The sequence below is a fragment of the Roseovarius nubinhibens ISM genome, from assembly GCF_000152625.1.
GTDB classification, from domain to species: domain Bacteria; phylum Pseudomonadota; class Alphaproteobacteria; order Rhodobacterales; family Rhodobacteraceae; genus Roseovarius; species Roseovarius nubinhibens.
Genome location: NZ_CH724156.1, coordinates 3316390 through 3372476 on the forward strand (window position 1 = coordinate 3316390; position 56087 = coordinate 3372476).

The window sequence follows — 56087 nt, forward strand, 5'->3', positions numbered from 1 at the left end:
CCAATCCGAGGGCCTGCGCGCCCATGATCCCTATTGGTCGCTTCTCGACGGCCGCCCGATCCCCGAGGATCTGCCGCCCGCCGAGGTCCAATTCGCGCTGCTGCCGCATACGGCCCAGAGAAACGACTTGAACCTATCCGCGCAACATACTGACGACCATGCGCAAATCTCGATCTAGGCCCGCACCGAACCGCGCCCGGTCACCTGATATTTGAAACTGGTAAGCTGCGCCGCCCCAACCGGCCCGCGCGCGTGCATCTTGCCCGTCGCGATGCCAATCTCGGCCCCCATGCCAAATTCGCCGCCATCGGCAAACTGCGTCGAGGCATTGTGCATCACGATGGCACTGTCCACCTCGGCAAAGAACAGCTCCACCGCCGCCGCATCCTCGGTCAGGATGCAATCCGTGTGGTTCGAGCCATAGCGCGCAATATGGCCAATCGCTTCTTGCACCCCATCCACCACACGCGCCGCGATGATACTGTCGAGATACTCACGCCCCCAGTCCTCCGCGCCCGCAGGCACTGTCCCGGCAATCCCCGACAGCCCCTCATCCGCGCGCACCTCAACCCCGGCGGCGATCAGCATCTCGATGAGATCCCGGCCCAGCGTGTCGGCAATATCGCGATGGATGAGCAGGCATTCCGCCGCGCCACAGATCCCCGTGCGCCGCGTCTTGGCATTGAGCACGACCTCCATCGCCATCTTCGGATCGGCGGCGGCATCGACATAGATATGCACGATCCCCTCGAGATGGGCAAAGACCGGCACCCGCGCCTCGCGCTGCACGAGACCGACAAGCCCCTTGCCCCCGCGCGGCACGATCACATCGACATAATCGGTCATGGTCAGCAGCTCCGCCACCGCCGCCCGGTCCCGCGTCGGGACGAGCTGAATGGCCTCCTGCGGCAGACCCGCCGACACCAGCCCCTCGACCAGACAGCCATGGATCGCGCCCGAGCTGTGAAAGCTCTCGGAGCCGCCGCGCAGGATCACCGCATTGCCCGATTTGAGGCAGAGCGCCCCGGCATCCGCCGTGACATTGGGACGGCTTTCATAGATCACGCCCACCACGCCCAGCGGCGTCCGCACCCGACGAATGCTGAGCCCCGTGGGACGCTCCCATTCGGCCAGCACTTCGCCCACCGGATCATCCTGCCCCGCCACGGCCCGCAGCCCGGCACAGATCCCCTCGATCCGCGCCTCGTCGAGCATCAGGCGATCCAGCATCGCGTCGCTCAGCCCCTTGTCGCGGCCATAGGCCATATCCTTGCCATTGGCCTCGATGATCTCTTCCCGGCGCGCCCAGACGGCATCGGCGGCGGCCATCAAGGCGGCGGTCTTCTGGGCGGCTGGGGCAATGGCCAGCGCTCGTGCGGCATCCCGGGCCGACCGGCCCAGAGCTTGCATCATCGCGGGAATATCATCCATGTCCTTCATGTCCTTACCCTTTTCACGCAGGCCCCAGAGGCCAAGTGTTAAAATGCCATGTCGTCGCGGTGGATCAAGGCCCCCCGCGCCGCATATCCCAAAGCCTCGGCAATCGCATCGGTGCGCAACCCGAGGATCTTGGCCGCCTCCTCCGCATCATAGCGCGTGAGCCCCTGGCCGAGCACCCGCCCGTCCTGCGCCCGCACCTGCACCGGATCGCCCCGGCCAAACCGGCCCTCGATCGCGCTGACGCCCGCCGGCAAGAGGCTGCTCCCGGCCTCGAGCGCCGCCACAGCGCCTGCATCCACGATGATCCGGCCGCGCGGCTTCATGCCACCGATCCAGGCCTTGCGCCGCGCTTGCGGATCGCCCTGGCCTCGGAACCATGTGACCGGCGCACCGCCCTCGATGGCCTGCACCGGGTTGGTCACGCTGCCCTCGGAAATCGCCATGTCACAGCCCGCCGCCATCGCCGTGCGCGCCGCCATGAGCTTGGTCTTCATCCCGCCCTTGCTGAGCCCCGATCCCGCATCGCCCGCCATCGCCTCGATCTCGGGCGTGATGGCGGTGATTTCGTCGAACCGCTTGGCCGTGGGGTCGTCATTCGGGTTGGCCGAATAGAACCCATCCACATCGCTCAGGAGGATGAGCTGATCCGCCCCCGCCGTCACCGCGACCTGCGCCGCCATCCGGTCATTGTCGCCATAGCGGATCTCATCGGTGGCCACGGTGTCATTCTCGTTGACGATGGGCACCACACCCAATCGCAACAGCTGATCGAGCGTCGCCCGCGTGTTGAGATAGCGCCGCCGGTTCTCGCTGTCCTCCAGCGTGAGCAACACCTGCGCCGCCTTGATCCCGTGGGATTTGAGCGCGGCCTCATAGGCCCCGGCAAGCCGGATCTGCCCCACCGCCGCCGCCGCCTGGCTCTGTTCGAGCGACAGCTCCGCATTGCCAAGCCCAAGCTCGGCCCGGCCCAGCGCAATCGACCCCGACGACACAAGAACCACCTCCGCGCCCTTGCTACGCAGCCAGGCCACATCCTCGATCAACGACCCGAGCCAGGCATCGCGCAACGCGCCGCTCACCCGGTCCACCAACAGCGCCGATCCGATCTTGATGACGATCCGCCGTGCCGTGCTTACGGTTGCCATGTCCCGGTCTCGCCTTCGTCTTCTTCGCTCTCGATCTTCTGGCGCAGCTTGTCCTCGGCGATCTCGGCGCGCAGCGCCCGCAGAACCTCGGTGACGCCTTCGCCAGCGACGCCCGACATGGTCATCACCTTCTGACCAATGGCCTCTTCAAGCTCTTCACGCACCATCTGGGTCAGCTCCGGCCCAAGCGCATCGCTCTTGTTGAGCACGGTCACCCGCGGCTTTTCCGCGAGAACATGCCCATAGGCGCTGATCTCGCGCACGATGGTCTGATAGTCCTCGACGACATTCTCCGCCGTCGCATCCACCAAATGCAAGAGCACCGAACAGCGCTCCACATGACCGAGGAAGAGATCGCCAAGCCCGCGCCCCTCGCTCGCCCCGTCGATCAGACCGGGAATGTCGGCGACCACAAACTCGACGCCATCCACCCCCACAACCCCGAGGTTGGGGTGCAGCGTGGTGAACGGATAATCGGCGATCTTCGGTCGCGCATTCGAGGTCGCGGCGAGAAAGGTCGATTTTCCCGCATTGGGCAGGCCAAGAAGCCCCACATCGGCAATCAGCTTGAGCCGCAGCCAGATGGTGCGTTCGACGCCCTCCTGCCCCGGATTGGCCCGGCGCGGCGCCTGGTTGGTCGAGGTCTTGAAATGCAGGTTGCCAAAGCCGCCATTGCCGCCCTTGGCCAAAAGCACCCGGTCGCCCACCTCGGCCAGGTCGGCGATCACCGTCTCCTGATCCTCGTCGAGCAATTCGGTCCCCGCCGGCACCCGCAGGACGATATCGTCGCCATCCTTGCCAGTGCGCTGGTTGCCCATGCCCTGCTGGCCGTTCTTGGCGAAGAAATGCTGCTGATAGCGGAAATCAATCAGCGTGTTGAGCCCATCCACGGCCTCGGCCCAGACCGAGCCCCCACCGCCACCATCGCCGCCATCCGGGCCGCCATATTCGATAAATTTCTCGCGGCGAAAGCTGATACAGCCGTTCCCGCCGGAGCCCGAGCGAATATAAACCTTGGCAAGATCTAGAAATTTCATAACGCGTCCTTACGCGATGGTGTCAGGGGGGCCAAGCCTCAATCGCGTCTGAGACTATAGGTCCATGTGGGAAGCGTCGCATCCCGCGACAGGCAATAGCCTTCGGCATCGCCCAGATATTTGAAACCGCAATTCGTCAACACCCGCGCCGAGGCGGCATTGCCCTGGAACACGGTGGCAAAGAAGGTCTTGCAGCGCAGCGGATTGACCTCGATCAGCGCCTGCACCGCCTCCGAGGCGATGCCGCTGTTCCAAAACTGCGGCGCGACCCAATAGCCAAGCTCGCAAGCCTCGTCATCCACATGCTTGAGCCCGATCACTCCAAGCAGCTCGGCACCGCCCGATTTGGTGGCGTCAATGGCCCAGGCATCCTCGCTCCGCTCTGCCGACTGACAGCGGGCGATAAAGGCCTCCGTCGTGCCGGGCGGCAAGGGATGCGGGATCGAGCTGGTCATGCGCGCCACGCGCAGATCGCCCGTGTGCAGCGCAATGAGCCCCGCGTCCGACACCTGCAACGGGCGCAGCTGATAGCGTTCCGTCTCAATGACGGCTTGTTGAGTGATAGGTTCTAAAATCATGCTTCTCCTCCTCCGAGCAGCACATACAGGACCGAAAGCACCGTCAGTGCCGCCAAGGTCCACATCAAATAGGTTTCGGCCCGCGTTCCGGCAACCAGCCGCGCCACCCTATCGCCCGCCAGCGCCCACAAAGGATGCAGCACGAGCTGACAGGAAAAGAGCACCAAGGCGATGCCAAACGTGGCCTCGATCGCGGACGTCCCTTCGTCCACGAAATTGGTAAATCCCCCAATGATCATCGCCCAGGCCTTGGGGTTGAGCGGATGCACCCAAAGCCCCGCCACCAGCCCCGGCACGCGCGCGCCCTCTTCCCCCGGCGCGATACGTGTGTTGGCCACTTTCCAGGCAAGCCAGAAAATATAGGCGATGGCAGCCCAGCGCAGCGCGCCGAACACCACCGGATAGTCGCGCAGCCAGACCATAAGCCCCAGACCCAGCGGCCAGATGATCAGCTGCTTTCCCAACACCACACCGCCCACGAAAGGCAGCGCCGCCCGAAATCCGAACCGCGCGCCGGTGCCCATCAACGCCATGTTCGCCGGGCCGGGGGTACCGACCTGACTGGCGGCGAAGACCGCGAAACTGGCAAGGGCGACGCTCATCTGAACGGTCTTTCTTCAATCGGGTGGGGTTGGAAAACAGAAAGGGGACCGGCTCTGCCGATCCCCCCTCAAGTCTCATGAAACCTTTAAGGTCGGCTTACTCCGCGGCCTCCGCCACTGGCAGAACCGAAATAAAGGTGCGGCCTTTGAGACCCTTGTGAAATTTCACAGAGCCTTCGACGGTCGCAAAGATGGTGTGATCTTTGCCCATGCCGACGCCATTACCGGGATACATCTTGGTGCCACGCTGACGCATGATGATGTTGCCGGGGATGACAGCTTCGCCGCCGTATTTCTTCACGCCAAGACGACGACCCGCAGAGTCGCGACCGTTACGGGAGGAACCGCCTGCTTTCTTATGTGCCATGCTTTCTCTCCTTAACCTTTGGTCATTTCTTTGGCCTGTTCGATCCAGCCTTCACGCTCGATCCGGCCTTTGAACGACAGTTTCTCGTCCATATCAGCAACATCCGCCTCGGTCCATGCCGCGATCTGGGCAAAGGTGGTGACACCGGCTTCATGCAGCTTCTTCTCCAGCGCGGGGCCAACGCCCGACAGCTGTTTCAGATCGTCGCCACCCGCGGCCGCTTTGGCCTTCTTGGGAGCGTCGGCTTTCTTCTCAGCTTTCTTTTCGGCTTTCTTGGCGGGCTTTTCAGCCGCGGCCACGGCCACACCGGCCACCGAACCTGCGCCGATCGCTGCTTTCACGCCGCTCTTCTCCGCCCCTTTTTCAAGGATGTCGGTGATGCGCAGCAGGGTCAGCTGTTGACGGTGACCTTTGGTGCGCTGCGAGCCGTGCTTACGACGACGCTTGACGAAGTGGATGAGCTTGTCACCCTTGATCTGATCGACCACTTCCGCCTGAACGGCCGCGCCGTCGACCAGCGGAGCACCGAGAACCGGCTTGTCGCCGCCCAGCATCAGCACTTCGTTGAATTGAACTTTTTCACCGGCATCCGCCGCAAGCTTTTCAACCTTCAGCACATCGCCGGATTGAACCTTGTATTGCTTGCCGCCGGTTTTGAGAACCGCAAACATATTTGCTTCCTTCGTGTTTCCGCGTTCTGTGGTCCCCTTGCGGGTGTTCACGGCCCTTGGGCCACCTCGAACAGCGCGCCCCGTTCGGAGCGTCATGTCATACATCCCGCACGGGCCAAGGCCCGCCGGGTTGCGCGCTTATTGAGGAGTGCCAGACAAAAGTCAAGCGCGTTTCCCGAGGCTTTCGCCCCCATGGCCCAGAAATCCCCGCGCCCCGGCTCAGAGCTCTTCGCTGCGCACAAACTCCGCGAGGCCACGCCCCAGCAAAAAGCTGTGCAGATCATAGAGCCCGTTGAACGTCTCAAAGAGCGCCGCATTGAGCGCCCGCCCCGGCGTGCCCTGCCAAAACGCGATATAGGCGTCGAGATCCCCGGGCGGCAAGGGCTCATAGGCAAGCATGAGATAGCCGCCGAGCCAACCCAGCGTGTCGAGCCGGATATCCTCTTCCTGCGCCCAGACATCGCGGATCATCGCCTCTTCGCTGTCGTCATAGCTGCCACCGCTGGCCAGCCCGCGCAGAAACATCAGATTGGCGTTGAGCATGCCCGAGGCATTGCGCTCCACCAGATCGCTATCGGCCATGAGCTGCTGGACCTGCGCCGCGATCTCTTTGCCGTCCTCTTCGGCCAGCTCATAGCGCAGAATGGCCGCCTCTTCGGCCCCCTCCGCCATCAAGGCCCGCCGCGCGGCGAGCTCGAGCGTGACAATCCGCTGCCCCCGCGCGCTTTCAAAAAACGCAACCATCGGCCCAAGGTCCTGCCCCTCGAGCGCCGCCGCCATATCCTGCGCGATCACCTCTTCCATCGCCGCTTGGTCGTAAATCCGGCCCACCAGCGCGGTCCAACCCGCCCCGGCAGGCTCGCCGGTATAATCCGAGACCAACCCCTCGGCATGGCGCAGACCCTCTTCGCGCATGAGCGCTGCGGTCTCCCCCATCTGCAACGCCACCAAGAGCGCATCGAGATCCCCCGCCGCCCGCGCCGCACCCGGCAGGCACAGCACCACGGCAAGCGCCGCAGCCTTCAGATCACGCAGCCGGAGGGGAATGGTCAAATTTCCTGACCCTGCCGCAGCTTGGCCAGACGCGGCGCGAGCCGTTCGAGCCGGTTCGCCATGACCTCATATTGAACGGCATTCAGCAATTCATAGACCCTTTGCATCTCCGGCTCGGCCAGCGCGTCCGCATAGCGCGCGATCTCCTCGTCGGAAAACTCCTGATAGACCCGCGCCGCATGGGCGAGGTTGGCCGCCCGCAGCTCCTCGCGGAGCGCCTCATAGCCCGTCGCCATCTGCGCCCGCAACATGCCTTCGTCAAGCTCAACCTCGAAAAGCCCCGCCTCCGAGGCCGCCATCAGGAACCGGACCTGAATATCCTGCACCGCCCGCGCCGACACGCCCTGCGCGTCAATGCCAAAGGCCAGCCGCTCCAGCTCTGCCCGCCGCGTCTTGCTGACATCGCTCAGAATCGCCTCGGCCTCGGCCTCCCGCTCGGGGCTGCTCTCTTCGACATGGCTGGCGTTTTCCACCGCCACCAGACGCTGGCCCAGGTCACTGCCGTAAAACGCCACCGCCTCTTCGCGCATCTTGTCGCTGAGATTGGGCTCGAGCATGGTCATCGCCAGATCCTGCAGCTTGGCCTCCTCATAGAGATCCGCCACCTGGGCCTGCCAATTCTGCGCAAACTCTTCTTCCGGCAGGCCGAGCATCACCGGCGCATCCTTCATCTGCGACTGCACGCTGGTGATCGCCACGTCAAAGCCGGTGACCTGCAGAAACTCGCGAATCTCCGCCCGTTCCGCCGCCACGGCCGCGCCCGCGCCAAGCCCCAGCCCCACCGCGGGCGCCACGCCAAACACCAGCATCGGCGCGGTCAGCGCCGCCAATCCCGCCTGACGCAGCTGACGCATCCGGGCAAACGGCCTGATATGGGAAGGGTTCATTGTCATAACGCACCTCTGGTCTGTGTCGAAACGGAACTGTCTCTGTCAGACTTAGGAGATTTCTCTTCACTCGCAATGCAAATCCCTCTTGCCACCCCGGACAAAGGCAATTAAACGCCCCCCACAGACCCCCGCGGAGAGGTGCCGGAGTGGTCGAACGGGGCGGTCTCGAAAACCGTTGAGCCTTTACGGGTTCCCAGGGTTCGAATCCCTGTCTCTCCGCCACTATCCCCTGAAATGATTAAAAATTAATCCGCCCAGCCCCTGGGCCGGCATAACGATCAGGCCGCCCTCTGGACGCGACATCAGGCAGGTCCGAGCCGCACCCGCCCATCTGTCGCGCGCGCCCGCCCGACGCCCATAGGCACTCTCCCGCCGATTTCGGGCGACCGTATCTGCTCAGCCAGCAGATCCCCTCCACATCGAAGGTTTCTCTCGCCAGATATGGTGCGCCGCGATCGCCTCGCGCCATCTGGCCGCGCCTCTTAGGTCGGTCGAGGGTGACGCGCCCCCTATACTTCTTTCAACTGATAGAATGGCGACGTTATCAAACCCGCTTCGTCAATGGCGGCTTTCAAACGGTCCGACACGTAGAAGTTAAACCCTGAAATGCCAGTCTCGGGCGTGACAAGCCCCCGCCAGATATGGTGATCCCCGATCACGCTGCGCGACATCGCGATCCCATGTGCATAGGTTTTCTTGGGGCGTTTCATCTTTTCGATTCGGATAGATCTTTCCCAGCAATCCGGATCGCTTTTTTCCCGATCCCAAGCGTCCAGTTGCGTCAGGACCCGAAGCGTAAAATACGTGTCTGGAAACTCCGCCCCCGAGGGCTGTTTGATCGTGATCGGTCGAAACTGATGCCGTCCTGGCTCTAGTCTCTCGATTACGTCCCTTAATCGTTCGGTGACAGCAATACCCAGTCCTAGAAGGATGACATCACCCAAACTCTTATATGGTTTCGCCAGCACAAAAATTTTCGGCAACAGATCCTCGTCTATCGGTAGCAAACCTCCAAGGCAGTCATCGATGAATGCCGATTTAAACTGTGGAAAAAACTCATGCGTAGTCGCCCCGTTGGCCGACATTTCGTTAAAGCGCTGCTCAAGATGCTCCCAATAGCCCGGCATGTCAGCATCCGGGAGAAATTTTCCAAAGCTTGCCGAGTTGTCAAACCCATAGACCATGTTGCGTCTCCACGATTTTTTCTCTTTGGCCAAAGCTAAGAGAACATTGTTTTCCCCGCCCCCAGACGGCGCATGATTGCTCCCCCGGCGCTCTATTCCTCGCGAAAGGCTTGCATGAGCTGCTCTTCAAACGGCTTCACCAGATAGCTCAGAACCGTGCGCTCCCCGGTCTGCACATAGGCCTCCACCGGCATGCCGGGCACCAACTCACGATCCCCCAAGCGGCCAAGCTCCTCCGCCGTGACCTCCACGGTCACGCGAAAATAATGTTGGCCGGTCACCTCATCCATCACCGAACTGGGCGAAATATCCGCCACCTGACCAGAGAGCTCGGGCATGGTGCGCGCGTTGAACGCCGGAAACCGCAGCTTTGTATGAACTCTTCTTTCAACAAATGTCTTGGCGGCAATGCAAATTCGGTCATGGTTAAACTCACTATTGGCTCAAATTCCGAGACTTGTCATAGTCGGTTGCCGCGGAAAGCAACGCGACCACCTTGGTGTAGATGTCCTGGATGTCGCGAAGGTGCTGCCCATGAAAACTCAGCAAAGCATCCCTGTTTTGGGGCAACCAAATGCGGGCCCCGCAGAGTGCTCCTCCTGCAGCTTTCGCATGCGCGAAGCAGCTTGCACTGCCCAATATCGCGCCGGATCTGTCGTAGATCACATACCGGTCGCTGTCTTCTTTTCCCACCGAACAGCCGCGCAGGTAGGAGTATTTGCCTGGATGCGACCCCAGCCCCCTTGACCGCAGCTCGGTTTCGGCAGCCTGAATCTCGGTGTCATTTGGCGCGCGCAGCAGGAAGATACCCGGAAACACCTCACGACCAGGTCGGCAGATGAAGCGTGCGTATTTGTCGATGTTGGAGGAAAACGACAGCTCGGGCTCGATATACTGCCCTGATCCGTAAATGACCGGCAGCGCATTCAGGGCAACACGCAGGATCGAATGTTTTGGCTCATCATACGGGTTCTCGACCAGCGCAAGGTCAGGCAGCTTCACCGAAAAAGACAGGTTCCAGTTGTTTTTCCAAGCCGGGTTCTGCTCAATCTGTTCTTCAGTCCGCAACAGATCTGGATTACTTACATACATGCCCTTTGGAAAGCGCAGCACCCAAACCGGGTCATCCTCAGTGCCGCGCACATCATCCGCGCCCCGGTCGATCAGCTGATATTCGACGGACCCATCGGCAAGCGTCACCGGGGGGATGAACAACGGGCTGGGACGGGGCGGCCACCACATGGCAATGACCATATATCCAACCATCAAGAAGGTGATCGCAATCAACACTTTCTTCATAGGGAACCTTTGAGTATTGGCACGTAGGCGATTTGTCGGATTAGGCTGGAGTTCTCACAGGTTTTTCAGCCGCATTGGCCTGCGACGCGCCCATCTTTTCCAGCGTCTCTTTGTCCACCAGACGGCCGATGATCGGATGCAGGCGCAGGTCGCCCTCTTTCACCACCTGTTTGAAATTGGCGAGCACGCTGGCGGTGATCTTGCGGTCCTGCGCGATCACATCGATGAGCCAATTGGTCTCGCCGCTCGTCCAATCCTCGGGCTTGAGGCGCAGCGGCCAGACGCCATTGCGAATTTGCTCGCGGATCTTGGCATCGACTTCTTCCGACACGCTGGCCCAGATCGCGAGGCCGCTGATATCGGCAAGATCGCCGCGCTCCTTGTCCGCCGGATAGGCAATGGCGAGCCGGTCGCGGATCAGCGGGTCGAGCACCAGATGCTGCAGATCGGCAAGCGTCTGATGCCGATAGCGCGGCAGCGCCATCATCGCCATCACCACCTTGCCAAAGCTCTCGCGCATCTGCACGCGCAGCTGGGCAATCTTGACAATGATTTCGGGATCGATTTCTGAGGAACTGTCAGGCTCGGGTTTTGGATTGGCCGATTTGGTCAAATGCGCTCCACGGGTTACTCGTTAACAATACACAACCGATGTAGATCACAGGCCACGCCGCAGGATCAAGACAATTTGAAATGTCTTCAACCCTAAGATTATTCTACTAAAATATACGCACATTCGCATGCCCTGCACGGCGCAGTTCTGTGAATGGTGAGCGTTAACCTGTGATCGCCGCCGTCAAAAAGCTCGTCAAAAGCGCAGAGCCAGATCCGGGGAATCGCCAAATTCCAAACCAGGCGCGCCGCAAACCCGCAGCACAGCCCGTTTCAGTCAGCCATCAGGAAAAATGGTGGGTGATAAGAGATTCGAACTCCTGACATCTTCGATGTGAACGAAGCGCTCTACCACTGAGCTAATCACCCGTGCGCCGCTCTTTAGCGCTACTCGGCGTCGTCTGCAACCGTCTCTTTGTCATCTTTTTCATTCGGCTTGGCCTGACGTATTTTCGCGATGATGATCCGGGCCCCGGCGCTGTCCTTGACGCGGTTCTGCTTGATCTTGCCCAGCGGCGGCAAATTGATCTCGCGCCCCTGCGCGAGCGCCTCGCCAATCACCTCGAGCGCCGCCTCGATGGCGGGCTTCACCTGGTTCTTCTTGATCCCCGACCGATCCGCCGTCTTCTTGAACAGCTCCTGCTTCTTGAGCTGCGGCCCGCCGTCCCCGGCCGTGACCTGCGTGGTCTCGGTCGGCTGCACCACAGAGGCCACCGGTGGCTTCACCGGGCTGGCGATCTTGGCGGCGGGCGGTGCCGGCACATGCGAGGTCGAGGGTTTCGCCACAGCGGCCGGCGGCGCCACGGAGGGCGGCGGCGTCACCGAGGCCAGAGGTGCGGACACCTTGGCGTCAGTCTTGGCCGCCGCTGGCTTGGCGGCTGGCTTGGCGGCTTTGCCCGCTTTCGATGCGGATTTGCGCGCAGTCTTGGCGGATGATTTGCGGGTGGTCCGGCCTGTCATGTTTCTTCGCCTCTTGTTTTGCTCTGAGGTGACGATACCGCCCAAACCGTATCGAAACCATCAATTTGTTGCGAGAGCCCCGCGCCCTCGCAATTTCGCAGAGATGGCCACGCGCGCCGCGCCTTCCGTGAGATCGCGCACAAAAACCGCCTTACACCTAAGCCAGGCCCAGCCCAAATCGCGCACTGTCGTGATACCGTCGCAATACCGACAGATTACCGACGTGGCATTTCGGGGCCATCCAGCCCCTAGCGCCCCTTGAAGAGCCCGCCCAGAATCCCCCGCACGATCCGTCGTCCGGTGGTGCCCTTGAGCTCCTTGATCACCATCCCCGTGATCGCCTTGCCGATAGAGCTGCCGATACCATCCTCGGTCCGCGTGCTGCGCCCCGAGCTGGATCGCCCGACCCGCTGCCCGGCATAGCGACGGCCCGCGTTGAACTCGCGCTCGGCCACCGTCTGCTCTTCGGCCTGCGCCTCTGCCGCATCCGCCTCGCGCGCCGCCTCTTCGGCCCGCGCCTTGAGCATCTCGAAGGCCGAGACCCGATCGACCACCGTCTCGTATTTCCCCGCCACCGGCGAGCCCGCGATCACCTGCGCCCGCGCCGCATCACTGATCGGGCCGAGCTGCGACGACGGCGGCCGGATCAGCGTCCGCTCGACCACCCCCGGCACGCCCTTTTCGGCCAGCATCGAGGTCACCGCCTCGCCAACCCCGACATCGCGAATGGCATCCGCAGTGTCGAACCGCGCATTGGGGCGATAGGTCTCTGCCGCCCGTTTGAGCGCCTTGCGATCCCGCGCGGTAAAGGCGCGCAGCGCATGCTGCACCCGGTTGCCGAGCTGGCCGAGAATATCCTCGGGCACATCATCAGGGTTCTGCGTGATGAAATAGACACCCACCCCTTTGGACCGGATAAGCCGCGCGACTTGCTCGACTTTTTCCACCAGCGCCTTGGGCGCGTCATCAAAGAGAAGATGCGCCTCGTCAAAGAAAAACACGAGCTTGGGCTTGTCCGGATCGCCCACCTCGGGCAGCGTTTCAAAGAGCTCGGACAAGAGCCACAGCAGGAAGGTCGCATAGAGCCGCGGCGCGCCCATGAGCTTGTCAGCGGCGAGGATATTGATCCGCCCCTGCCCCTCGGGCGTCACCTGCATCAGATCCGCAAGCTCCAGCGCCGGCTCGCCGAAAAACGCGTTGCCGCCCTGATTTTCGAGCACCAAGAGCTGTCGCTGAATGGCCCCGACAGACTGGGTCGAGACATTGCCATAGCGCAGCGAAATCGCCTCGCGGTTCTCGCCGACCCAGACCAGAAGCGCCTGCAGATCCTTGAGATCCAGAAGCGGCATCCCCTCCTCATCGGCGATCCGAAAGGCGATGTTCATGATGCCTTCCTGCGCCTCGCTGAGCTCCATCAACCGGCTGAGCAGCAAAGGCCCCATCTCGGCCACCGTGGTGCGCACCGGATGGCCAGACGCGCCATAGAGATCCCAGAAGGTAACCGGAAAGGCGCTATAGCTGAACGTGTCAAACCCGATCGTCGCCGCCCGTTTGGTAAAGGCCTGATGCAGCTTGTGATCGACGCTCCCAGAGGCCGCCAGCCCCGACAGATCGCCCTTCACATCCGACAGGAACACCGGCACCCCGGCGGCGGAAAACCCTTCGGCCAGGATCTGCAAGGTCACCGTCTTGCCGGTCCCCGTGGCCCCCGCGATCAACCCGTGCCGGTTGGCATAATCGAGCCGCAGCCCCTGCGCGGTGCCATAGTCGGGCCCGCCCCCGCCGATAAAGACCTGATCTGCCACGTGATACCCCTGCATTCCCTGTTGCGACGGTCCAAACATACTAACTTAACCTTTCCCTGCCAGTATGAAATGCGTCCGATGCCACATGTCCTCTTGGGATCGGACAGACTTCCTCCCTGTCAGACTGGCCGCATCTTCGGATGCGGCCTTTTTTCGCCAGAGCCATCGCCGGACCAGGCTGTGACTATCGCGCCGCAAAAAGACACATTTTTGCCTGTTGACGATTTGTCGCATCTGTCCTAGCGTCGGCATCACAAACTAAGTCGGCCAGTCCGGCAGGGAGAGAATCGAGAAAGGAGCCGCAAGGTTCCTTTTTCTTTTTGGCGGGTTACAACCCAAAGCTGTTGCACCACATGCAACCGGCATTCGACCCCGGCCAAACCCCTTACGCAGAGGGGCGCAGGGTCGGCACAGCGGCGGATTTCTGCCTTGAACTGCTGGCGGGGCTGGCATTAACTCCTGACAAGAATGGCGCGGCATGATAGAGCGCCCAAGACCAATCCGAACCTGATTTGATGGGGAAAATATGCTGAAGACGCTTTCGATGACAACGCTGAGCGCATTGCTGATCGGCACTGCACCTGTGTTCGCACAAGAGACGACGACCGACACCACCGCCGCCGAAGCCACCGCAGCCGAAACACAAGGTCAGGACGCAGGAACCGACACCTCGGGCACCGCCACCGATCAGGACACGGCCGAGGCCGGCGAAAAGCCCTCCAACCTCGACATGGGCCGCGAAACCCAGGAAGAGCCGACCTATATCAAGGAAACCATCGGCGACTGGCAAATGCGCTGCTTCCGCTCGGAAGGCGAAGAAGACCCCTGCCAGATGTTCCAGCTTCTCAAGGAACAGCAGGGCAACCCGATTGCCGAGTTTGCGATCTTCCGCATCAAGGACGGCGGCCCTGCCGTGGCCGGTGCGACCGTGACCGTGCCGCTCTTCACCCTGCTCACCGCCGAACTCAAGATCGGCGTCGATGGCGCCAAGGCCAAGAGCTATCCGTTCCGCTTCTGCAGCCAGACCGGCTGCACCGCGCAGATCGGCCTGACCCAGGCGGATGTGGACGCGTTCAAACGCGGCGCCAAGGCCATCGTGACCATCACCCCGGCCCAGGCCCCCGATCAGAAAGTGGCGATCGACGCCTCGCTCTCGGGCTTCACCAAAGCCTTTGACGCGGTCAGCGTGATCCAGAACTGATCTCTCGCAGACCCCGGAAAACAAGAAACCCCCGCGCCATCCGGCCCGGGGGTTTTTTTCATGTCAGAGGCTCGGATTGACGGCCTACGGATTGACGGCCTACGGGTTAGCGGCCTACGGGTTGGCGGCCTGAGCCCTGCCTCACGCCACCCGGCGCAGCGCCAGAACCGCGTTCAGCCCGCCAAAGGCAAAGGCATTGCTCAGCGCCACGTCGATCTTGGCCTCGCGCGCCTCGTTCGGCACGACATCGAGCGCACATTCCGGGTCCGGCTCCTGATAGCCGATGGTGGGCGCCACGATCCCGTCGCGCAGCGCCATGATACATGCCAAAAGCTCGATCGCGCCGGTCCCGCCGATCACATGACCATGCATCGACTTGGTCGAGGACATGAGCAGATTGTCGGCATGATGCCCGAACACATCCGCCACCGCGGCGCATTCGGTCTTGTCATTCGCCGCCGTGCCGGTGCCATGGGCGTTGATATAGCCCACCTCTTCGGCATTGACCTTGGCATCGCGCATCGCGCCGGAAATCGCCCGCGCCGCGCCTTGCTTGGAGGGCATGACAATATCCGAGGCATCCGAGGTCATGGCATAGCCGATGACTTCGGCGAGGATCTCGGCGCCGCGCGCACGCGCATGCTCATATTCCTCAAAGACAAAGATGCCGGCCCCCTCGCCCTGCACCATGCCGTTGCGATTGGCCGAGAACGGCCGGCAGGCGTCGCGCGACATGACGCGCAGCCCTTCCCAGGCCTTCACCCCACCAAAGCAGAGGATCGATTCAGAGCCGCCAGTGACCATCACCGGGCAGGCCCCGCCATGCACCATCTGAAACGCCTGCGCCATCGCGTGATTGGACGAGGAACAGGCGGTCGAGACGGTAAAGCTCGGCCCCATGAGATTATACTGCATCGCCACATGGCTCGCGGCGGCATTGTTCATGAGCTTCGGCACCACGAAGGGGTGAATGCGGTTCTTGCCCTCTTCATAGACCGAGCGGTAATTCTCATCGAGCGTGGTCATCCCGCCGCCCGAATTGCCGAGCACAACGCCCGACCGGGTCGCCAGCTCACCATCAAAGGTGAGCCCCGATTGCGCAATCGCCTCGCGCGCCGCCACAAGGGTAAACTGGGTGAACCGGTCGAACAGCGCCATCTGCTGGCGATTGAACATCTCTTCCGGCTCGAAATCCTTGACCTGCCCGCCGATCCGAATACCGAGCCGCTCGACATCGCGCAGCTCGAGCTCGCCAATGCCACAGCGCCCCTCGCGCATCGCTTCGAGCGTGCCGGGCACGTCATGCGCAAGCGCGTTGATCGTGCCCGCGCCTGTGATGACGACCCGCTTCACGAATGCTGTTCCGCGACCAGTTTCTCGATCCCGGCAACGATGGTCGCCACGCTGGAAATATCGAAATCGCTCTCGGTGGGCTCATTCGCATTGAAGGGCACGGTGATGTCAAAGGCCTCTTCAATGGCAAAGATGCTCTCCACCAGCCCGAGACTGTCGATCCCCAGATCTTCGAGCGTGCTCTCCATCGTCACATCCGATGGCTCCAGCACAGCCTGTTCAGCGATGATCTCGATCACACGGTCTTGAATGTTCTTGGTCATATCAACTGCCCTCCGGCGCGCCTGTTTGCGCTGATTTAGTCGGTCTGAGCTGTCTTGGAAACAGCTTTCTTGAGCCCGGCCACGTCCTGAAACAGGCGGCCAAGGCGGCGCATATGCTTATACATCTCGATATGGGTGTCCATTTTGACGGCCGGATAGCCCAGGATCACCCGCCCTGCGGGCACCTTGCTGAGGATCTTGGTGCCGCCCCCGGCGATGACCCGATCCCCCACGGTGATATTGTCGCTGACGCCCACCTGACCGGCCAGAACCACATTGCTGCCGATCCGGGTCGACCCGGCAATCCCCACCTGACCGCAGAGCAACGTATCGCTGCCGACGATCACGTTATGGGCCACCATCACCAGATTATCGATCTTGGTGCGGTCGCCCACTTCGGTATCGCGAATGGTGCCCCGGTCGATGGTGGCATTGGCGCCGATCTCGACATCATCGCCGATCCGCACCGAGCCCAGCGAATGGATGCGCACATAGCTCTGCGCCGTGGCCTCGCCCTGATCGCCGAGCGACGCCCGCGCCTGCTCGACCCCCGAGACCTCGGGCGTGACAAAGGAGAACCCGTCACCGCCAATGGCCGCCCCGGGCTGGATGAACACCCGCGCCCCGATCCGCACCCGCGCGGCGATCTTGACGCCCTCGCGGATCACCCCGCTGTCGCCGATCTGCGCCTCCGCCCCGATGGTCACATTCGGGCCGATCCGCGTGCCCGCCCCGATCCGCGCCCGCGCGCCGATCACGCTCAGCGGTCCGACCGTAACGCCGTCGCCGAGCTCGGCCGTGGCATCAACCACCGCCGAGGGGTGAACCCCCTCGCCCCAGCCTTCGCCCGGATCCATCATCGCGGTGAGCCCCGCCATCGCAAATCGCGGACGCGGCGCAATCAGCGCGGCCTTGAGGCCCAGCGCCTGCCAATCCGCCCCATCCCAGAGCATCGCCGCCCGCGCCTTGCCCTGCGGCAGCGCCTCGGCATAGGCGGGCTTGGTGGCCAGAGCCAGATCATCCGGCCCCGCATCCGCAGGTTCGGCCAGCCGGGCAATGCGAAGACTCGTATCGCCAAAGGCCTCGGCCCCAAGTGATGCAGCAATTTCGGCTATCGTATAGGACATGCGTACCCCCGTCATTCGGGGCCCGGTTTACCCGCGAACCGCCGCCAGTGAAACCCCTGCCTGTTGCAGCGCCGACCATATCCTTGCGTCACGGCCATAGACATCGTTGCGGTACTGCATCGGCCCTTTGGCCTGGGTGAACGCGGTGCGGTAGATAATATGCACCGGCACCTGTTTCTTGAGCCGCACCTGCGTCTGCTGCCCGGTGTTCAGCACCCGGTGGAAAAAGCCCTTGGGGTCCTCTTCCTGCCGCGCCAGAAGCGCATAGGCGAAATCGAACGGATCCTGCAGCCGGATACAGCCATGGCTGAAATCCCGCTTGTTGCGCTGGAACAGGCTCTTGGCGGGCGTGTCATGCAGGTAGATGTTGTATTTGTTCGGGAACATGAACTTGACCAGACCGAGCGCATTGCGGTTCGACGGCGGCTGCTTCAGCGCAAAGGGAAAGGTCCGCGCCGTATAGGCGTTAAAGTTCACATTGGCCCGGCTCACCTGCTGACCACGGCTGTTATAGAGCTTGAGATGCCCAGCCGCATTCGGGTTGCGCTGCATCTGCGGCAGGTATTCCTTGACGGTGATGGAGCGCGGCACATTCCACGTCGGATTGATCTCCATATATTCCATCACATCCGAGAATTCCGGGCTGCGCCGGTCGCTATCATTGAGCCCGATCACCGCGCGCGTCTGAAAGGTCACCTCGTCATGATCGACGATCCGGGCGCTGAAATCGGTGAGGTTCACCAGAACATGACGGTCGCCGCGCGGCTGGTTGATCCAGCGTTCGCGCTCCATCGCCACGAGGATCGACTTGAGCCGCGTCTCGACGGATGTGTTGATCTCGGCCACCGTGGCCGCCCCCGCATCGCCATCCGCCACGAGACCATGCGCCGCCTGAAAGGCCTGCACGGCCTCGGCAAGCTTGGCATCATACTCCTGCGACGCGCTGCGCGGCATGAACCCCATGATCACGAGACGGTTGCGCATCGCCACCACCGCCGGCCCCGACTGGCCGCGTTTGAGCGATTTGGCAGGCACTTCCGGGCCAAAGCCCCCCTGCAGCATCAGCGCCTCGAGCCGCAGTTTTTCGCGCAGAAGACGGCTGTATTCGGCGTTCTTCGGCGGCAGGCTCCGGAAAAACCCGCGCGGATTGCTGGTCGAGAAATTGGTCAGATGGGCGACGCGGCTGCGATAAGGCACCTGCCGGACGATCTCGCGGTCGACCTTGGCGGGCACGAGCATCCCGGTCTGCAGATCCCGCGCCAGCAATAGCATGGTGCGGCTCAGCTCCACCTCGAGCATGCCGATCTCGCGCGGCGACCGCGCCGACCGGATCATCGTCATCAGCTCCAGCTCGCGATACCGCTCGCGGGGCAGCCCATGCGCCTCGGCCAGATCGAAGGCCTCAAACAGCGCCCGACGCCGCGTGCGGTCCGCCTCGCTGTCATTGGTCCAGATGCCCCGGTAATCATTCGCCCGGTAAAAGGCCGAGAGATCATCGTCGCGGGCGGCCGCCTCTGCCACCGCCTGCTTATAGGCCGTGACCTGCGCCGCGGCCCGGTCGCTGGTCAAAACCAGCCCCGCCGCGACAAAAGCAATCATGTAGAAAAAACGCGTAAATCGAAATGCAGCAGCAGTCTTAAACATCATATCCCCGTCTTCGTTGTCGCGTTAACTTTTGGGCGACACTCGGTTGTCCATCATCTAAACACTAGGGCGAAAGTCCACGTCAAATTGCCCTCGCCCGCAATTTGCCGACAGGCTGCGGCACCGCTGCATCGCCTCTGGGCAAATCCGCCACGCGGATCGGGAAATGCGCGGAAATATGCCCAAATCCCCTTGAATGCCGGGAACAAAAGAAAACTGGGTTGGTTACCGATTCTTTATATGTCATAGCTAGTCTCGCATCTGGGGATGAGATGAACGCCTCCGCGGCACAGCGGAGCACAGGCAAGCGACGGACAGGCGCAGTACATATGACAGAATTCACAAAGACCGGCGTGACACGGCGCGCCCTCTTGGGAGCTTTTGCAGCAACCACCCTGGCAGCGGCTCCTACATACTCCAACGCAGCAGGCTTTCTTCGGGGCGCGGGCGACATTCGCCGCCTCAAGATGGTCTCGAGCCGGACAGGCGAACAGATCGACACGATCTACTGGATCGAAGGCGAGTATATCAAAGACGCGGTGCAGGAAATCTCCTACTTCATGCGCGACTGGCGTCTCGATGCGGTCAAACCCATCGACACCCGCACCATCGACATCATGGCCGCCGCGCATGCGCTGGTCGACACCACCGAACCTTACAAAATGCTCTCGGGCTACCGCAGCTCGAAGACCAACGCGATGCTCCGCTCGCGCTCGCGCAACGTGGCGCGCCAATCCCTCCACATCACAGGCCAGGCCGCTGATCTCCGTCTCAGCTCGCGCTCGGTCGCACAGCTGAGCCAAGCCGCGCAATCTTGCCGTGCCGGTGGCGTTGGCCGCTACTACCGCTCGAACTTCGTCCACATGGATTGTGGCGACCTGCGCAGCTGGAACGGCTGATCCAAGATTTTCCCTCCAAGGAAAGCGCCGGCCCCTCGGGGCCGGTTTTTTTATGCGCCAATCCCTCAAATGCGAAATAGAAAACGCCGCCCCCGGGGGGACGGCGCCACTTCTTTCCGTAAAATTCGATGGACAGGGAGGCGGCTCAGGAGGCCGCCGCCAGCGCCCGTTCCCGCGCCTCGCGCAGCCGCGCGAAATCATCGCCCGCGTGATAGCTCGACCGGGTGAGCGGCGTCGCCGACACCATCAAGAACCCCTTGCCCTTCGCCGCCTTCTCATAAGCCGCGAATTCCTCGGGCGTCACGAACCGGTCCAGCGTGTGATGTTTGGGCGTCGGCTGCAGATATTGACCGATGGTCAGGAAATCGATCTGCGCCGCGCGCATGTCATCCATCACCTGATGCACCTGCTGGCGCGTCTCCCCGAGACCCACCATGATTCCAGACTTGGTAAAGATCGACGGGTCCATCTCCTTGACCCGCTGCAAGAGCCGCAGCGAATGGAAATACCGCGCCCCCGGCCGCACCTCGGGATAGAGCCCCGGCACGGTTTCGAGATTGTGGTTGAACACATCCGGCTTGGCCTCGACCACCAGTTCGAGCACCGCAGGATCGCAATTGATGAAGTCCGGCGTCAGAATCTCGATCGTGGTGCCCGGGCTGCGATGCCGGATCGCCCGGATCGTCTGGGCGAAATGTTCGGCCCCGCCATCCTTGACGTCATCGCGGTCGACGCTGGTCACCACCACATGATTAAGCCCGAGCTTTTGCACCGCATCGGCCACGCGCCCCGGCTCGAACGGATCGAGATCCTCAGGCGGCTTGCCGGTGGCGATGTTGCAAAAGGTGCAGGCGCGGGTACAGACCTCGCCCATGATCATCATCGTGGCGTGGCCCTGATTCCAACATTCGCCGACATTCGGGCATCCGGCCTCTTCGCACACGGTCACAAGTTTGTGATCGCGCATGATCTTCCGGGTCTCCATATAGCCCTTGCCGACCGGCGCTTTGACCCTGATCCACTTGGGTTTCTTGGGCTGCGCGTTGTCAGGCCTATGGGCTTTTTCCGGGTGCCGCTGGTCCGGCAATTTGAGGTCGCGCACAGGAATTTCCCCGCCAATCATTTGATAACTATCTCTAAGTATAGTGATGGGCGGTGGGAAGTGCCAGTCGCGCTCGCCTGGATTGCAGTCGCTGCATGACGGGCATGTTTTTAACGAGTACCCACCGTTCAAGTCCTCATAAGTTGTGCGCGTTATGTGGCGCGCCCCGGCGGCTCTTTTGGGTTGTCGGGGCGTCTTGCTTTTAGGGGGGGGGGCAGATCGGACCTAGCCGAGCGCATGTGGCGGCTCCCGCGTCGCGGTCACCAGCCGCTCGCCCACATCGCGCAGCACCTGCGCCAGCTCGGCAAACCAGTCCCCGCCCTGCGTGCCCTTGCGGCGCACCAGCGCGATCCGCCGCCCCGGCTCGGGCGCGGCAAATCGGCAAAGCTCCACCCCCGGCGCGGCGCGGCATTCGGTCGGCGCCGCCAACTCGGGCATGAGGGTGAGCCCGAACCCCGCCGCCACCAGCCGCGTCAGCGTCGCCAGCGACGACGCGCCCATATCAATCCGCCCGGCCGAGCCTCCCGAGGCACGACCAGATTGACCAGATTGCCCGCGCCCCAGATGGCAGAGCTCCAGCGCCTGCTCGGTCAGGCAATGCCCATCCTCCAACAGCAGCAAAGGCGAGGTCACCAAGGCATCCGGGCGCAGGCTCTCGACCCGCGCCCCAAGCGCTGCAATCCGCGCCGGGCTGCCCGCCAAGAGAAACCGATCCTCAAAGAGATCCTCGGCATGAAGCCCGGTCTCCTCCACCGGCAGCGCCACCACCGCCGCATCGAGATGCCCGGCCTGCAGATCCGCCAAGAGCCGCGCGGTCTTGCCCTCAAGCACCTGAACATCCAGTGAAATATCCCGGCTCCGCAACATCTCGAGCGTGTCGGGCAACAGATAGGGCGCCAGGGTCGGAATGATCCCGAGCCGCAGCCGCCCCGACAGGCCTCCCTCCCAACGCGCCGCCTCTTCGAGCGCCTGCATCTCCTGATGCACCCGCTCGGCATGTTCCAGAATGCGCCGCCCGAACGGGGTCAGCACCACATCCCGCGATTGCCGCTCCACCAAAGGCTTGCCAAGCTGCGCCTCCATCTCGCGGATCTGCACCGACAGCGCCGGCTGCGAGACATTCACCATTTCCGCCGCCCGGCCAAAATGCCGCTGCGCCGCCAAGGCGCGAAAATAGGTCACTTGTCGATATGTAATGTTCATAGTTTTTGATTATCGAAAAAAGAAGAAACTGCAATTGGATTTTATGGCCCCACTCGCAGAAACTCCGCTTAGAACGATTCCAAGGCCAGATCTGACGGCGGGCGCTGCGCCCCATGTCAGACGCGGTCCAACCCACGCACTACCTACCGGAGGTCCCATGGACGGCGATATCAAATGCCCTTTCGCAACCAAGAAACAGGTCACGAACAAGGATTGGTGGCCTGACCAGCTCAACGTCAAGATCCTGCATCAGCACGGCAAATCGCCGAGCCCGATGAGCGGCGAATTCAACTATGCCGAAGAGTTCAAGAAACTCGATCTCGACGCCGTCAAACAGGACATCTTTGCCCTGATGAAGGACAGCCAGGACTGGTGGCCCGCCGACTATGGCCATTACGGCCCGCTCTTCATCCGTATGGCCTGGCACTCGGCCGGGACCTACCGCGCCGCCGATGGTCGCGGCGGTGGCAACACCGGCAACCAGCGCTTCGCGCCGCTCAACTCCTGGCCCGACAACGGCAACCTCGACAAGGCCCGCCGCCTGCTCTGGCCGGTCAAAAAGAAATACGGCAACCGCCTGTCCTGGGCCGACCTGATGATCCTCGCCGGCAACTGCGCCATCGAATCCATGGGCGGCAAGGTCTTTGGCTTCGCCGGGGGCCGCGAAGACATCTATGAGCCCGAAGAAGACATCTACTGGGGCGCCGAAACCGAATGGCTCGCCACCTCGGACAAGCCCAACAGCCGCTACTCGGGCGAGCGTCAGCTCGACAACCCGCTGGCCGCCGTGCAGATGGGCCTGATCTACGTCAACCCCGAAGGTCCCGACGGCAACCCCGATCCCGTGGCCTCGGGCCGCGACGTGCGCGACACCTTCACCCGCATGGGCATGACCGACGAGGAAACCGTCGCTCTGGTCGCTGGCGGCCACACGTTCGGCAAGGCGCATGGCGCGGGCGATCCGATCTATGTCGGCCCAGAACCCGAAGCCTCCGACATGGCCGACATGGGCCTTGGCTGGAAAAACAGCTATGAAAGCGGCCTTGCCGTGCACACCACCACCTCGGGCATCGAAGGCGCCTGGAAACCCAACCCCACCACCTGGGACATGGGCTATTTCGACGTGCTCTTCGGCTATGAGTGGGAACTCACCAAGAGCCCCGCAGGCGCGCATCAGTGGATCGCCAAGGACGTCAAGCCCGAGCACATGGTCGAAGACGCCCATGACCCGAGCAAAAAGCACGCGCCTATGATGACCACCGCCGATATGTCGCTGCGTATGGATGAAGGCTTCGAGAAAATCTCGCGCGACTTCCATGCCAACCCCGACAAATTCGCCGATGCTTTCGCCCGCGCCTGGTTCAAGCTGACCCACCGCGACATGGGGCCGAAATCGCGTTACCTCGGGTCGGACGTGCCCGCCGAAGACCTGATCTGGCAGGACCCCCTGCCCGCCCGCGACTATGATCTGATCGATGCCTCCGACATCGCCCAGCTCAAAAAGGACATCGCGGCCACCGGTCTTTCGGTCGCCGATATGGTATCGACCGCCTGGGCTTCGGCCTCGACCTATCGCGGCTCGGACCATCGCGGCGGTGCCAATGGCGCGCGCATCCGTCTCGCGCCGCAAAAGGACTGGGAGGCCAATGAACCGGCCAAGCTGGCCAAGGTTCTGGACACGCTCGAAGGCGTTCAGACCGCCTTTAACAGCGCCCAGTCGGGCAAGGCGGTCTCGCTCGCCGATCTGATCGTGCTCGCCGGTGTGGTGGGTGTCGAAAAGGCCGCAGCGGACGCCGGTCACTCGGTCGAGGTGCCCTTCGCGCCGGGCCGCGTCGATGCCACCCAAGAGCAGACCGACACCGACAGCTTCGCCTATCTCGAGCCGGTGGCCGATGGCTTCCGCAACTACGGCTATGGCAAGTTCGACGTGCCGGCAGAGAAACTGCTCATCGACCGCGCCCAGCTTCTGACGCTCACCGCGCCGGAAATGGCTGTGCTCGTGGCCGGTCTGCGGGTGCTCGGCGCCAACCATGGCGACAGCAAACATGGCGTGCTCACCACCCGCGAGGGTCAGCTCACCAATGATTTCTTCGTGAACCTGCTGGATATGGGGATCGAGTGGAAATCGACGGATGAGAAACAGTCCGAATTCGAAGCGGTGGATCGCAAATCCGGCAAGACCGTCTGGACCGGCACCCGCAACGACCTCGTCTTCGGCTCCAACTCGCAGCTCCGCGCCGTGGCCGAACTCTATGGTCAGGACGATGCCGCCCCCCGCTTCGTGCGCGATTTCGTCGCCGCATGGACCAAGGTGATGAACGCCGATCGCTTCGATCTGGCCTGATCCCCAAGGGACAAAAAACCACAGGGGCGTCCCATCCGGGGCGCCCTTTTTCGTTGGACGTGGAGCGGCGAGGCCGCTACACCGCGCGCGATCCCCGCGCGGCAAGGACAAGAGCACGATCATGGACTGGCAGGCACATCGGCGCGACGCCCACGCATTGGGCCGGACGCAGGAATTTCTCAAACAGATCATCTACGGCGGCAATGACGGGATCGTCACCACCTTTGCCATCGTCGCGGGCTTTGCCGGGGCCTCGGCCGAGGGCGTGCTGCAGATCGGTGGTCTGGCGGTGCTGGTCTTTGGCCTCGCCAATCTCTTTGCCGATGCGGTCTCGATGGGGCTTGGCGAATTTCTCTCGCTCCGGTCCCAGCATGACCTCTACCGCAAACGCCGCGAGAGCGAGCTGCGCGAGATCGCCGAGAACCCCGATCACGAGAGGATGGAGCTCTTCGAGATCCTGCGCCAGCGCGGCGTGCCCCCCGGCGAGGCCGACACCGCCGCCGAACTGTTGTCGCGGCATCCCTCGATCATGGCCGATCTGATGATGACCTATGAATTCGGCATGAGCCACCCCGAGGATGACAGCCCGGCACTCAGCGGGCTGTTCACCTTCCTCGCCTTCGTGGTTTTCGGCGCGGTGCCGCTCTTGCCCTATTTCGTGATGGAACCCACGCCACAGGCCTTCTGGTGGTCGGTCGCCACGACCTTTGGCGCGCTTTCCGCGCTCGGCCTCTTGCGCTGGAACGCCACGGGCGAACCCATCGCCCGCAGCGTCGGCGAAACCATCCTCGTCGGCGCGGTCTGTGCCGTGGTGGCCTATGGCGTGGGGCTCGTCGTCGCCGGCTAGCCGATCATCGCCGCCTCATCGCCAAGCCCGTCATAGAACCGCTTGAGCCGTTGTAACGCGATGCGCAGCACGATCTTGCCCGACCGCGCCGACCAGCCCATGCGCCGCTCGGCACTCTCGAGCCCCTCGAGATGACAGCAGCAGCGCAGCGCAATATCGCCAAGCCCCGGTCCGAGGTCGCGCAGCGCCGCCTCTACCCTTCCGCGCGGCCCCTTGATCCCCACCGGCCCGGTCTCGGCGCTCTCAAGACATTGCCCCCAGTCGGGCACCGCCCCGCCCGCCCCCATCTGGGCCAGCTCGAAATCCTCGCGCAGCCGCTCGCCCACCCGGACCAGCTCGGGCGCCAGAAACTGCCCGCCCTCCTTGTCGCGCCGCCGCGACAGCGCGGCAAGCGGCGTCTCGCTCGGGGCCATCGCCGGATCGCGCCGCGCCTCCGCCGCGTCCGTGTCCACCATCGCACTGCTCTCGAGATGCGCCAGCATCGCGCCCAGCGCCGCACGCCCCGCCCCGGTGATGTAATAGCGCGACACCGGCCCCGGCGCGTCACAGCTGATCCAGCCCTTGAGCGCCATCGCCTCGGCCACATCGCGATCGGTGACCGCGGTGCGGGTCTGCGTCCCGGCCTCGGTCTCTCGCACCACCACGGCCTTTTCCATGCTCATCGCGACCGCCATCAGCGCGCCACGCTCGCAGAGCCTGCGCAACAGCCGCAGCGCCTCGCCCTGCAGCCGTTCATCGCTCAGGTTCCGTTCAGGGGGATGGGTTGGCCGTATCATCACGCTCTCCTTGGCTGGAGAACCGGTGCCTCCTGACTTGACCAGCCCAGCGCCCAGACGTCGCAACGCCTGATCCACCAGAAGATCGTCCCGAAGGGCCTCATAAGATCGAATACGACGCAGCACTGTCGACGCGTGACAGCCCGTTTCCCGGGCCAGCGCACGGATCGGAGCACCTGTTTCTATATGCCGAAGATAGAGCTTGGCCGGCTCAGGAACCCAGTTGGGCAGGCTTGCAACCATGTCACCGCCGCAGATCGCCTCGCCCATCGCTGAACCTCCATGTCCCGTCCCCTGCATCATCGCTGCAGCCTTGTTGTCCACAGACTTCTCCACAATCACGCCTTCTCAACCTAAAGAGGAATTTCTTACCGGTTCGTTAATTGTCTCCCGTCCGGAAACTATTGTTGATGATCGGTTAACAACCAGAAGGACCACCGTTCGCTCCCCAAGCGCCTCGCGCAACACAACTTTTGGCTGTGCCTTACTGGCGGCTCACCCAAAGGAAAGGGACCAACGATGGTTGAAACATTAAAAGAATTCACCGCCCTGAGCCGCCCGCGCCTGTTGCTGCGCGCCGCCCGTCTGGGTCTGCGGGATTATCACCGCGCCACGCATCTGCCGCGCCTGCTGGGGCAGGCCCTGCCCGCCCAGAACAGCCTCGTGCTGCGCCGGTTGATGGAAAAGGAAACGGCGCTGAATGCTCAGCGCCGTCTCGGTGCGATTGGGTATCGCGTGGCCGATCATCTCGACCTGTTGATCGCCATGATGGACGAGGCACGCCGCATCGGCCTGATCGAGGAAACTGCCCCCGACCCGAACCGCGCGCCCGCGCCTGCCCCCGATCAGGAAAACGCGTCGGGCATCGATTCTTTCTTGCGCGCCACGTAACCCGCCAGCGCCTCGGCAATCGCCGGGTCCATCTCGGGCTGCTGGTAATTCGCGATCAGGTGATCCACCCGCGACGTCGCCAGCGCCCGCGTATCCCGCGCGCCTTCCTCGTCCCAGGTCTCGAAGGGCTTGTAGTCGAACAGTTCGGTCTTCCAGAAGGCCGATTTGAAATTCGCCTGCGTGTGCGCACAGCCGAGGTAATGCCCGCCCGGGCCGACCTCGCGGATCGCGTCCATCGCCTGCGAGTTTTCATCCACCGGCACGCCCTTGGCCAGCCCGTGCAGCACGCCGAGCTGATCGGCATCCATGACGAATTTCTCGAAATCCGCCACCAGCCCGCCTTCGAGCCAGCCACAGGAATGGAGCATAAAGTTCACCCCCGACAGCAGACCCATGTTGAGACTGTTCGCCGTCTCATAGGCCGCCTGCGCATCGGGCAGTTTCGAGCCACAGAACGACCCTGCCGAACGATAGGGCAGACCCAGACGCCGGGCGAGCTGCCCCGCCCCATAGGTGATGAGCGCGGCCTCCGGCGTGCCAAAGGTCGGCGCGCCCGAGTTCATGTCGATCGAGCTCACAAAGGCGCCAAAGATCGCCGGCGCGCCGGGACGCACGAGCTGATTATAGGCCACGCCCGCCAGAACCTCGGCCAGAACCTGCGTCAGCGTGCCCGCGACGCTCACAGGTGCCATCGCCCCGCCCACGATAAAGGGTGAAATGATGCAGGCCTGGTTGTTCTCGGCATAGACCTCCATCGCGCCCATCATCACATCGTCGAAGGTCATCGGCGAGTTGATGTTGATGAGCGAGGTCATCACCGTGTTCTCGGGCACGAAATCCTCGCCAAAGAGGATCTTGCACATATCGACACTGTCCTGCGCCCGGCTCGCCTCGGTCACCGACCCCATGAAGGGTTTGTCCGACAGCGTCATATGCGCCATCAGCATGTCGAGGTGACGCTTGTTCACCGGCACATCGGTGGGCTCGCAAACGGTGCCCCCCGAATGATGGAGCCATTTCGACATATAGGCGAGTTTCACGAATTTCTCGAAATCGGCCATGGTCGCATAGCGGCGGCCACCGGCGGCATCGCGCACGAAGGGCGGGCCATAGACCGGGGCCAGCACCATGTTGCGGCCACCAATGACCACGGATTTGTCGCGGTTGCGGGCATATTGGGTAAATTCGCTCGGCGCGGTCGAGCAGAGCTTGCGCGCCAGACCGCGCGGGATGCGCACCCGCTCGCCGGTCACATCGGCCCCGGCATTGCGCCACCGTTCAAGGGCTGCGGGGTTGTCCACGAAATTGACGCCGACCTCTTCCAGCACGATCTCCGCGTTGGTTTCGATCACTTCGAGCGCCTCTTCGGTCAGCACTTCGAAATTGGGGATATTGCGTTCAATATATTTGGCGGTCTCAATCCGGATCGAGGTCCGTTCTGCCCGGCGCGCTGCGCCCCCACCACCGCGTCCACGCCGACGTGCTGCTGCTTCTGTCATGTCTTTTTGTTCCCTTGAACTCACTCGGCCGCTCTCGATGGCCCGGTGAAGGGGGATGTATCCTACCCTGTGCGGGTCCCGATGGAAGGATTCGCCCCTTGGCGACCGAAAACGACATTTCGGCGTTTTCAGGGGGCGTAAAATGACAAAAATACAGACCCACCCGCCGCTTGCCTGCCGCCGCACCGCATATCTGGCACCGGCACCCCGCCTCGGCCCGACACCTAAACCGCGCCCAGTCGACAGCCATTCCGCGCCTTTTGGGCCTTGCGCGATTGGCGATCTGGCGGTAACTGCCAGACATGATCCAGGACACCCATGACCGCCTTCTCATCATAGACTTCGGCAGCCAGGTCACGCAGCTTATTGCGCGCCGCCTGCGCGAATTGAACGTCTATTGCGAAATCCACCCCTATCAGAACGTGACCGACGCCTTCCTGGCCGAGTTCGCGCCCAAGGCCGTGATCTTCTCCGGCGGGCCGGATTCGGTGATGCGCGACGGCTCGCCGCGTCCGCCGAAATCGGTCTATGACCTCGGCGTGCCGATCCTCGGCATCTGCTACGGGCAACAGGTGATGATGCATGATCTCGGCGGTCGGGTCGAGGCGGGCGAACATGCCACGGCCGAATTTGGCCGCGCCTTCGTGACCCCCTCCGAAGACCGCATCGATCTGCTCACCGGCTGGTTCATGGACGGCTCGGGCCGCGAACAGGTCTGGATGAGCCATGGCGACCATGTCGCCGAAATCGCCCCCGGTTTCTCGGTCTATGGCACCTCGCCCGGCGCGCCTTTTGCGATCACCGCCGACGAGGACCGCAAATTCTACGCCGTGCAATTCCACCCCGAGGTGCATCACACCCCGAACGGCAAGACGATCTACGAAAACTTCGTGCGCGCCGCCGGTTTCTCCGGCGACTGGACCATGGGCGCCTACCGCGAAGAAGCGATCCGCAAGATCCGCGAACAGGTCGGCGACAAACAGGTGATCTGTGGCCTCTCCGGCGGCGTCGACAGCTCGGTCGCCGCCGTGCTCATCCACGAAGCCATCGGTGATCAGCTCACCTGCGTCTTCGTCGACCACGGTCTCCTGCGTCTCAACGAGGCGGATGAAGTCGTGAAGATGTTCCGCGACCATTACAACATCCCGCTGATCCATGCCGACGAATCCGAGCTCTTCCTCGGCGAGCTCGACGGCGTCTCCGACCCCGAGACCAAGCGCAAGATCATCGGCCGCCTCTTCATCGACGTGTTCCAGAAACACGCCAATTCCATCGACGGCGCCGAGTTTCTCGCCCAAGGCACGCTCTATCCCGACGTGATCGAAAGCGTGTCTTTCTCCGGCGGCCCCTCGGTCACCATCAAGTCGCATCACAATGTGGGCGGCCTGCCCGAAAAGATGGGTCTGAAACTGGTCGAGCCGCTGCGCGAGCTCTTCAAGGACGAGGTCCGCGCTCTGGGCCGCGAACTGGGCCTGCCCGACAGTTTCATCGGCCGCCACCCCTTCCCGGGGCCGGGCCTCGCCATCCGCTGCCCCGGCGAGATCACCCGCGAAAAGCTCGAGATCCTGCGCAAGGCCGACGCGGTCTATATCGACCAGATCCGCAAACACGGTCTCTACGACGACATCTGGCAGGCCTTCGTGGCCATCCTGCCGGTCCGCACCGTGGGCGTGATGGGCGACGGGCGCACCTATGATTTCGCCTGCGCGCTGCGCGCGGTGACCAGCGTCGATGGCATGACGGCGGATTACTACCCGTTCAGCCATGATTTCCTCGGCGAAACCGCGACCCGCATCATCAACGAAGTGCGCGGCATCAATCGGGTGACCTATGACGTCACATCCAAACCCCCCGGCACGATTGAATGGGAGTGAGACATAGTCCGGGCGCAGCCCGGTAATCGCTCCAGTGGAGCGATTATATGTCGAACGGGCGGAGCCCCAGCGGTTCGCGCGCCCTCACACCTTACAACCTAAAATTGTACCAACCCGCCCGCGCCCTCTTGCGCGACCCGAGCCGCGCGGCTAACGCTACGTCATGGCTGACGTGACCCCCACCCCTTCCGCCGCCACCCCGGCTGGCAATGACACGCTGCGCGCTGCGGCGTGGATGGTGGGCGCGATCCTGTCCTTCTCGGCCATGGCCGTGGCCGGGCGCGCCGTGAGCTTTGAACTCGATACGTTCGAGATCATGATGTACCGCAGCCTTATAGGCTTTGCCCTCGTGCTTCTCTTCGCCAGCGCCCTCGGCCGCCTGCCCGAAATCCGCACGCGCCGCTTCGGCCTGCATGTGATCCGCAACATCTGCCATTTCACCGGCCAGAACCTGTGGTTCTTCGCCATCACGGTGATCCCGCTGGCCCAGGTCTTCGCGCTCGAGTTCACTGCGCCGCTCTGGGCGCTCTTCCTCGCGCCGCTGGTGCTCGGCGAGCGGCTCACGCTGCAACGCGTCCTCGCCGCTTTCATCGGCTTTGCCGGCATCCTCATCGTGACTCGGCCAAGCCCCGACACGCTGAGCTGGGGCCTCGTCGCCGCCGCCATCGCCGCCGTAGGTTTCGCCGGCACCGCCGTCACCACCCGCCGCCTGACCCGCAACGACAGCCTCACCTGCATCCTCTTCTGGCTCACCGGGCTGCAGCTGATCTTTGGCCTGCTCTGCGCCGGGCATGATCTCGACATCGCCCTGCCCAGCGGGCCGAGCCTGCCGTGGCTCCTCATCATCGGCCTCGGCGGGCTGGTCGCGCATTTCTGCCTGACCACCGCGTTGAAACTCGCCCCCGCCACCGTGGTCATGCCGGTCGATTTCACCCGGCTGCCGCTGATCGCGGTGATCGGCATGGTGCTCTATGGCGAGGCGCTCGACATCTATGTCTTTATCGGCGCCGCCGTCATCTTTGCCGCGAATTACACGAATATCTGGCTCGAATCCCGGGCGCGGCGCACATGACGCGCCCCATGGCCCACCTCGGCCCAGACGACAGTTTTGTGTCATTTCTGACACCCTGCGCCGCACCGCTGCGACATGACGCCGCGTCAGAGTTGAGCGAAGTTTTGCCCAAGCTACAGTCGAGACATTGGTTTTGGAGGAGCGTAACCATGAAATCCACCCTTGTGTCCGCGGCATGGGCCGCGACCGTCGCCGCAGGCGCCGCCCATGCTGGCGGTATCGAGCGCCGCGGCGACCCGTCCCAGATCCTCTTCGAAGAGGGTAATCAGTATCTCGAGTTTTCCGTCGTCCATGTCTCGCCCAATGTGAGCGGCACGAACACCACGCCGTTCCCTGTTGGCCCGACCGGCAATATCACCGAAAACTATCAGAACTGGGCTTTTGGCTACAAACATGAGCTCAACGACAAGATCACCCTCGCCTTCGTCCTCGACGAACCTGTTGGCGCGGATGTGACCTATGACACCGCCGGCGCCTTCTTTGCCGGCTCGAGCGCCTCGGTCGACTCGATCGCTGCCACCGCGCTGATGAAATATCAGTTCAGCGACCGGATCAGCGCCTATGGCGGGCTCAAGCTGCAGGGCCTCTCCGGCTCGATCACCGTGCAATCCGTCGCCGGCACCGCCCCGAACCCCTATACGCTCAACGTCGATAAGGATTATCAGCTCGGCTATCTCGTGGGTGCCGCCTATGAGGTGCCGGAAATCGCGATGCGCGTCGCGCTGACCTACGAATCCGAGATCGAGCATGAGTTCCGCGACAACACCGGCGCGCCCTTCAAGGTGAAGACACCGCAATCGGTGACGCTGCACGCCCAGTCGGGCATCGCCGCCAACACGCTGCTCTTCGGCTCGATCCGCTGGCGTGAATGGACCGAATTCGCCGTCTCGCCCAGCGATTTCGTCCCGGCCCCCATCGCCTCGGGCACCTCGGATGTCTGGACCTACACGCTCGGTGTTGGCCGCAAATTCTCGGACAAGTGGAGCGGCGCCTTCTCGCTCGGCTATGAGAAAGACAATGGCGACGTGGTCGGCAACCTCTCGGGCACCGACGGCTACTGGAGCTATGGCGTCGCCGCGATCTACCAAGGCGAAGGCTACAAGATCACCACCGGCGTGCGCTACATCGACATCGGCAGCGCCAACACTTCGGTGGCAAGCTTCTCGGACAACGACGCCGTCGCCGTCGGCATGAAGGTCGGCTGGACCTTCTGATCCCGACCGCACCTCGACACGACATGGAAACCCCGCCACTCTGGCGGGGTTTTTCCTTGCCCCGGCGCGGCTTGCATTGACGCCCCCCGCGCCTCTGGCTACCACTCTGGCGGACATAAGGACGGACCGCCCATGATCTATCAAAGCGCAAAAGACTGGCAAAGCGCCCCGCAAAAACGGGTGCTCTTCTATGGCATGTCTGGCCTCGGCAAGACCTTCCTGTCGAACCTCCTGCGCGACGCGGGCGGCTGGTTCCACTATTCCATCGATTACCGGATCGGCACCCGCTACATGGGCGAGCTCATCGCCGACAACGCCAAGGCCCACGCCATGCAGGTGCCTTTCCTGCGCGACCTGCTGCTGTCGGATTCGATCTATATCGGCTCGAACATCACCTTCAACAATCTCGCCCCGGTCTCGACCTATCTCGGCAAGCCCGGCGATCCCACGCGCGGCGGCCTGCCCTATGCCGAATACACCCGGCGGCAGGAACAGTTCCGCCATGCCGAGATTTCGGCGCTGATGGACACCTCCCATTTCATCAGCCGCGCCCAGAGCCTCTATGGCTACCCGCATTTCATCTGCGACACCGGCGGCTCGATCTGCGAATGGGCCGATGGCGACGATCCCAACGACCCGCTGCTGACGGAACTGTCGCAACATTGCCTGCTGATCTATCTGCAAGGCTCCGACGCCCATACCGAGGCGCTCATTCGCCGCTTTGACCGCGCGCCGAAACCGATGGCCTATCAGCCCGAGTTTCTCGCCGAGGCCTGGACGCAATATCTGGCCGAGCAGAACGTTACCGCCGACAAGGTCGATCCCGACAGCTTCATCCGCTGGACCTATGCCCGCGCGCTGGCCCACCGCAAACCGCGCTACGAGGCGATGGCGAAATGGGGCATCACCCTGCCCGCCAGCGAGGTCTCCGACGTGCGCAGCGCCGAGGATTTCGACGCGTTGGTGGCCCGTGCCCTCGACATGCGCGGCTAAAACGCCCATCTAGGGCGCGCGGCCTCCCGGCCATCCGACACCCTGACACCTGAAACAACCTGCAAACGGACCTGTCCCATGCCCATCAAGATTCCATCCGATCTTCCCGCCTATGACGTGCTCTCGCACGAGGGCGTGATGGTCATGGACCCTGATCAGGCCGCCCGGCAGGACATCCGCCCGCTGCGCATCGCGCTGCTCAACCTGATGCCCAAGAAGATCCAGACCGAGACGCAATTCGCGCGGCTCATCGGCGCCACGCCGCTGCAGATCGATCTGAGCCTGATCCGGATGAGCGACCACCGCGCCCGCAACACCGCCGCCGACCATATGGAGAGCTTCTACCGCCCCTTCGCCGAGGTCGAGGCGACGGGCGAGAAATTCGACGGTCTGATCATCACCGGCGCGCCCATCGAACATCTGCCCTTCGATGAGGTCACCTATTGGGACGAGCTGCGCCGCGTCATGGACTGGACCCAGAGCCATGTCCATTCCACCTTTGGCGTCTGCTGGGGCGGCATGGCGATGATCCACCATTTCCACGGCGTGGCGAAACATCTGCTCGACGCCAAGGCCTTCGGCTGTTTCCGTCACCGCAACATGGCCCCCGCCTCGCCCTTCCTGCGCGGCTTCTCCGACGATTGCGTGATCCCGGTGAGCCGCTGGACCGAAATCCGTCAAGACGAGATCGACGCCCGCGACGGGCTCACCACGCTCTTGCATTCCGATCAGGTCGGGCCCTGTCTGGTCGAAGATCCCGCCCACCGGGCGCTCTATATCTTCAACCATCTCGAATATGACAGCGACACGCTGAAACAGGAATATGACCGCGACGTCGCCAATGGCACGCCGATCAACGTGCCCTGCAATTACTACCCCGACGACGATCCCAAACGCCCGCCGCAGAACCGTTGGCGCAGCCACGCCCATCTGCTCTATGGCAACTGGATTTCCGAGATTTACGAAACCACGCCCTATGACATCGACCAGATCGGGCTGAGTTCCACCGACCTGCGCCGCCGCTGAGCGGCGCGCAATTGCACAGGCCACAGGCTGACGCCATACTGCCCTGTAAAAGGAGAGCCACATGGACCTGCCCTTCGACGGCGCCATCAGCGAGTTTTTCGAATTTGCCGCCCCCGACGCGGTGCGCGCCGCCATCCGCCGCGCCGACAAGGGCGACATTCTCGACGCGGCCTTCCCCTATTCCGACCGGCTGGCGCGCAAGGTCTATGATCAGGAAATGCAGCGGGTGCAGATCGAATTGGTGAAATGCCAGTCCTGGGTCCGCCAGAGCGGCGCCCGCGTCGTCGTCGTCTTCGAAGGCCGCGACGCGGCCGGCAAGGGCGGCACGATCAAACGCTTCCGCGAAAACCTCAACCCGCGCAACGCCCGCGTCGTGGCCCTGTCGAAACCCACCGACCGCGAGGCGACGCAATGGTATTTCCAACGCTACGCCGCCCATCTGCCCGCCGCCGGTGAAATGGTGCTCTTTGACCGCAGCTGGTACAATCGCGGCGTGGTCGAACATGTGTTCGACTTCTGCACCGAGGAGCAGCGCGAACATTTCTTCGCCCAGACCCCCGATTTCGAGCGCATGCTCACCGAGGACGGCATCCATGTGATCAAGATCTGGCTCAACGTGGGCCGCGCCGAACAGCTGCGCCGCTTTCTCAAACGCGAAAGCGACCCGCTCAAACAATGGAAGCTGAGCTGGATCGACGTCGAAGGCCTCAAACGCTGGGACGCCTACAGCGCTGCCATCGAGGAAACGCTGGCCCGCACCCATACCGAGGTCGCGCCCTGGACGGTGATCCGCTCCGACGACAAACGCCGCGCCCGCCTCGAGGCGATCCGCCATGTGCTCGGCCGTCTCGACTATGATCATAAAGACGCCCGCGCCCTGGGCCAGCCCGATCCGCTGATCTGCGGCGGCCCCGAGATATGGAATGCCTAAGCGCGGCTATCATCACGGCAACCTGCGTCAGGCCCTGGTCGACGCGGCGCTCACCCTGATCGAGACCCGCGGCCCCACCGGCTTTACCCTCTCCGAGGCCGCCAAACAGGCGGGCGTCACCCCCGCCGCCGTCTACCGCCATTTCGCCGGCCGCGATGATCTCATCGCCGAGGCCGCGCGCCAGGGCTTCGTGATCTTCGCCGAGGCGCAGGACAAGGCGCTCGGCCCCGATCAGAGCTGCCCGATCGAAGGCTTCATCGCCAGCGGCCACGCCTATCTGCGCTTTGCCCATGACCACCCCGGCCATTACATGGCGATGTTCGAAAGCGGCATCGCCGTTGACCGCTCGCCCGCCCTGGCCGAGGCCGCCGCCCGTGCCCGGGCCCGCTTCGATCAGGCCGCCACACGGCTCTGCGGCCGCTTGCCCGCCGCCAATTGCCCGCCCGCCGATCTCTTCGCCGCCCATGTCTGGGCGCTGAGCCACGGCATCGTCGAGCTCTTCGCGCGCAACCCGCGCCCCGACGGCCCCGCCCCCGAGATGCTGCTGGAAACCGCCCTCACCACCTATCTCCACGGCCTCGGCCTGAGCCGCGACTAACGCCCCAACCACCTCCCCCCAAACCGTCCGCCCCCGCTTCTTCTGGCTAAAAATATCCTGGGGGAGGCCGCAGGCCGGGGGCAAAGCCCCCACCTAAACCCTGCGGCAAAGCCCCCACCTAATCCCCCACACAAACGAAAAAGGGCCGCCCAAAGGCAGCCCCTTCCCAAAACATGTAATCGCAGCTTAACGCTTCGAGAACTGGAAGCTCCGGCGCGCCTTGCGCTTACCGTATTTCTTCCGCTCGACGACGCGGCTGTCGCGGGTCAGGAAGCCTGCCGCCTTGAGCGCGCCACGCAGGCTCGGATCATAGAGCTGCAGCGCTTTCGAGATGCCGTGCTTGACCGCACCGGCCTGACCCGAGAGACCACCGCCCTTGACGGTTGCGACCACGTCGAACTGGTCTTCCACACCGGCCACGGTGAAGGGCTGGCGCAGGATCATCTGCAGAACGGGACGGGCGAAATAGACGTTGATTTCGCGGCCATTGACCGAGACCTTGCCCGAGCCGGGCTTGATCCAGACGCGGGCCACGGCGTCTTTACGCTTGCCGGTCGCATAGGAGCGGCCGAGATCGTCACGAACGGGCTCGCGCGGTGCGGCTTCAGCGGCCAGAACACCGGCGTCGCTCACAGCGGCTTCGAGGCCGTCGAGGGTTTTGATTTCTTCAGCCATCATGCCACCCGCGTGTTTTTCTTGTTCATGGATTTCACATCCAGCACATCGGGGCTCTGGGCCTCATGCGGATGCTCGGTGCCTGCATAGACGCGCAGATTGGTCATTTGCTGACGGCTCAGACGGTTGCCGGGCAGCATCCGCTTGACGGCCTGCATGACAACGCGCTCCGGATGCGCCCCTTCGAGGATCTCGCCGGTGGTGCGGCTCTTGATCCCGCCCGGGTGGCCGGTGTGCCAGTAGTTGGGCTTTTCGCGCTTGTTGCCGGTGAGCTGGACCTTGTCCGCGTTGATGACGATGACATTGTCACCGCAATCCATATGCGGGGTGAAGGTGGCCTTGTGCTTGCCGCGCAGGCGCATGGCGATGATCGATGCAAGACGGCCCAGAACAACGCCTTCAGCGTCGATCAGGATCCATTTCTTGTCGATATCTGCCGGTGTCGCAGAATAGGTTTTCATATCGAGAAGACTCTCTTGGTGGTGACGCGCGAACGCACGGACAGGCCGCCGTCGCATTGGATGGGCGGGTTATACAGGCAATTCCCGCAGGATCAAGTGGGGTAAATCAAATATAGCCGTTGCAAAACAATGGTTTGCAATTACGGTATTATTTTACCCCACACATTTCGCCCCTCACAGGTCCACATTCGCCGGCGGCCGCGCCAAAAGCGCATCCATCTTGCGCAGCGCCGCCTCATAGACCGCCACGCTCTCCTGCGCATTGAGCCCAATCCGCACCGCATTGGGCGCCCGCCCATCGGGCAGCGAAAACTCATCCGCCGGCTTGATGTCGATCCCCGCCTCGGCACAGGCCCGCGCATAGCGCGACGCCCGCCAGCCCTGCGGCAGCCGCAGCCACAGAAACGGCACATCCTCGCGCCAGCTGATGTCCCAGCGGCCCAGGATATTCACCGCCCGCTTGACCCGCTCGCGGGCGCTACGCTCGGCCTCGGCCCGCAGCCGCTCCGCCTCGCCGCTCTCGATAAGCTGGGCGCTCAGATCGAGGATCGGCTGCGGCATCCCGTAAAAGGACGATTGCGCCACCTGCCGCGCCAGCGCCGCCTGATCGCGCGCGCAGGCCGCATAGCCAAAGCGCAGCGAGGCCGACACCGTCTTGGTGAGCGACGACACGAACCACGCCCGCTCCGGGCAGATCGCGCGATAGCCCGGCTCGGTGGGCCGCGAGATACAATGGCAATCATCCTCGATGATCTGGATCTGATACTTCCGCGCCAGCGCCGCGATCTCCTGCCGCCGCGCCACGCTGGGCCGCCGCGTCGTCGGGCTGTGCACATCCCCCACGGTCAAGAGCACCTGCGCCCCCTCCCGCCGCAATGCCTCTTCGAACGCATCGGGCCGGATGCCCTCGGCATCCATCTCCACCCCAACAAGCTGCGCCCGCAACAGCCGCGCCGCGTGCCGCACCCCCGGATAGCCGAGCTCTTCGGTGAGGATCACCGGGTTCGGCCCATGCAACAGCGCCTGCAACAGCATGATCACCGTGTTCTGCGCCCCCATGCCGAGGATAATATCCTCCGCCTCGAGCGGCCCCGCCCGATCCGGCCCGATCCATTGCGCCACCGCCGCCCGCGCCGCGCGGTCGGTCTCGCTGGTCGGATAATCCGTATAGGCCATGGCCGGGCTCTGCGCCAATCGCTGCAACCCGCTGCGAATGACCGCCTCCTGACCGATCTCCGGCACCCTGACCGCGCGGAAATCGAGCATGCCGCGCCGCACGGAGCGAAGCAGCGGATCCTCGGGCAGCGATCCCGCCACCGGCCCACCCGACACGAAGGTGCCGCGCCCGACCTCGGTGGTCACAAGCCCCTCTTCCGCCGCCAGCTTATAGACCCGCGCCACCGTGCCCGGCGTGATCTTGAGATCCCAGGCCAGCTCGCGCACCGGTGGCATCCTCTGCCCCTGCGGCAGCTCTCCGGATCGGATGGCGGCCCGCATGGATTGTATCAATACAATATACTTCGGATCGCTGTTTTTGGTCAGGTCTGGCGGCCAAATTGTATTCATAACAATGTTTCCCTAGCGTAATACATCGGTACAGGCTATCGATCATGCATACAATGTGCAAATTGTATTGGTACAATCAGATATAGGAGATAGACCCATGTACCTGCCCACCTCTGCCGATCAGTCCGCCCTCGCACAGCTTTCACGTGCCGGCACGCTGCCGCTGGCATCGCAGGTGGCGGTCCGTCTGGCCTATCTCATCGCGGTCTGGACGAGCCGCCACCGCACCCGCCGCGCCCTGCGCCATCTCTCGGTGGAGCAGCTGCGCGACATTGGCCTCGACCGCGGCACCGCCGATCTCGAGATGACCAAGAGGTTCTGGAGACCGTAACTCCCCGTGACGGTCCCTCTTCCACTGGCCGGGCATCTGCCCGGCCTTTTTTATGGCAAACGGGCTTAAACGCCCCAAGAGGATCAGAGCCACCGCCCCAGCTTGAACACCAGGTAAAGCAGCACGCCCAGCGCCAGCGATCCGGCGCAGAGGATCCAGAACGCGCCCGCATGCTCGACCCCCGGCATCCCCGCCACATTGACCCCAAAGAGCCCGGTGAGAAAGCCGAGCGGCAGGAAAATCGCCGCCACCACCGACAGCACATAAGAGTTCTGCCCAAGCCGCTGCCCGCGCTGCACCTCCATATGATCCTGCAAGGCCATCAGCCGCTCGCGCGTCGCATCGAGCGCCTCGACATTGCGCGCCGACCGGTTGGCGCTCTCCCGCAGATCGCTGAGCGCCCGCGCATCCATCCCCGGTGCCTCGCCCGCCGCCAGCGCCTCCAGCGCCTCGCGCTGCGGATTGACGAAACGGCGCAGCTTGATCACCGTGTGCCGCACCCCCGAAAGCTGCGCCAAAGGCACCTCCTGCGCCTCGCCGAGCACCGTCTCTTCAAGCGCATCGGTCTGCTCTTCGAGCTCGAGCGCCACCGCCTCGATCCGCCGCGTCAGCCCCTCGGCAATCGCCGCCAAGAGCGCGCCAGAGCTCTCCGGCGCCTGCCCCTCGGCCTCGGCCTGGGCGCGGATCGCATCCAGCGCCCAGATCTTGCGCAGCCGCGCCGTCACCACCAGACCCTCCGCCATCCAGATCCGCAGGCTCACCATATCCTCCGGGCTGGCCCCCGGGTTGAGGTTGACGCCGCGCAGGTTGATGATCGCCCCCGCCCCATGCGCGTCACAGCGCGGCCGGGTCTCGGCCTGCAACAGCGCATCCACCGCCGCCTCCGGCAAATGCGCCCGCAACCACGGCTCGAGCCCCGCCGCCGCCACATCGAAATGCAGCCAGCGGTAACAGCCCTCGGGCGCCGCCGCCGCCAGCGGACCCTCGACCGCCACGGCCCGGCCTGTCGCATCCACATCAAAGGCACAGAGCGTCACAGGATCCTGCATGATCTCACCTCTTGGGCGGAATGGAATAGGTGAGGCTGGCGCGCGCCACCGGCGCCTCCTGCCCCTCGGACCGGATGAGAACATCCCCCACCGCCAACACCCGCCCCAGCTTGAGCAAGCGGCACTCGGCGATGAGATCCACCCCCGCCGCCGGTTTGCGCATGAAATCAATGGAACAATTGGTCGTCACCGCCAGCGCCTCGCGCCCGATCATCGCCAGCACGGCAATATAGATCGCCACATCCGCCAGCGCGAAAATCGACGGGCCCGACACCGTGCCACCGGGGCGCAGATGCTGCTCACCGACATTGAGCCGCACCGTCGCCATCATCTCACCGAGCGCCTCGATGGTGAATTGCCCGCCCACTTGCGGAAATTCCGTCTCCAAAAAGTCAGACAATTCCTTGACAGTAAACTGCAACCCCATGTTTTCTCCCCCTATCGGTCGCTGAAACAGGACCACATGCCGGGAGGAGAGACAAGATGGCACTACTGGAACGCAACGACACCGGCCCCGTGGCCCATCTGCGCCTCAACGCGCCCGAACGGATCAACGCGCTGAGCGACGCCATGCTCGCCGCGCTGCAATCCCAGATCGACACGCTGCGCGAGGATCGCAGCATTCGTGCCGTGGTCATCTCCGGCGCGGGCAAGGCCTTCTGCGCCGGGCATGATCTCAAGGAAATGACCGCCGGGCGTCAGTCCGAGGACGGCGGCCGCGCCTATTTCGCCGATCTCTTCAACCGCTGCGCCAGCGTGATGACCGGGCTGCGCGCCCTGCCCCAGCCGGTGATCGCCGCCCCCCATGGCATCGCCACCGCCGCCGGTTGCCAATTGGTCGCCTCCTGCGATCTCGCCATCGCCGCCGAGGGCACGCGCTTTGGCGTCAATGGTGTCAATATCGGGCTCTTCTGCTCGACGCCGATGGTCGCCCTGTCGCGCAACATCCCGCGCAAGCAGGCCTTCGAGATGCTCACTACGGGCGAGTTCATCGACACCGACCGCGCCCAGGCGCTCGGGCTGATCAACCGCGCCGTGCCCGCCGACGACCTGCTGCCCGCCGCCATGGAGATGGCCGAGACCATCGCGGCCAAGCTCGGCGCGGCGGTCCGCATCGGCAAGGAAGCCTTCTACAATCAGCTCGAAATGGGGCTCGACGCGGCCTATGCCTATACCGGGCAGGTCATGGTCGAGAACATGCTGCGCAGCGACACCGCCGAAGGCATCTCCGCCTTCATCGAAAAACGCGCCCCCGACTGGGATCAATGAACCACGGCGCGCGCCCCGCAAACCCCTTGCAGGACACGACATTCGTGACATGGCGCAGGCCCACCCGGCCTGCGCCGCCCGCTATGCTGCCCGGTATAAAGCACACGAATGTTTCCAAATTTGTGCCACATTTTTTCCAAATGCGCCGTTTTATTGCCGCAATCGCTGCGATACCCCTGTTCCCAATCGGCAATGACAGGTATTACCTTGCTCAGATCTTGGGTCACCGCAGCATTTATGTCCCTCCAGGCCAGCCTCTCTCTGGCCGCCGACCTACCGGCTGCGGTGACCCACGAAACTTTCCCGACCCCCGGCACCACCTCTGTCCTTCTCGGGCGCGATCTGTTCTTTGATCCGATTCTGTCGGGCAATCGCAATATTTCCTGCGCCACCTGCCACCATCCGAGCCTCGGCAGCGCCGATGGCATGTCGCTGGCTCTGGGCGAAGGCGGGCTCGGTCTCGGCGCCGCCCGCAGCGCCGATCCTGCCAATATCCCGCCGCGTCTCATCCCGCGCAACGCGCCCGCGCTGTTCAATCTCGGCGCCCGCGAGATCACCACGCTCTTTCACGATGGCCGTGTGTCGCGCGATGACAGCACCCGCTTTGGCATCCGCATGCCCGAAGGCTTTGCCCTCGAACGCCCCGCGCCCACATTGCTCGCGGCACAGGCGCTCTTGCCGCTCATGTCGCATGACGAAATGGCGGGCCAGCCCGGCGAAAACCCAGTGGCCGACGCCGTTGCCGCAGGCGAGATACGCGGCCTCCACGGCGCGTGGGAAATGCTCGCCGCCCGGGTCGAGGCCACGCCAGACTATCGCCGCCGCTTTGACGCCATCCTCGGCCCCGATGAACCTGTCCACATCAGCGACATCGGCCGCGCCTTGGCCAATTTCATCGCCTATGAGTTCCGCAGCAGCGACAGCCCTTTTGATGCCTATCTGCTCGGCCAGAGCGACGCGCTCTCGCCGCGTCAGATCGCGGGCATGACGCTCTTCTACGGCAAGGCGCAATGCAGTAGCTGCCACAGCGGCACCTTCCAGACCGATCAGAAATTCCACGCCCTCGGCCTGCCGCCGCTCGGCCCCGGCAAGACGCGCGGCCTCTATGGCGGCGAGGATCACGGCCGCTCTTACGTCACCGGCGACACAACCGACAGCTACCGCTTTCGCACGCCCTCGCTGCGCAACGTGACGCTGACCGCGCCCTATGGCCACAATGGCGCCTATACTCGGCTCGAAGACATGGTCCGCCATCATCTCGCCCCCGCCGAGATGCTCGCCCGCTACACGCCGAACCGCGCCCGCCTGCCGCAACTGGCCAGCCCCGAGGCCGATCCCTACCGCCCCGACCCGCGCGAGCTTGCCCGGATCGAGGCCGCCATCGACATCGCCCCCGTGACCCTCACCGATCCCGAGGTCGCGGCGATCCTCGACTTTCTCAAATCGCTGGAAGATCCGGTCATGGCCGGGGGTGGCCGTCTCGGCCCCCCGCCCCGCGTGCCCTCGGGCCTGCCGCTCGATCCCGCGCCTTCGCCGCTGCCGACACCCGCCGCCGGGCCCGACCTGCTCGCCGCCCTCGCGCGGCCCTGACGCCCCTTCCCTTCGCGCGGCTTCTGCCCTACATCGCCCCCATGACGAACACGCTCCATATCATCGGCGGCGGCATGGCCGGCTCCGAAGCCGCCTGGCAGGCCGCCAGCCACGGCATCCCCGTGACCATCCACGAAATGCGCCCCGAGACCGGGACTTTTGCGCATCAAACCGGCGATCTCGCCGAGATGGTCTGCTCGAACTCCTTCCGCTCGGATGACGATGAACAAAACGCCGTCGGATTGCTGCATTGGGAAATGCGCGCGGCGGGCGGGCTGATCATGGCCATGGCCGACCGTCACCGCCTCCCCGCAGGCGGCGCACTGGCCGTCGACCGCGACGCCTTTGCCCGCGCCGTGACCGAAACCCTGCGCGCCCATCCTCTGGTCACCGTCGCGCCCGGCGAAATCTCCGCCCTGCCCGAAGACGGCACCTGGATCATCGCCACCGGCCCGCTCACCTCGCAAGGTCTGGGCCAGGCCATCGCCGCCGAGACCGGCGCTGAGGCGCTCGCCTTCTTCGACGCCATCGCCCCCATCGTCTATCACGACAGCATCGACATGAGCCGCGCCTGGATGCAGTCGCGCTATGACAAGGGCGAGACCGAGGAAGAGCGCACCGCCTATCTCAACTGCCCGATGGACCGCGACCAATACGAGGCCTTCATCGACGCGCTGCTCGCCGCCGACAAGACCGAGTTCCACGAGGGCGAAACCGCCGGCTATTTCGACGGCTGCCTGCCGATCGAAGTCATGGCCGAACGTGGCCGCGAAACGCTCCGCCACGGCCCGATGAAGCCCGTGGGCCTCACCAACCCGCATCAGCCGGACGTCAAGCCTCACGCCGTGGTGCAGCTCCGCCGCGACAATGCGCTGGGCACGCTCTACAATATCGTGGGTTTCCAGACCAAGATGAAATACGGCGCACAAGCCGATGTTTTCAAAATGATTCCCGGCCTAGAGAACGCGCGTTTCGCGCGTCTCGGCGGCATCCACCGCAACACGTTCCTGAACTCGCCGACGCTGCTCGACGATCAGATGCGGCTCAAATCGCGGCCCCATATCCGCTTTGCCGGGCAGATCACCGGCGTCGAAGGCTATGTCGAAAGCGCCGCCATGGGGCTGCTCGCAGGCCGTCTCGCCGCCGCCGAGCTCAGCGGGAAAACCCCGCCGCCGGTGCCGCAAGACAGCGCCATGGGCGCGCTCATCCACCACATCACCGGCGGTGCCGAGGCCAAGACTTTCCAGCCGATGAACGTCAATTTCGGCCTCTTCCGCCCCGTCGATGGGCTCAAGGGTGGGCGTCGCGGTCGCAAGGACCGCTACAAGGCCTATACCGATCGCGGCAAAGAGGCCTGGCAAGGCTGGCTCGACGCCTACCCGCTTCCGCGCCAGACCGACTAAGGTGAGCTATGCGCGGTAAAGCCCTGATATGACATATATTACGCGCTTCGCCCCATCGCCCACCGGGCCGCTGCATCTGGGCCATGCCTATTCGGCGATCCTCGCCCATGACATGGCCCGCGCCGCCCAAGGCCGCTTTCTCCTGCGCATCGAGGACATCGACCAGACCCGCGCCCGCCCCGAATGGGAGGCGCAGATCCTCGACGATCTCACTTGGCTCGGCCTGACCTGGGACGACACACCCCTGCGCCAATCCGACCGCCTGCCGCGCTACGCCGACGCCCTCGACCGGCTCTGGGACGCAGGTCTCCTCTATCCCTGTAGCTGCCGCCGCCGCGACATCGCCGCCGCCGCCTCGGCCCCGCAAGAGGGCGCGCCGCTCCATGGCCCCGACGGGATCATCTACCCCGGCACCTGCCGCGACGCCCCGCGCAGGGGCCCGCGCCCCGCGGACGAGGCCCTGCGCCTAGACATGAGGAAAGCCGCGCAAGCCCTTGTCACCTATCACGAACTCTCGGACGTCACCCATCCGACCCTGAGCCCTGACGAGATGGTCACGACAATCGGCGACATCGTCCTGTCGCGCCGCGATTTCCTCGGCTCCTACCATCTCTCCGTGGTGCTCGACGACGCGGACCAAGAAATCACCCATGTCATCCGTGGCGCCGATCTCGCCGAGGCGACGCCGATCCATGTGCTCCTGCAGCGCCTCCTTGGCCTGCCGACGCCGCGCTACCACCACCACCGGCTGATCCGCGACGAGGCCGGCAAACGGCTGGCCAAGCGCGACGACGCCCGCGCCATCGCCACCTACCGCGCCGCCGGTGACACCCCCGCCGACATCCGCCGCCGCGTCGGGCTCTGATCCGCCCTCAAAACCTCACAAAACCCGTGGCACATGCCGCTCCTCATCATCAATATGACGGGTTCGGGCTTTCGCCCCGCGCCCAATCCCCTATGGTCGCCCAAGCGCATTGACGGAGACAGGCATGAGCACCGATCCCACCGATCCCCTCGTCGTTTTCACCCCCTCGGGCAAACGCGGCCGCTTTGCGGTTGGCACCCCGGTTCTGACCGCCGCCCGACAGCTCGGTGTCGATCTCGATTCGGTCTGCGGCGGGCGCGGCATCTGCTCGAAATGTCAGATCACCCCCTCCTATGGCGAATTTCCCAAACATGGCGTCACCGTCGCCGCCGACGCGCTCTCCGACTGGAACGCGGTCGAGGAACGCTATGACCAGAAACGCGGGCTGAAACCGGGCCGCCGCCTCGGCTGTCAGGCCACCGTCCAGGGCGACATCGTCATCGACGTGCCGCCCGAATCACAGGTCCACAAACAGGTGGTGCGCAAGGCCGCCTCGGCCCGCGTCATTCAGATGGACCCGGCCACGCGGCTCTATTTCGTCGAGGTGGATGAACCCGACATGCACGAGCCGACCGGCGATCTCGAACGGCTCAAACGCGCGCTCTCCGAGCAATGGCAGATCGACGACATCCGCGCCGATCTCACCCTCCTGTCGAAACTGCAGCCGGCCCTGCGCAAGGGCAAGTTTCAGGTCACCGTGGCGCTCCATAAATCGCACCGCGACGCCGTCGCCACCGTCATCGAAATCTGGCCCGGCCTGCACGAATCCGGTCTCTACGGTCTCGCCATCGACCTCGGCTCGACCACCGTCGCGGCCCATCTGACCGATCTCGAAACCGGCGAGGTCAAGGCGAGCTCGGGCATCATGAACCCGCAGATCCGCTTTGGCGAAGACCTGATGAGCCGGGTGAGCTATGCCATGATGAACCCCGGCGGCGACCGTGAAATGACCGCCGCCGTGCGCGACGCGATCAACACGCTCTCCGTGGAAATCGCCGCCGAGGCCGGGATCGATCCGACGCTCATCATTGAACTCGTCTTCGTCTGCAACCCGGTCATGCACCATCTTCTCTTGGGCATCGACCCGGTGGAACTCGGTCAGGCCCCCTTTGCGCTGGCCACCTCCGACAGCATCTCGATGCTCGCGCGCGAACTTGACCTGCCCGCCGTCAACACCCGCGCCCGCACCTATATCCTGCCCTGCATCGCGGGCCATGTGGGGGCCGATTGCGCCGCCGTGGCGCTCTCGGAAGAGCCCGGCAAATCCGAGGATCTGGCGCTCATCATCGACGTCGGCACCAATGCCGAAATCCTGCTCGGCGACCGCCATTCCGTGCTCGCCTGTTCGTCGCCCACCGGCCCGGCGTTCGAGGGCGCACAAATCTCCTCCGGCCAACGCGCCGCCCCCGGCGCCATCGAGGCGATCCGCATCGACCCGGTCACCAAAGAGCCGCGCTTCCGCGTCATCGGCTGTGATCTGTGGTCCGACGAAGACGGCTTTGCCGAGGCGACCGCCACCACCGGCATCACCGGCATCTGCGGCTCGGGCATCATCGAGGCAGTGGCCGAAATGCGCATGGCGGGCCTGCTCGACGACAGCGGCCTCATCGGCTCGGCCGAACAGACCGGCACGGCCCGCTCCGTTCCCGAGGGCCGCACCCATTCCTATCTCATCATCGACGCCAGCGCCGAGGGCGGCCCGCGCATCACCGTGACCCAGGGCGACATCCGCGCCATTCAGCTCGCCAAATCGGCGCTCTACGCCGGGGCCCGCCTGCTGATGGACAGCCGCAACGTCGACAAGGTCGACCGCGTCGTGCTCGCCGGGGCCTTTGGCGCGCATATCTCGCCGCTGCACGCCATGGTGCTCGGCATGATCCCCGATGTGCCCCTCGACAAGGTGACGAGCGCCGGCAACGCCGCCGGCACCGGCGCGCGCATCGCGCTGTGCAACATCGCCGCCCGGGCCGAGATCGAGCGCGTCGTGCGTCAGATCACCAAGGTCGAGACCGCCATCGAGCCCAAGTTCCAGGAACATTTCGTCGCGGCCAACGCCATCCCGCACAAGACGGACCCCTTCCCCGAACTGGCCCGCATCGCGCCCCTGCCACAGGTGAGCTTCAACACCGGCGGTGGCGATGCCGAAGGCGGCGGCCGCCGTCGCCGTCGACGCGGCTAAGTCTGACCGCCATCGGAACAGCACAACACAAAGGGGGCGCCGCACGCCCCCTTTACCCGCGCTTTACCCCTTAACGCCCCGCCCGCGCCCTGCCTTGACACAAGATGCGCGAGCCCCCGACTTTGGCACAGTCGCAATACCGACGTCTTACCGACGTGTTACCGCAGCCCGGGTTTTCCAGAATTTCCCTTGTTAACCATAGGCTTGATCCCGCCGAAACAGGCGATTCTTCCCCGGCCTCTCGGCTTGCCAATTTTCCCCGATCCCCCGCGCGGCGGGCCTTGACCTCGCCCCGGCTTTTGCCTATCTCAGGGCCTCGGCAGCGCGGGTATGGTGAAAAGGTATCACGGCAGCTTCCCAAGCTTTAGTTACGGGTTCGATTCCCGTTACCCGCTCCAGCCGATCCCCCCAACACCTCCCCGACCTGCAAGACGGCCACAGCCCCCTGTACAGCGCCCCTTGCACAGCCCCGCGCATGGTGCTTCATAGACGCCATGTTACCCAAACTGATTTCAACCGCGCTTCTTCTCCTGATGGGGGCCTTTGTCGCCCCGCTCGCCGTCCATCTCGGCCTGCCCTTGCCCTATCTGCTGGGCCCGCTCATCGCCTCCGGCACCATCGCCATCCTGCGCCCACAGATCCTGCCCACGGGCTACGCCTTCCCACAGCGCATCCGCATCGTCTTTATCGGCCTCATCGGGCTGATGATCGGCGCGCAGATCACGCCCGAGCTCTTCTCCGACCCCACCGCCCTCGCCCTGCGCGCCACAGCCCTTGCCGCTTTCGTGGCCCTGGCCCAGCTTGGCAACGCTTATATCTTTCAACGGCTTGGCGGCTATGACCGGGCCACGGCTTTTTGCGCGGGCGCGCCCGGCGGGCTCTTCGAATCCATCGCGCTCGGCGAGGAAAGCGGCGCCGACCCGGCCCGCCTCATGCTGCAGCAATTCCTGCGCGTCATCTTCGTGGTGAGCGCCCTGCCCGTCGCCCTGTCGCTCTGGCTCGGCGCCCCGGTCGGAAGCTCCGCCGGGCTGAGCTTTGCCCGCGAAACCACCGATTGGGTGGCCCTGCCCGGCATCGGCATCACCCTCGGGCTTGGCATCGTCGCGGGCCACCTGCTGCGCCTGCCCGCCCGTCAGCTCACCGGCCCGCTGCTCCTCGCCGCCGCGGTGACGCTCTCGGGCCTTCTGGTGATCGAACTGCCGCAATGGCTCGTCAACGCCGCCCAGATCATCATCGGCACCGCCCTCGGCCTGCGCTTCACCGGGCTCGATCGCAAACTTTTGTTAAAGGCCACCTGGCTATCCTTCCTGTCGGTCACGCTGATGATGGCGCTGGCCGGCGGCTTTGCCGCGCTCCTGCTGCCCTTGGGCGACGAACCTTTCGACGTGGTGCTGATCAGCTTTGCGCCCGGCGGGCTCACCGAAATGGCCCTCATCGCGCTGAGCCTCGAGGCAAACCCCGCCTTCGTCACGCTGCATCACATCATCCGCATCCTGCTCACCGTGGCCGGTCTCGGCGTGCTGTCACGCCGCTGGCGCCGCGAGAAGCTTTGACAGAGCGCCCCGCGCCCGGTATTTGAACAGGTGTTCAATTCATCGGAGACCGCCATGCGCATGGAAGACACCGCCGCGATCATCACCGGCTCGGCCTCGGGCCTCGGCGAAGCCACCGCCCGCCATTTCCGCGAGATGGGTGCCGCCGTCTGCCTCTTTGACCGCGACACCACCCGTGGCCCGCAAGTGGCCGAAGACATCGGCGCACACTTCATCGAATGCGATGTGACGGACGAGGCCTCTGCCAGCGCCGCCATCGACGCCGCAGCCGCCCATATGGGCCGCATCACGGCGGCGGTGAACTGCGCCGGAATCGCCACCGGGGCCAAGACGCTGGGCCGTGACGGACCCCATGATCTCAAGGCGTTTCAACGCACCATCGACATCAATCTCGTGGGCAGTTTCAACATCGCCCGCCTCGCCGCCGCCCGCATCGCCGACAACGCCCCCGGCCCCCATGGCACGCGCGGCGTGATCATCAACACCGCCTCCATCGCCGCCTTTGACGGCCAAAAAGGCCAGACCGCCTATGCCGCCTCCAAGGGCGGGATCGTCGGGCTGACCCTGCCCATGGCCCGCGATCTGACCCGTGAAGGCATCCGCGTCATGACCATCGCGCCGGGCATCTTCGGCACCCCCATGCTGCGCGGCCTGCCGCAAGAGGTGCAAGACGAGCTGGCCCAAGGCGTGCCCTTCCCGAAACGGCTGGGCGACCCGGCGGAATACGCGGCGCTGGCGCGGTTTATCGTGGAATGTGAATACCTTAACGGCGAAGTGATCCGCATCGACGGCGCGCTTCGGATGCAGTGACCGGCGCGCAAACACGCCCCGATAACGACCCCAGAGGGGCACGGGATCACCCCGCCCCTTCGGCCTTTTCTTCCAGCAAGAGCCACTCTTCCTCGGCCTTGGCCAGCGCCTCCTGACGCTGTGTCAGCGCCTCGGTCGCCTTGCGGAACTTGACCGGCTCGCGGGTGAACAGCTCGGGATCGGACATCAGCTCGCTGAGCTTGCCGATCTCCGCCTCGAGCCGCGCAATCTCGCCCGGCAGCGCCTCGAGACGATGCTTCTCGGTAAAGCTGAGCCCCTTGCGCGCGGGCTTGGCCCCGCCCGGCTTGGCCTCGCCCTTGGCAGGTCTCCCGCCGCCCTGCGCCGCCTTGGCCTCGGCCTTATCCTCAGCCGCCGCCTTGCGTTTCTGGGTCTGGTAATCGCTCCAACCGCCGGCATAGATCGTCGCCCGCCCGTCGCCCTCCATGACCACCGTGGTCGCCGCCACCCGGTCGAGGAAATCGCGGTCGTGGCTCACCAAGAGAACCGTGCCGTCATAATCGTCGAGCAGCTCCTGCAAGAGATCGAGCGTCTCGATATCGAGGTCATTGGTCGGCTCGTCCATGACCAAAAGATTGCTCTCCTTGGCCATCAGCTTGGCTAGCAAGAGCCGCGCCTTTTCCCCGCCCGAGAGCGATTTGACCGCCGCCCGCGCCTGCCGTTCGTCAAAGAGGAAATCCTTGAGATAGCCCACCACATGCCGCGGCTGCCCCCGCACCATGACCTGATCGGCATTGCCCGAGACGCGCATATCCTTGTCGCCCGTCAGGCTCTCCCAGAGGCTCATCTCCGGGTCGAGCTGCGCCCGCGCCTGATCGAACACCGCCACCATCAGATTGGTGCCATGATCGACGCTGCCCGCATCCGGCGTCTCTTCGCCAAGCAGCATCTTGAGCAGCGTCGTCTTGCCCACCCCGTTCGGCCCGACAAAGGCCACCCGGTCGCCGCGCTGAATCTTGAGATCAAAGTCGCGGACGATCTCCTTGTCCGCAAAGGATTTTGCGATGCCCTTGGCCTCGATCACCCGCTTGCCGGATTTCGGCCCCGCATCGAGCGCCAGCGCCGCCGTGCCCTGCCGCTTGATCTGCGAGGCGCGCTCGGCCCGCAGCTCCTGCAGCGCCCGCACCCGGCCCTGGTTGCGCTTGCGCCGCGCACTGATCCCTTCCACGGCCCAGCGGGCCTCGGATTTGATCTTCCGGTTGAGCTTGTGCCGCGCCGTGTCTTCCTCGTCCCAGACCTTGTCGCGCCAGGCTTCGAAATGCTCGAACCCCTTTTCCTGCCGCCGCGTCATTCCCCTGTCGATCCAGAGGGTTGCCCGCGTCAGCTCGCGCAGAAACGCCCGGTCGTGGCTGATCAGAACATAGCCCGCCCGCGTCGATTTGAGCTCGGCCTCGAGCCAGGCAATCGCCTCGATATCGAGATGGTTCGTCGGCTCGTCGAGCAGCATGAGATCGGGCGCTTCGGCCATGATCCGCGCCAGCGCCGCGCGCCGCCGCTCGCCGCCCGACGCGGTGCTCACCGGCCGCGCCGGATCGAATTTGAGCCCTTCGCCTGCCCGTTCCACCCGGTACATCTCACCGGGATCGAGCGCCGCGCTGGCAAAATCACCCAGCGTCGCAAAGCCGCTCATATCCGGGTCCTGCTCCATATAGCCGACCCGGATGCCGGGCGGGATCACCCGATCCCCCCGGTCAGGTTCAACAAGACCCGCCATCACCTTGAGAAGCGTGGATTTTCCCGAGCCATTGCGACCCACGAGGGCGACCCTGTCGCCGGTCTGAACCACCAGCGAAAGATCGTCGAAAACCGGCTCACCCCCGAAGGTGAGCGAGATATCTGAAAGCTGTAAGAGCGGTGCTTGTGCCATGCAAGCGGGCTATCCCCGCCGCGCGACAAGGTCAAGCGGCGTCGCGCAGCGCCAGATCAGGACCGGGCCGATACCGGGATGGCGCTACTGCGCCACCGCCCGCAACAGCCGCTTGCGGCTCGCCGGGATGGCCTTGATCTCGACCCCAGTGAACACATGCAGCGTGTTGAGATGGGTGTCGACCACCGCATGATCGCTGACCCAGCCGCCCATCATCAGATAGGTCTTGAGCAAGGGCGGCATCTGCTTCATCGCGGCCTTGGCATCGGGCCTGCGCAGCCGCAGCATCTGGGCAAAGCGCACCACGCTCGGCGCTTTGACCCGCGGCAACCAACGCCGCGGCGCAAGATGCCGCTGGCTCAGAATACCGAATGTATCGAGGTAGTTATCCGCATCGGTGCCGGTAAAGGACGAACACCCGAACAACAGCTCAATGCCGTTCTCATCGACATAGCGCGTCATCGCGCCCCAGGCCACGCGCAGGATATCCGGGTCACGCCGCGCCGGATCGATGCAGAACCGCCCCATCTCGACCATCGGCCCGGCAAATTTCTCCAGCGCCTCCAGCCCATAGAACTGCGCCGAATAGCTCTGGGAAATGTCGCGCCCATCGTCCAATCGCAAGAAGCGGAAACAGCAGACGAGATCGCCGGTCGCCCGTTCCTCGACAAGGATATGCGCACAGCGCGTGTCGTAATCATCGGCATCGAGATCGAACCGCCCGCCGCCGAACACCTTGGCCCGCAGGCTCTGCGCCCGGATCACATCCGCCGGGCTCTCGGCCTCTCGCGCGCTATAGCGTCCCTTGAACAACATGCTCCGGCTCCCCCTCCTGGGTCATCTACAAGATGTTGGGAGAGTTTAGGCAAAAAGCAATGACAAAGCGGTGACAGCCCCCGCCGCCGGGGACCGCTGTGACGCTACGTAAAATGCTTAGCCGCCAAACAGGGTGGACGGGTCGAGACGCCCGATATTGCCGAGCATTTGGCGCAGGAACCCGTTGCCTTCGACCGAACTGTCGGTGACCCGGCGCGACAGAACAACGACCTGACCGTCTTGCAGCCCGAATCGTTCGACATTGGCCACCACGTCGGCCTGATCGAAACTGATCGCCAGCACCTGCCGCTCGATCACCTCCGGGCGCAGCGCCCCATAATGGCGCACCCGGCTGCGAACATAGTAATAATTGCCATCGCTGAGCACACCGGCGGTCGAGGGCGGTCCGACCACATCATCCACCGTGGCACGGGTATCAACGCCCACCACGATGTTTTGCAGCTCTTCTTCGGGCGGCACATAGCCATGATTGCGATAAAGTGTGGTACACGCCGTCGACAGCATGAGAAACAGCCCCAGTACGGCCGTTTTCCAACGAAACTCATGCTTCATGATTGCTGCCCTCTTGATCTTGGCCTCATGCGCCTTTTATCCCGCTTACAGTAACAAGGTCCATAGGATCAAGAAAGGAAGCAGCCCCAGATGGCAGAAGGAACCGCGATGACAGGCACGCTCAAGGTCGCAGAGCTCTCGCAGCGCAAACCCAACCGCTTCCGCATCGTGCCGGACGCGCAAACCCTGCAGGACCTGGCCGGCACGCTCGATCTCGTGGATCTGCGCAAGGTGCTTTTCGAGGGCGAAGTCACCTCCGAAGGCCGCCGCGACTGGCGGCTCAAGGCCCGTCTCGGCGCCACGGTCATTCAACCCTGCGTCGCCACGCTCGCCCCGGTGACCACCCGAATCGACACGCCCGTGTCGCGGCTTTACGTGGCCGGCGGGCTGCAAACCCCCGAAGGCGAAGAGATCGAGATGCCCGAGGATGACACGCTCGAGCCTCTGGGCGAGGTGATCGACCTCGACGCGCTCTTGCATGAGGAGCTGTCGCTGGCCCTGCCCGCCTACCCGCGCGCCACCGCCGAGGATCCCCTCGTGGCCACCGCCGCCCCCAAAGGCGCCGAGCCGCTGACCGATGAAAAGATAAAACCCTTTGCAGGGCTTGCCGAACTGCGCAAGAAAATGGAAAAGGACGACTGAGACCCGCCCCGTTTCGACGGCCGAAAATTCCACTTGCCCCGGCGGCATTTCGCTGTATTTTCGCGCTCTCATCGGAATCTGGGGTGTACGCGTGGCCTGCAACCCTGTAAGAGCCGCCCAAACATCGTGAAACCGGGCCTCGCGGCCCACAGGAATTGAGGTTGTGACATGGCTGTCCAACAGAACAAAGTATCGAAATCGCGTCGCAACAACCGTCGCGCACATGACTCGCTCGTGGCCGAAAACCCGAACGAATGCCCCAACTGCGGTGAGCTCAAGCGCCCGCATCACGTCTGCGCGGCCTGTGGCCATTATGCAGATCGTGAAGTTGTGACCATGTCGGACGATATCGACCTGGAAGACGACGCGGCATAATCGCGAAATAAGGGGCGCCCGCCGCATGACCGCTGTGACGGATAATTCATCCAAAGCGGGTGCCGGGCGCACCGTTATCTCGGTTGATGCCATGGGGGGCGATCGTGGCCCCTCCGCCGTTGTCGGCGGGCTGGCGAAATCAGCCAAGAAAAACCCGGATCTCGCATTCATCCTGCACGGGCCCCGCGCCGAGCTTGAACCGCTCGTGGCGCGGCGCAAACATTTGGCCGATCGCGTCGAAATTCGCGATGCGGCCGATGTCGTCTCGATGGAGGACAAGCCCGCCCAGGTGATGCGCAACGGCAAAGGCACCTCCATGTGGTCGGCCCTGGAATCGGTGCGCGCGGGCGAGGCCACGGTCTGTGTCTCCTGCGGCAATACCGGTGCGCTGATGGCGCTCTCGGTGCTGCGCCTGCGCCGTCTGGCGGGCATCTACCGCCCCGCCATCGCCGTGCTCTGGCCCTCGCGCAACCCGCAAGGGTTCAACGTGCTGCTGGACGGCGGCGCCGATATCCGCGCCGATGCCAAGGACCTCATGCAATATGCGCTGATGGGCACCTCCTATGCGCGCAACGGTCTTAACCTCGAACATCCGCGCGTCGGGCTGCTCAATGTCGGTACCGAAGAACACAAGGGCCGGGCCGAGCTCAAGGAGGCGCATGATCTCATCGCTGCCAATGCGAGCCAGGCCGGGTTCAAATTCGTGGGCTTCGTCGAAGGCCGCGACCTGCCGAGCGATGTCTGCGACGTGATCGTCACCGACGGGTTCACCGGCAATGTGGCGCTCAAGACCGGCGAAGGCACCGCCTCGCTGATCTCCGAACAGCTTCGCGCCGCGTTCCAATATTCGCCCCTGTCACGCCTCGCCTCGCTCCTGGCCTATACCTCGCTGCAACGGCTGAAAAAGCGGATCGACCCGCGCCGCGTCAATGGCGGCGTCTTCCTCGGCCTCAACGGCACGGTGGTCAAATCCCACGGCTCGGCCGACGCCACCGGCGTCGCCGCCGCGATCAAGCTGGCCTTTCAACTTGCCGAGAGCGGGTTTTCCGATAGGTTGGCCGCGCGTGTGGCCTCGGCCAACCTGCCGTCGCGCTATGGCGACGGCGATGACGACGACAGCGATGATGACGCTGTGACCAAAGAAAGTAACTGAACATGACCCTGCGCGCCGTTGTCGAAGGTGTCGGCCATTACCTGCCCGATCGGATTGTCGAGAACGCCTGGTTCGAGGAGTTTCTCGACACGTCGGACGAATGGATCAGAACGCGCTCGGGCATCGAACGGCGTCATTTCGCCGCCGAACATGAAACCACCTCCGATCTGGCGCTCGCCGCCTCCAAGGCCGCGCTCGCCAATGCCGGGCTCGAGCCTGACGATATCGATTGCGTACTCGTCGCCACCTCGACCCCGGACCTGACCTTTCCCTCGGTCGCCACCATGGTGCAAAACCGCCTCGGCATGACCCAGGGCTTTGCCTTCGACGTTCAGGCCGTCTGCGCCGGGTTCATCTATGCGCTGTGCAACGCCAACGCGCTCATTGTCTCG

At 63.9% G+C, this 56087-nt stretch carries 56 protein-coding genes and 3 tRNA genes (2 of these 59 only partly in view); 27 read left to right on the top strand and 32 right to left on the bottom strand.

The genetic code is table 11. The features are described 5' to 3' along the window. A protein-coding gene (locus tag ISM_RS15925) for a histidine phosphotransferase family protein (protein ID WP_040618161.1) crosses the window boundary here: on the top strand, positions 1-178 show its end. It extends 419 nt beyond the left edge of the window; the window shows 178 of its 597 coding nt (coding positions 420-597); the start codon falls outside the window, past its left edge; it ends in the stop codon at positions 176-178. On the opposite strand, the gene ISM_RS15930 is transcribed toward ISM_RS15925, so the two are convergent. The 9 genes from ISM_RS15930 to ISM_RS15970 all read right to left on the bottom strand — a co-directional run bounded on the left by ISM_RS15930 (position 175) and on the right by ISM_RS15970 (position 7747). Further along, complete coding sequence (locus ISM_RS15930) at positions 175-1440, bottom strand: glutamate-5-semialdehyde dehydrogenase (protein ID WP_009815231.1); 1266 nt, start codon at positions 1438-1440, stop codon at positions 175-177. The genes ISM_RS15925 and ISM_RS15930 overlap by 4 nt on opposite strands. A gap of 38 nt (positions 1441-1478) precedes the next feature. After that, positions 1479-2585, bottom strand: coding sequence for a glutamate 5-kinase (gene proB, locus ISM_RS15935; protein WP_009815232.1), 1107 nt, complete (start codon positions 2583-2585; stop codon positions 1479-1481). Further along, positions 2573-3622 (bottom strand): GTPase ObgE, encoded by a 1050-nt coding sequence (obgE, locus tag ISM_RS15940; RefSeq protein WP_009815233.1) that lies wholly within the window; start codon positions 3620-3622, stop codon positions 2573-2575. The genes proB and obgE overlap by 13 nt, the downstream gene beginning before the upstream one ends. Before the next feature lie 38 nt (positions 3623-3660). Continuing rightward, positions 3661-4200 (bottom strand): GNAT family N-acetyltransferase, encoded by a 540-nt coding sequence (locus ISM_RS15945; RefSeq protein ID WP_009815234.1) that lies wholly within the window; start codon positions 4198-4200, stop codon positions 3661-3663. Next, positions 4197-4802, bottom strand: a complete 606-nt coding sequence (locus ISM_RS15950; RefSeq protein WP_009815235.1) for a LysE family translocator — start codon at positions 4800-4802, stop codon at positions 4197-4199. The genes ISM_RS15945 and ISM_RS15950 overlap by 4 nt, the downstream gene beginning before the upstream one ends. Before the next feature lie 97 nt (positions 4803-4899). After that, positions 4900-5169, bottom strand: coding sequence for a 50S ribosomal protein L27 (gene rpmA / locus ISM_RS15955; RefSeq protein ID WP_009815236.1), 270 nt, complete (start codon positions 5167-5169; stop codon positions 4900-4902). 11 nt (positions 5170-5180) lie between these two features. After that, positions 5181-5840, bottom strand: coding sequence for a 50S ribosomal protein L21 (locus ISM_RS15960; RefSeq protein WP_040618162.1), 660 nt, complete (start codon positions 5838-5840; stop codon positions 5181-5183). 219 nt (positions 5841-6059) lie between these two features. Continuing rightward, positions 6060-6893, bottom strand: coding sequence for a DUF2059 domain-containing protein (locus ISM_RS15965; protein ID WP_009815238.1), 834 nt, complete (start codon positions 6891-6893; stop codon positions 6060-6062). Beyond that, entirely contained in the window at positions 6890-7747 is an 858-nt protein-coding gene (locus ISM_RS15970; protein ID WP_009815239.1) for a DUF2059 domain-containing protein, read from the bottom strand. The genes ISM_RS15965 and ISM_RS15970 overlap by 4 nt, the downstream gene beginning before the upstream one ends. Positions 7748-7915: 168 nt before the next feature. Between ISM_RS15970 and ISM_RS15975 the strand changes: the two genes are divergently transcribed. Then, positions 7916-8005 (top strand) — tRNA-Ser (locus tag ISM_RS15975). Positions 8006-8292: 287 nt separating this feature from the next. On the opposite strand, the gene ISM_RS15980 is transcribed toward ISM_RS15975, so the two are convergent. The 7 genes from ISM_RS15980 to ISM_RS16015 all read right to left on the bottom strand — a co-directional run bounded on the left by ISM_RS15980 (position 8293) and on the right by ISM_RS16015 (position 13658). Further along, positions 8293-8967 (bottom strand): imm11 family protein, encoded by a 675-nt coding sequence (locus ISM_RS15980; protein WP_009815240.1) that lies wholly within the window; start codon positions 8965-8967, stop codon positions 8293-8295. A 92-nt stretch (positions 8968-9059) separates the two neighbouring features. Continuing rightward, positions 9060-9383, bottom strand: coding sequence for a beta-barrel domain-containing protein (locus tag ISM_RS15985; RefSeq protein WP_476705463.1), 324 nt, complete (start codon positions 9381-9383; stop codon positions 9060-9062). Positions 9384-9402: 19 nt separating this feature from the next. After that, the gene (locus tag ISM_RS15990; protein WP_009815242.1) at positions 9403-10266 is read right to left on the bottom strand and encodes a hypothetical protein; all 864 of its coding nucleotides are present in this window, start codon (positions 10264-10266) and stop codon (positions 9403-9405) included. Between the two features lie 40 nt (positions 10267-10306). Further along, positions 10307-10879: a toxin-activating lysine-acyltransferase gene (locus ISM_RS15995; protein WP_009815243.1), complete on the bottom strand. Its 573-nt coding sequence runs from the start codon at positions 10877-10879 to the stop codon at positions 10307-10309. 293 nt (positions 10880-11172) lie between these two features. Next, positions 11173-11247: transfer RNA gene (locus tag ISM_RS16000), tRNA-Val, on the bottom strand. A gap of 18 nt (positions 11248-11265) precedes the next feature. Continuing rightward, entirely contained in the window at positions 11266-11838 is a 573-nt protein-coding gene (locus tag ISM_RS18050) for an HU family DNA-binding protein (RefSeq protein ID WP_009815244.1), read from the bottom strand. 248 nt (positions 11839-12086) lie between these two features. Next, complete coding sequence (locus ISM_RS16015; protein ID WP_009815245.1) at positions 12087-13658, bottom strand: helicase HerA-like domain-containing protein; 1572 nt, start codon at positions 13656-13658, stop codon at positions 12087-12089. A 511-nt stretch (positions 13659-14169) separates the two neighbouring features. Here ISM_RS16015 and ISM_RS16020 point away from each other — a divergent pair. Then, the gene (locus ISM_RS16020; protein WP_009815246.1) at positions 14170-14844 is read left to right on the top strand and encodes an invasion associated locus B family protein; all 675 of its coding nucleotides are present in this window, start codon (positions 14170-14172) and stop codon (positions 14842-14844) included. Positions 14845-14985: 141 nt separating this feature from the next. Here the strand turns inward: ISM_RS16020 and ISM_RS16025 are convergent, their stop codons facing one another. The 4 genes from ISM_RS16025 to ISM_RS16040 are packed head-to-tail and all read right to left on the bottom strand — an operon-like array spanning position 14986 to position 19186. Beyond that, the gene (locus ISM_RS16025) at positions 14986-16197 is read right to left on the bottom strand and encodes a beta-ketoacyl-[acyl-carrier-protein] synthase family protein (RefSeq protein WP_009815247.1); all 1212 of its coding nucleotides are present in this window, start codon (positions 16195-16197) and stop codon (positions 14986-14988) included. Next, positions 16194-16460, bottom strand: a complete 267-nt coding sequence (locus ISM_RS16030) for an acyl carrier protein (protein WP_009815248.1) — start codon at positions 16458-16460, stop codon at positions 16194-16196. Before ISM_RS16030 ends, ISM_RS16025 begins: the two co-directional genes overlap by 4 nt. Positions 16461-16495: 35 nt before the next feature. Next, positions 16496-17587, bottom strand: a complete 1092-nt coding sequence (gene lpxD, locus ISM_RS16035) for a UDP-3-O-(3-hydroxymyristoyl)glucosamine N-acyltransferase (RefSeq protein ID WP_009815249.1) — start codon at positions 17585-17587, stop codon at positions 16496-16498. 27 nt (positions 17588-17614) lie between these two features. Beyond that, the gene (locus ISM_RS16040; protein ID WP_009815250.1) at positions 17615-19186 is read right to left on the bottom strand and encodes a L,D-transpeptidase family protein; all 1572 of its coding nucleotides are present in this window, start codon (positions 19184-19186) and stop codon (positions 17615-17617) included. 374 nt (positions 19187-19560) lie between these two features. On the opposite strand from ISM_RS16040, the gene mepK reads away from it, so the two are divergent. Beyond that, positions 19561-20130: a peptidoglycan L,D-endopeptidase MepK gene (gene mepK / locus ISM_RS16045; RefSeq protein ID WP_040618163.1), complete on the top strand. Its 570-nt coding sequence runs from the start codon at positions 19561-19563 to the stop codon at positions 20128-20130. 145 nt (positions 20131-20275) lie between these two features. On the opposite strand, the gene lipA is transcribed toward mepK, so the two are convergent. After that, entirely contained in the window at positions 20276-21232 is a 957-nt protein-coding gene (gene lipA, locus ISM_RS16050) for a lipoyl synthase (protein ID WP_040618164.1), read from the bottom strand. Between the two features lie 225 nt (positions 21233-21457). After that, complete coding sequence (locus ISM_RS16055) at positions 21458-22435, bottom strand: hydrogen peroxide-inducible genes activator (RefSeq protein WP_040618165.1); 978 nt, start codon at positions 22433-22435, stop codon at positions 21458-21460. Between the two features lie 157 nt (positions 22436-22592). Here ISM_RS16055 and katG point away from each other — a divergent pair, with 157 nt between their 5' ends. Together katG and ISM_RS16065 are read left to right on the top strand one after the other, a co-directional pair. After that, entirely contained in the window at positions 22593-24779 is a 2187-nt protein-coding gene (katG, locus tag ISM_RS16060; RefSeq protein ID WP_009815254.1) for a catalase/peroxidase HPI, read from the top strand. A gap of 121 nt (positions 24780-24900) precedes the next feature. Further along, complete coding sequence (locus ISM_RS16065; protein WP_040618166.1) at positions 24901-25626, top strand: VIT1/CCC1 transporter family protein; 726 nt, start codon at positions 24901-24903, stop codon at positions 25624-25626. Here ISM_RS16065 and ISM_RS16070 read toward each other — a convergent pair. Next, on the bottom strand, positions 25623-26402 hold the full coding sequence (locus ISM_RS16070; RefSeq protein WP_009815256.1) for a DUF6456 domain-containing protein: 780 nt from the start codon (positions 26400-26402) through the stop codon (positions 25623-25625). The two genes, ISM_RS16065 and ISM_RS16070, sit on opposite strands and share 4 nt — an antisense overlap. A gap of 519 nt (positions 26403-26921) precedes the next feature. On the opposite strand from ISM_RS16070, the gene ISM_RS16075 reads away from it, so the two are divergent. After that, the gene (locus tag ISM_RS16075; protein WP_040618167.1) at positions 26922-27293 is read left to right on the top strand and encodes a DUF6477 family protein; all 372 of its coding nucleotides are present in this window, start codon (positions 26922-26924) and stop codon (positions 27291-27293) included. On the opposite strand, the gene ISM_RS16080 is transcribed toward ISM_RS16075, so the two are convergent. Next, positions 27248-28792 (bottom strand): trimethylamine methyltransferase family protein, encoded by a 1545-nt coding sequence (locus ISM_RS16080; protein WP_009815259.1) that lies wholly within the window; start codon positions 28790-28792, stop codon positions 27248-27250. The two genes, ISM_RS16075 and ISM_RS16080, sit on opposite strands and share 46 nt — an antisense overlap. Positions 28793-29094: 302 nt before the next feature. Between ISM_RS16080 and guaA the strand changes: the two genes are divergently transcribed. From guaA to ISM_RS16115, 7 genes are all read left to right on the top strand, one after another. Beyond that, positions 29095-30666, top strand: coding sequence for a glutamine-hydrolyzing GMP synthase (gene guaA / locus ISM_RS16085; protein WP_009815260.1), 1572 nt, complete (start codon positions 29095-29097; stop codon positions 30664-30666). Between the two features lie 163 nt (positions 30667-30829). Further along, positions 30830-31738, top strand: a complete 909-nt coding sequence (locus tag ISM_RS16090; RefSeq protein ID WP_009815261.1) for a DMT family transporter — start codon at positions 30830-30832, stop codon at positions 31736-31738. Positions 31739-31887: 149 nt separating this feature from the next. Then, entirely contained in the window at positions 31888-32952 is a 1065-nt protein-coding gene (locus ISM_RS16095; protein ID WP_009815262.1) for a membrane protein, read from the top strand. 132 nt (positions 32953-33084) lie between these two features. Further along, positions 33085-33945 carry a hypothetical protein gene (locus ISM_RS16100; RefSeq protein ID WP_009815263.1) on the top strand — a complete coding sequence of 287 codons (861 nt, stop codon included), beginning with the start codon at positions 33085-33087 and terminating at the stop codon, positions 33943-33945. A 78-nt stretch (positions 33946-34023) separates the two neighbouring features. After that, positions 34024-34971, top strand: coding sequence for a homoserine O-acetyltransferase MetA (metA, locus tag ISM_RS16105; RefSeq protein ID WP_009815264.1), 948 nt, complete (start codon positions 34024-34026; stop codon positions 34969-34971). Positions 34972-35032: 61 nt separating this feature from the next. Then, the gene (ppk2, locus tag ISM_RS16110; RefSeq protein ID WP_009815265.1) at positions 35033-35902 is read left to right on the top strand and encodes a polyphosphate kinase 2; all 870 of its coding nucleotides are present in this window, start codon (positions 35033-35035) and stop codon (positions 35900-35902) included. Next, a complete protein-coding gene (locus ISM_RS16115) occupies positions 35895-36500 on the top strand; it encodes a TetR/AcrR family transcriptional regulator (RefSeq protein ID WP_009815266.1) in 606 nt (201 codons plus the stop codon). Before ppk2 ends, ISM_RS16115 begins: the two co-directional genes overlap by 8 nt. A 186-nt stretch (positions 36501-36686) precedes the next feature. Here ISM_RS16115 and rpsI read toward each other — a convergent pair whose 3' ends face one another. The 3 genes from rpsI to ISM_RS16130 form a co-directional block, all read right to left on the bottom strand. Next, on the bottom strand, positions 36687-37175 hold the full coding sequence (gene rpsI, locus ISM_RS16120; RefSeq protein WP_009815267.1) for a 30S ribosomal protein S9: 489 nt from the start codon (positions 37173-37175) through the stop codon (positions 36687-36689). After that, on the bottom strand, positions 37175-37636 hold the full coding sequence (gene rplM / locus ISM_RS16125; RefSeq protein WP_009815268.1) for a 50S ribosomal protein L13: 462 nt from the start codon (positions 37634-37636) through the stop codon (positions 37175-37177). Before rplM ends, rpsI begins: the two co-directional genes overlap by 1 nt. A 174-nt stretch (positions 37637-37810) precedes the next feature. Next, a complete protein-coding gene (locus ISM_RS16130) occupies positions 37811-39133 on the bottom strand; it encodes an aminotransferase-like domain-containing protein (protein ID WP_254655692.1) in 1323 nt (440 codons plus the stop codon). Positions 39134-39299: 166 nt separating this feature from the next. Between ISM_RS16130 and ISM_RS16135 the strand changes: the two genes are divergently transcribed. Beyond that, a complete protein-coding gene (locus tag ISM_RS16135; protein WP_009815270.1) occupies positions 39300-39533 on the top strand; it encodes a DUF1127 domain-containing protein in 234 nt (77 codons plus the stop codon). Between the two features lie 83 nt (positions 39534-39616). Here the strand turns inward: ISM_RS16135 and ISM_RS16140 are convergent, their stop codons facing one another. Continuing rightward, positions 39617-40582 carry a zinc transporter ZntB gene (locus tag ISM_RS16140; RefSeq protein WP_009815271.1) on the bottom strand — a complete coding sequence of 322 codons (966 nt, stop codon included), beginning with the start codon at positions 40580-40582 and terminating at the stop codon, positions 39617-39619. A gap of 4 nt (positions 40583-40586) precedes the next feature. Further along, positions 40587-41009, bottom strand: a complete 423-nt coding sequence (locus ISM_RS16145; RefSeq protein WP_009815272.1) for a PaaI family thioesterase — start codon at positions 41007-41009, stop codon at positions 40587-40589. Positions 41010-41065: 56 nt separating this feature from the next. On the opposite strand from ISM_RS16145, the gene ISM_RS16150 reads away from it, so the two are divergent. From ISM_RS16150 to ISM_RS16185, 8 genes are all read left to right on the top strand, one after another. Then, positions 41066-41851 (top strand): enoyl-CoA hydratase, encoded by a 786-nt coding sequence (locus tag ISM_RS16150; RefSeq protein WP_009815273.1) that lies wholly within the window; start codon positions 41066-41068, stop codon positions 41849-41851. A 237-nt stretch (positions 41852-42088) separates the two neighbouring features. Further along, positions 42089-43441 (top strand): cytochrome-c peroxidase, encoded by a 1353-nt coding sequence (locus ISM_RS16155; protein ID WP_009815274.1) that lies wholly within the window; start codon positions 42089-42091, stop codon positions 43439-43441. Between the two features lie 41 nt (positions 43442-43482). Next, positions 43483-44844, top strand: a complete 1362-nt coding sequence (trmFO, locus tag ISM_RS16160; RefSeq protein ID WP_009815275.1) for a methylenetetrahydrofolate--tRNA-(uracil(54)-C(5))-methyltransferase (FADH(2)-oxidizing) TrmFO — start codon at positions 43483-43485, stop codon at positions 44842-44844. A 28-nt stretch (positions 44845-44872) separates the two neighbouring features. Continuing rightward, positions 44873-45709: a tRNA glutamyl-Q(34) synthetase GluQRS gene (gluQRS, locus tag ISM_RS16165; protein ID WP_009815276.1), complete on the top strand. Its 837-nt coding sequence runs from the start codon at positions 44873-44875 to the stop codon at positions 45707-45709. A 124-nt stretch (positions 45710-45833) separates the two neighbouring features. Then, the gene (locus ISM_RS16170; protein WP_009815277.1) at positions 45834-47888 is read left to right on the top strand and encodes an ASKHA domain-containing protein; all 2055 of its coding nucleotides are present in this window, start codon (positions 45834-45836) and stop codon (positions 47886-47888) included. Between the two features lie 324 nt (positions 47889-48212). Beyond that, a tRNA-Gly gene (locus tag ISM_RS16175) sits at positions 48213-48286 on the top strand. A gap of 96 nt (positions 48287-48382) precedes the next feature. Then, positions 48383-49441: an AbrB family transcriptional regulator gene (locus ISM_RS16180; protein WP_040618170.1), complete on the top strand. Its 1059-nt coding sequence runs from the start codon at positions 48383-48385 to the stop codon at positions 49439-49441. Positions 49442-49495: 54 nt separating this feature from the next. After that, positions 49496-50251, top strand: a complete 756-nt coding sequence (locus ISM_RS16185) for an SDR family NAD(P)-dependent oxidoreductase (RefSeq protein WP_009815279.1) — start codon at positions 49496-49498, stop codon at positions 50249-50251. 46 nt (positions 50252-50297) lie between these two features. Here the strand turns inward: ISM_RS16185 and ISM_RS16190 are convergent, their stop codons facing one another. The 3 genes from ISM_RS16190 to ISM_RS16200 all read right to left on the bottom strand — a co-directional run bounded on the left by ISM_RS16190 (position 50298) and on the right by ISM_RS16200 (position 53525). After that, positions 50298-52136 carry an ABC-F family ATP-binding cassette domain-containing protein gene (locus ISM_RS16190; protein ID WP_009815280.1) on the bottom strand — a complete coding sequence of 613 codons (1839 nt, stop codon included), beginning with the start codon at positions 52134-52136 and terminating at the stop codon, positions 50298-50300. 84 nt (positions 52137-52220) lie between these two features. Beyond that, positions 52221-52952, bottom strand: a complete 732-nt coding sequence (locus ISM_RS16195) for a GNAT family N-acetyltransferase (RefSeq protein ID WP_009815281.1) — start codon at positions 52950-52952, stop codon at positions 52221-52223. A 117-nt stretch (positions 52953-53069) separates the two neighbouring features. After that, positions 53070-53525, bottom strand: coding sequence for an outer membrane protein assembly factor BamE (locus ISM_RS16200; RefSeq protein WP_009815282.1), 456 nt, complete (start codon positions 53523-53525; stop codon positions 53070-53072). A gap of 90 nt (positions 53526-53615) precedes the next feature. Between ISM_RS16200 and ISM_RS16205 the strand changes: the two genes are divergently transcribed. The 4 genes from ISM_RS16205 to ISM_RS16220 form a co-directional block, all read left to right on the top strand. Next, complete coding sequence (locus tag ISM_RS16205) at positions 53616-54167, top strand: YceD family protein (RefSeq protein ID WP_156783422.1); 552 nt, start codon at positions 53616-53618, stop codon at positions 54165-54167. 168 nt (positions 54168-54335) lie between these two features. Next, the gene (gene rpmF, locus ISM_RS16210; protein WP_009815284.1) at positions 54336-54542 is read left to right on the top strand and encodes a 50S ribosomal protein L32; all 207 of its coding nucleotides are present in this window, start codon (positions 54336-54338) and stop codon (positions 54540-54542) included. Positions 54543-54567: 25 nt separating this feature from the next. After that, on the top strand, positions 54568-55695 hold the full coding sequence (gene plsX, locus ISM_RS16215; protein ID WP_198011674.1) for a phosphate acyltransferase PlsX: 1128 nt from the start codon (positions 54568-54570) through the stop codon (positions 55693-55695). A 2-nt stretch (positions 55696-55697) separates the two neighbouring features. Then, a protein-coding gene (locus tag ISM_RS16220; protein ID WP_009815286.1) for a beta-ketoacyl-ACP synthase III crosses the window boundary here: on the top strand, positions 55698-56087 show its beginning. 585 nt of this gene lie beyond the right edge of the window; only the first 390 of its 975 coding nucleotides appear in the window; its start codon is at positions 55698-55700; its stop codon lies off the right edge, out of view.

Coding starts and splice junctions, on each gene's coding strand:
- ISM_RS15930 (WP_009815231.1), bottom strand. CDS start 1,440: ATGAAGGACATGGATGATATTCCCGCGATGATGCAAGCTCTGGGCCGG.
- proB (WP_009815232.1), bottom strand. CDS start 2,585: ATGGCAACCGTAAGCACGGCACGGCGGATCGTCATCAAGATCGGATCG.
- obgE (WP_009815233.1), bottom strand. CDS start 3,622: ATGAAATTTCTAGATCTTGCCAAGGTTTATATTCGCTCGGGCTCCGGC.
- ISM_RS15945 (WP_009815234.1), bottom strand. CDS start 4,200: ATGATTTTAGAACCTATCACTCAACAAGCCGTCATTGAGACGGAACGC.
- ISM_RS15950 (WP_009815235.1), bottom strand. CDS start 4,802: ATGAGCGTCGCCCTTGCCAGTTTCGCGGTCTTCGCCGCCAGTCAGGTC.
- rpmA (WP_009815236.1), bottom strand. CDS start 5,169: ATGGCACATAAGAAAGCAGGCGGTTCCTCCCGTAACGGTCGCGACTCT.
- ISM_RS15960 (WP_040618162.1), bottom strand. CDS start 5,840: ATGTTTGCGGTTCTCAAAACCGGCGGCAAGCAATACAAGGTTCAATCC.
- ISM_RS15970 (WP_009815239.1), bottom strand. CDS start 7,747: ATGCGTCAGCTGCGTCAGGCGGGATTGGCGGCGCTGACCGCGCCGATG.
- ISM_RS15980 (WP_009815240.1), bottom strand. CDS start 8,967: ATGGTCTATGGGTTTGACAACTCGGCAAGCTTTGGAAAATTTCTCCCG.
- ISM_RS15990 (WP_009815242.1), bottom strand. CDS start 10,266: ATGAAGAAAGTGTTGATTGCGATCACCTTCTTGATGGTTGGATATATG.
- ISM_RS18050 (WP_009815244.1), bottom strand. CDS start 11,838: ATGACAGGCCGGACCACCCGCAAATCATCCGCCAAGACTGCGCGCAAA.
- ISM_RS16015 (WP_009815245.1), bottom strand. CDS start 13,658: ATGCAGGGGTATCACGTGGCAGATCAGGTCTTTATCGGCGGGGGCGGG.
- ISM_RS16020 (WP_009815246.1), top strand. CDS start 14,170: ATGCTGAAGACGCTTTCGATGACAACGCTGAGCGCATTGCTGATCGGC.
- ISM_RS16030 (WP_009815248.1), bottom strand. CDS start 16,460: ATGACCAAGAACATTCAAGACCGTGTGATCGAGATCATCGCTGAACAG.
- lpxD (WP_009815249.1), bottom strand. CDS start 17,587: ATGTCCTATACGATAGCCGAAATTGCTGCATCACTTGGGGCCGAGGCC.
- ISM_RS16040 (WP_009815250.1), bottom strand. CDS start 19,186: ATGATTGCTTTTGTCGCGGCGGGGCTGGTTTTGACCAGCGACCGGGCC.
- mepK (WP_040618163.1), top strand. CDS start 19,561: ATGACAGAATTCACAAAGACCGGCGTGACACGGCGCGCCCTCTTGGGA.
- ISM_RS16055 (WP_040618165.1), bottom strand. CDS start 22,435: ATGAACATTACATATCGACAAGTGACCTATTTTCGCGCCTTGGCGGCG.
- katG (WP_009815254.1), top strand. CDS start 22,593: ATGGACGGCGATATCAAATGCCCTTTCGCAACCAAGAAACAGGTCACG.
- ISM_RS16065 (WP_040618166.1), top strand. CDS start 24,901: ATGGACTGGCAGGCACATCGGCGCGACGCCCACGCATTGGGCCGGACG.
- ISM_RS16070 (WP_009815256.1), bottom strand. CDS start 26,402: ATGATACGGCCAACCCATCCCCCTGAACGGAACCTGAGCGATGAACGG.
- ISM_RS16075 (WP_040618167.1), top strand. CDS start 26,922: ATGGTTGAAACATTAAAAGAATTCACCGCCCTGAGCCGCCCGCGCCTG.
- ISM_RS16080 (WP_009815259.1), bottom strand. CDS start 28,792: ATGACAGAAGCAGCAGCACGTCGGCGTGGACGCGGTGGTGGGGGCGCA.
- guaA (WP_009815260.1), top strand. CDS start 29,095: ATGATCCAGGACACCCATGACCGCCTTCTCATCATAGACTTCGGCAGC.
- ISM_RS16090 (WP_009815261.1), top strand. CDS start 30,830: ATGGCTGACGTGACCCCCACCCCTTCCGCCGCCACCCCGGCTGGCAAT.
- ISM_RS16095 (WP_009815262.1), top strand. CDS start 31,888: ATGAAATCCACCCTTGTGTCCGCGGCATGGGCCGCGACCGTCGCCGCA.
- ISM_RS16100 (WP_009815263.1), top strand. CDS start 33,085: ATGATCTATCAAAGCGCAAAAGACTGGCAAAGCGCCCCGCAAAAACGG.
- metA (WP_009815264.1), top strand. CDS start 34,024: ATGCCCATCAAGATTCCATCCGATCTTCCCGCCTATGACGTGCTCTCG.
- ppk2 (WP_009815265.1), top strand. CDS start 35,033: ATGGACCTGCCCTTCGACGGCGCCATCAGCGAGTTTTTCGAATTTGCC.
- ISM_RS16115 (WP_009815266.1), top strand. CDS start 35,895: ATGCCTAAGCGCGGCTATCATCACGGCAACCTGCGTCAGGCCCTGGTC.
- rpsI (WP_009815267.1), bottom strand. CDS start 37,175: ATGGCTGAAGAAATCAAAACCCTCGACGGCCTCGAAGCCGCTGTGAGC.
- rplM (WP_009815268.1), bottom strand. CDS start 37,636: ATGAAAACCTATTCTGCGACACCGGCAGATATCGACAAGAAATGGATC.
- ISM_RS16130 (WP_254655692.1), bottom strand. CDS start 39,133: ATGCGGGCCGCCATCCGATCCGGAGAGCTGCCGCAGGGGCAGAGGATG.
- ISM_RS16135 (WP_009815270.1), top strand. CDS start 39,300: ATGTACCTGCCCACCTCTGCCGATCAGTCCGCCCTCGCACAGCTTTCA.
- ISM_RS16140 (WP_009815271.1), bottom strand. CDS start 40,582: ATGCAGGATCCTGTGACGCTCTGTGCCTTTGATGTGGATGCGACAGGC.
- ISM_RS16145 (WP_009815272.1), bottom strand. CDS start 41,009: ATGGGGTTGCAGTTTACTGTCAAGGAATTGTCTGACTTTTTGGAGACG.
- ISM_RS16150 (WP_009815273.1), top strand. CDS start 41,066: ATGGCACTACTGGAACGCAACGACACCGGCCCCGTGGCCCATCTGCGC.
- ISM_RS16155 (WP_009815274.1), top strand. CDS start 42,089: ATGTCCCTCCAGGCCAGCCTCTCTCTGGCCGCCGACCTACCGGCTGCG.
- trmFO (WP_009815275.1), top strand. CDS start 43,483: ATGACGAACACGCTCCATATCATCGGCGGCGGCATGGCCGGCTCCGAA.
- gluQRS (WP_009815276.1), top strand. CDS start 44,873: ATGACATATATTACGCGCTTCGCCCCATCGCCCACCGGGCCGCTGCAT.
- ISM_RS16170 (WP_009815277.1), top strand. CDS start 45,834: ATGAGCACCGATCCCACCGATCCCCTCGTCGTTTTCACCCCCTCGGGC.
- ISM_RS16180 (WP_040618170.1), top strand. CDS start 48,383: ATGTTACCCAAACTGATTTCAACCGCGCTTCTTCTCCTGATGGGGGCC.
- ISM_RS16185 (WP_009815279.1), top strand. CDS start 49,496: ATGCGCATGGAAGACACCGCCGCGATCATCACCGGCTCGGCCTCGGGC.
- ISM_RS16190 (WP_009815280.1), bottom strand. CDS start 52,136: ATGGCACAAGCACCGCTCTTACAGCTTTCAGATATCTCGCTCACCTTC.
- ISM_RS16195 (WP_009815281.1), bottom strand. CDS start 52,952: ATGTTGTTCAAGGGACGCTATAGCGCGCGAGAGGCCGAGAGCCCGGCG.
- ISM_RS16200 (WP_009815282.1), bottom strand. CDS start 53,525: ATGAAGCATGAGTTTCGTTGGAAAACGGCCGTACTGGGGCTGTTTCTC.
- ISM_RS16205 (WP_156783422.1), top strand. CDS start 53,616: ATGGCAGAAGGAACCGCGATGACAGGCACGCTCAAGGTCGCAGAGCTC.
- rpmF (WP_009815284.1), top strand. CDS start 54,336: ATGGCTGTCCAACAGAACAAAGTATCGAAATCGCGTCGCAACAACCGT.
- plsX (WP_198011674.1), top strand. CDS start 54,568: ATGACCGCTGTGACGGATAATTCATCCAAAGCGGGTGCCGGGCGCACC.